48 protein-coding genes and 1 other RNA gene (1 of these 49 running past the window's edge) are annotated in these 57,671 nt (G+C 61.8%); 33 read left to right on the top strand and 16 right to left on the bottom strand.

Going from position 1 to position 57,671, the window contains the following annotated elements; all coding sequences use genetic code 11:
• Positions 1–282 carry the 3' portion of a ClpXP protease specificity-enhancing factor gene (locus tag PG892_RS05105; protein WP_270825195.1) on the top strand. It extends 150 nt beyond the left edge of the window, so only the last 282 of its 432 coding nucleotides appear in the window; the start codon falls outside the window, past its left edge; it ends in the stop codon at positions 280–282.
• A gap of 43 nt (positions 283–325) precedes the next feature.
• Here the strand turns inward: PG892_RS05105 and dolP are convergent, their stop codons facing one another.
• From dolP to PG892_RS05085, 4 genes are read right to left on the bottom strand one after another with little or no spacing between them, the layout of a single operon-like run.
• Entirely contained in the window at positions 326–904 is a 579-nt protein-coding gene (gene dolP / locus PG892_RS05100; protein ID WP_010675849.1) for a division/outer membrane stress-associated lipid-binding lipoprotein, read from the bottom strand.
• Between the two features lie 4 nt (positions 905–908).
• The gene (locus tag PG892_RS05095; RefSeq protein WP_010675848.1) at positions 909–1,499 is read right to left on the bottom strand and encodes a D-sedoheptulose-7-phosphate isomerase; all 591 of its coding nucleotides are present in this window, start codon (positions 1,497–1,499) and stop codon (positions 909–911) included.
• Between the two features lie 9 nt (positions 1,500–1,508).
• Complete coding sequence (locus PG892_RS05090; protein ID WP_080770042.1) at positions 1,509–1,904, bottom strand: YraN family protein; 396 nt, start codon at positions 1,902–1,904, stop codon at positions 1,509–1,511.
• A complete protein-coding gene (locus PG892_RS05085; protein ID WP_270825194.1) occupies positions 1,822–3,612 on the bottom strand; it encodes a penicillin-binding protein activator in 1,791 nt (596 codons plus the stop codon). Before PG892_RS05085 ends, PG892_RS05090 begins: the two co-directional genes overlap by 83 nt.
• A 199-nt stretch (positions 3,613–3,811) precedes the next feature.
• On the opposite strand from PG892_RS05085, the gene rsmI reads away from it, so the two are divergent.
• The 21 genes from rsmI (at position 3,812) to mutT (ending at position 27,919) form a co-directional block, all read left to right on the top strand.
• Complete coding sequence (rsmI, locus tag PG892_RS05080; protein WP_042864839.1) at positions 3,812–4,645, top strand: 16S rRNA (cytidine(1402)-2'-O)-methyltransferase; 834 nt, start codon at positions 3,812–3,814, stop codon at positions 4,643–4,645.
• Between the two features lie 62 nt (positions 4,646–4,707).
• Positions 4,708–5,094, top strand: an RNA gene (gene rnpB, locus PG892_RS05075) — RNase P RNA component class A.
• Positions 5,095–5,541: 447 nt separating this feature from the next.
• The gene (mraZ, locus tag PG892_RS05070; protein ID WP_270825193.1) at positions 5,542–6,000 is read left to right on the top strand and encodes a division/cell wall cluster transcriptional repressor MraZ; all 459 of its coding nucleotides are present in this window, start codon (positions 5,542–5,544) and stop codon (positions 5,998–6,000) included.
• Positions 6,001–6,939 (top strand): 16S rRNA (cytosine(1402)-N(4))-methyltransferase RsmH, encoded by a 939-nt coding sequence (rsmH, locus tag PG892_RS05065; RefSeq protein WP_042015088.1) that lies wholly within the window; start codon positions 6,001–6,003, stop codon positions 6,937–6,939.
• Positions 6,940–6,942: 3 nt separating this feature from the next.
• Positions 6,943–7,257, top strand: coding sequence for a cell division protein FtsL (ftsL, locus tag PG892_RS05060; protein WP_010675842.1), 315 nt, complete (start codon positions 6,943–6,945; stop codon positions 7,255–7,257).
• The gene (locus tag PG892_RS05055) at positions 7,254–9,020 is read left to right on the top strand and encodes a peptidoglycan glycosyltransferase FtsI (protein ID WP_010675841.1); all 1,767 of its coding nucleotides are present in this window, start codon (positions 7,254–7,256) and stop codon (positions 9,018–9,020) included. Before ftsL ends, PG892_RS05055 begins: the two co-directional genes overlap by 4 nt.
• A 95-nt stretch (positions 9,021–9,115) precedes the next feature.
• Positions 9,116–10,600, top strand: coding sequence for a UDP-N-acetylmuramoyl-L-alanyl-D-glutamate--2,6-diaminopimelate ligase (gene murE, locus PG892_RS05050; RefSeq protein WP_039040490.1), 1,485 nt, complete (start codon positions 9,116–9,118; stop codon positions 10,598–10,600).
• The gene (gene murF / locus PG892_RS05045; protein ID WP_216944755.1) at positions 10,597–11,952 is read left to right on the top strand and encodes a UDP-N-acetylmuramoyl-tripeptide--D-alanyl-D-alanine ligase; all 1,356 of its coding nucleotides are present in this window, start codon (positions 10,597–10,599) and stop codon (positions 11,950–11,952) included. Before murE ends, murF begins: the two co-directional genes overlap by 4 nt.
• On the top strand, positions 11,946–13,028 hold the full coding sequence (gene mraY / locus PG892_RS05040) for a phospho-N-acetylmuramoyl-pentapeptide-transferase (RefSeq protein ID WP_010675838.1): 1,083 nt from the start codon (positions 11,946–11,948) through the stop codon (positions 13,026–13,028). The genes murF and mraY overlap by 7 nt, the downstream gene beginning before the upstream one ends.
• A gap of 3 nt (positions 13,029–13,031) precedes the next feature.
• On the top strand, positions 13,032–14,315 hold the full coding sequence (murD, locus tag PG892_RS05035) for a UDP-N-acetylmuramoyl-L-alanine--D-glutamate ligase (RefSeq protein ID WP_216944754.1): 1,284 nt from the start codon (positions 13,032–13,034) through the stop codon (positions 14,313–14,315).
• Complete coding sequence (gene ftsW / locus PG892_RS05030) at positions 14,312–15,496, top strand: cell division protein FtsW (protein WP_043154095.1); 1,185 nt, start codon at positions 14,312–14,314, stop codon at positions 15,494–15,496. The genes murD and ftsW overlap by 4 nt, the downstream gene beginning before the upstream one ends.
• Positions 15,493–16,560: an undecaprenyldiphospho-muramoylpentapeptide beta-N-acetylglucosaminyltransferase gene (gene murG, locus PG892_RS05025; RefSeq protein ID WP_042880173.1), complete on the top strand. Its 1,068-nt coding sequence runs from the start codon at positions 15,493–15,495 to the stop codon at positions 16,558–16,560. The genes ftsW and murG overlap by 4 nt, the downstream gene beginning before the upstream one ends.
• 110 nt (positions 16,561–16,670) lie before the next feature.
• A complete protein-coding gene (murC, locus tag PG892_RS05020) occupies positions 16,671–18,125 on the top strand; it encodes a UDP-N-acetylmuramate--L-alanine ligase (RefSeq protein WP_041211792.1) in 1,455 nt (484 codons plus the stop codon).
• Between the two features lie 97 nt (positions 18,126–18,222).
• The gene (locus PG892_RS05015) at positions 18,223–18,975 is read left to right on the top strand and encodes a cell division protein FtsQ/DivIB (RefSeq protein ID WP_029314839.1); all 753 of its coding nucleotides are present in this window, start codon (positions 18,223–18,225) and stop codon (positions 18,973–18,975) included.
• A complete protein-coding gene (gene ftsA / locus PG892_RS05010) occupies positions 18,956–20,215 on the top strand; it encodes a cell division protein FtsA (protein ID WP_010675832.1) in 1,260 nt (419 codons plus the stop codon). The genes PG892_RS05015 and ftsA overlap by 20 nt, the downstream gene beginning before the upstream one ends.
• A gap of 39 nt (positions 20,216–20,254) precedes the next feature.
• Positions 20,255–21,406, top strand: a complete 1,152-nt coding sequence (gene ftsZ / locus PG892_RS05005; RefSeq protein WP_005305686.1) for a cell division protein FtsZ — start codon at positions 20,255–20,257, stop codon at positions 21,404–21,406.
• 102 nt (positions 21,407–21,508) lie between these two features.
• Positions 21,509–22,432, top strand: coding sequence for a UDP-3-O-acyl-N-acetylglucosamine deacetylase (gene lpxC, locus PG892_RS05000; RefSeq protein WP_010675831.1), 924 nt, complete (start codon positions 21,509–21,511; stop codon positions 22,430–22,432).
• A gap of 140 nt (positions 22,433–22,572) precedes the next feature.
• The gene (locus tag PG892_RS04995; protein WP_041214001.1) at positions 22,573–23,478 is read left to right on the top strand and encodes a M23 family metallopeptidase; all 906 of its coding nucleotides are present in this window, start codon (positions 22,573–22,575) and stop codon (positions 23,476–23,478) included.
• Positions 23,479–23,535: 57 nt separating this feature from the next.
• Complete coding sequence (secA, locus tag PG892_RS04990; protein ID WP_052814463.1) at positions 23,536–26,256, top strand: preprotein translocase subunit SecA; 2,721 nt, start codon at positions 23,536–23,538, stop codon at positions 26,254–26,256.
• Positions 26,257–26,321: 65 nt separating this feature from the next.
• Complete coding sequence (locus PG892_RS04985; protein ID WP_049637195.1) at positions 26,322–27,506, top strand: tetratricopeptide repeat protein; 1,185 nt, start codon at positions 26,322–26,324, stop codon at positions 27,504–27,506.
• A gap of 8 nt (positions 27,507–27,514) precedes the next feature.
• Positions 27,515–27,919 (top strand): 8-oxo-dGTP diphosphatase MutT, encoded by a 405-nt coding sequence (gene mutT, locus PG892_RS04980; RefSeq protein ID WP_270825192.1) that lies wholly within the window; start codon positions 27,515–27,517, stop codon positions 27,917–27,919.
• Positions 27,920–27,976: 57 nt separating this feature from the next.
• Here the strand turns inward: mutT and yacG are convergent, their stop codons facing one another.
• From yacG to PG892_RS04935, 9 genes are all read right to left on the bottom strand, one after another.
• Positions 27,977–28,171, bottom strand: a complete 195-nt coding sequence (gene yacG / locus PG892_RS04975; RefSeq protein WP_039040499.1) for a DNA gyrase inhibitor YacG — start codon at positions 28,169–28,171, stop codon at positions 27,977–27,979.
• Between the two features lie 10 nt (positions 28,172–28,181).
• Entirely contained in the window at positions 28,182–28,904 is a 723-nt protein-coding gene (gene zapD / locus PG892_RS04970) for a cell division protein ZapD (RefSeq protein ID WP_010675825.1), read from the bottom strand.
• Positions 28,905–28,941: 37 nt separating this feature from the next.
• Complete coding sequence (gene coaE / locus PG892_RS04965; protein WP_223952585.1) at positions 28,942–29,556, bottom strand: dephospho-CoA kinase; 615 nt, start codon at positions 29,554–29,556, stop codon at positions 28,942–28,944.
• Between the two features lie 18 nt (positions 29,557–29,574).
• Positions 29,575–30,450, bottom strand: coding sequence for a prepilin peptidase (locus tag PG892_RS04960; RefSeq protein WP_052814465.1), 876 nt, complete (start codon positions 30,448–30,450; stop codon positions 29,575–29,577).
• A 77-nt stretch (positions 30,451–30,527) separates the two neighbouring features.
• Positions 30,528–31,769, bottom strand: coding sequence for a type II secretion system F family protein (locus PG892_RS04955; RefSeq protein ID WP_010675822.1), 1,242 nt, complete (start codon positions 31,767–31,769; stop codon positions 30,528–30,530).
• A 127-nt stretch (positions 31,770–31,896) separates the two neighbouring features.
• Positions 31,897–33,603: a PilB family type IVa pilus assembly ATPase TapB gene (tapB, locus tag PG892_RS04950; RefSeq protein WP_052814466.1), complete on the bottom strand. Its 1,707-nt coding sequence runs from the start codon at positions 33,601–33,603 to the stop codon at positions 31,897–31,899.
• Positions 33,603–34,142, bottom strand: coding sequence for a pilin (locus tag PG892_RS04945; RefSeq protein WP_270825191.1), 540 nt, complete (start codon positions 34,140–34,142; stop codon positions 33,603–33,605). The genes tapB and PG892_RS04945 overlap by 1 nt, the downstream gene beginning before the upstream one ends.
• A 160-nt stretch (positions 34,143–34,302) precedes the next feature.
• Positions 34,303–35,166, bottom strand: coding sequence for a carboxylating nicotinate-nucleotide diphosphorylase (gene nadC / locus PG892_RS04940; RefSeq protein ID WP_052814467.1), 864 nt, complete (start codon positions 35,164–35,166; stop codon positions 34,303–34,305).
• Positions 35,167–35,169: 3 nt separating this feature from the next.
• The gene (locus PG892_RS04935) at positions 35,170–35,640 is read right to left on the bottom strand and encodes a retropepsin-like aspartic protease family protein (RefSeq protein ID WP_042015101.1); all 471 of its coding nucleotides are present in this window, start codon (positions 35,638–35,640) and stop codon (positions 35,170–35,172) included.
• A gap of 128 nt (positions 35,641–35,768) precedes the next feature.
• Here PG892_RS04935 and ampD point away from each other — a divergent pair, with 128 nt between their 5' ends.
• The 5 genes from ampD (at position 35,769) to lpdA (ending at position 43,718) form a co-directional block, all read left to right on the top strand.
• Entirely contained in the window at positions 35,769–36,341 is a 573-nt protein-coding gene (gene ampD, locus PG892_RS04930) for a 1,6-anhydro-N-acetylmuramyl-L-alanine amidase AmpD (RefSeq protein WP_039040507.1), read from the top strand.
• Positions 36,342–36,617: 276 nt separating this feature from the next.
• Positions 36,618–37,382, top strand: a complete 765-nt coding sequence (gene pdhR / locus PG892_RS04925; RefSeq protein ID WP_052814468.1) for a pyruvate dehydrogenase complex transcriptional repressor PdhR — start codon at positions 36,618–36,620, stop codon at positions 37,380–37,382.
• 83 nt (positions 37,383–37,465) lie between these two features.
• The gene (gene aceE / locus PG892_RS04920) at positions 37,466–40,126 is read left to right on the top strand and encodes a pyruvate dehydrogenase (acetyl-transferring), homodimeric type (RefSeq protein WP_039040509.1); all 2,661 of its coding nucleotides are present in this window, start codon (positions 37,466–37,468) and stop codon (positions 40,124–40,126) included.
• 120 nt (positions 40,127–40,246) lie between these two features.
• Complete coding sequence (gene aceF / locus PG892_RS04915) at positions 40,247–42,142, top strand: pyruvate dehydrogenase complex dihydrolipoyllysine-residue acetyltransferase (protein WP_052814469.1); 1,896 nt, start codon at positions 40,247–40,249, stop codon at positions 42,140–42,142.
• 148 nt (positions 42,143–42,290) lie between these two features.
• Positions 42,291–43,718 (top strand): dihydrolipoyl dehydrogenase, encoded by a 1,428-nt coding sequence (lpdA, locus tag PG892_RS04910; RefSeq protein WP_010675812.1) that lies wholly within the window; start codon positions 42,291–42,293, stop codon positions 43,716–43,718.
• 73 nt (positions 43,719–43,791) lie between these two features.
• On the opposite strand, the gene PG892_RS04905 is transcribed toward lpdA, so the two are convergent.
• A complete protein-coding gene (locus PG892_RS04905; RefSeq protein WP_017779057.1) occupies positions 43,792–43,974 on the bottom strand; it encodes a hypothetical protein in 183 nt (60 codons plus the stop codon).
• A gap of 143 nt (positions 43,975–44,117) precedes the next feature.
• Complete coding sequence (locus tag PG892_RS04900; protein WP_052814470.1) at positions 44,118–46,028, bottom strand: methyl-accepting chemotaxis protein; 1,911 nt, start codon at positions 46,026–46,028, stop codon at positions 44,118–44,120.
• 273 nt (positions 46,029–46,301) lie between these two features.
• Here PG892_RS04900 and PG892_RS04895 point away from each other — a divergent pair, with 273 nt between their 5' ends.
• From PG892_RS04895 to PG892_RS04885, 3 genes are all read left to right on the top strand, one after another.
• Positions 46,302–48,605 carry a patatin-like phospholipase family protein gene (locus PG892_RS04895; protein WP_043154122.1) on the top strand — a complete coding sequence of 768 codons (2,304 nt, stop codon included), beginning with the start codon at positions 46,302–46,304 and terminating at the stop codon, positions 48,603–48,605.
• Between the two features lie 229 nt (positions 48,606–48,834).
• Positions 48,835–51,432 carry a bifunctional aconitate hydratase 2/2-methylisocitrate dehydratase gene (gene acnB / locus PG892_RS04890; protein ID WP_043154124.1) on the top strand — a complete coding sequence of 866 codons (2,598 nt, stop codon included), beginning with the start codon at positions 48,835–48,837 and terminating at the stop codon, positions 51,430–51,432.
• Positions 51,433–51,663: 231 nt separating this feature from the next.
• Complete coding sequence (locus PG892_RS04885) at positions 51,664–53,235, top strand: EAL domain-containing protein (protein ID WP_052814471.1); 1,572 nt, start codon at positions 51,664–51,666, stop codon at positions 53,233–53,235.
• On the opposite strand, the gene PG892_RS04880 is transcribed toward PG892_RS04885, so the two are convergent.
• On the bottom strand, positions 53,232–54,149 hold the full coding sequence (locus PG892_RS04880) for a LysR family transcriptional regulator (protein ID WP_052814472.1): 918 nt from the start codon (positions 54,147–54,149) through the stop codon (positions 53,232–53,234). The two genes, PG892_RS04885 and PG892_RS04880, sit on opposite strands and share 4 nt — an antisense overlap.
• Before the next feature lie 76 nt (positions 54,150–54,225).
• Here PG892_RS04880 and PG892_RS04875 point away from each other — a divergent pair, with 76 nt between their 5' ends.
• The 3 genes from PG892_RS04875 (at position 54,226) to PG892_RS04865 (ending at position 57,564) form a co-directional block, all read left to right on the top strand.
• Positions 54,226–54,843 (top strand): LysE family transporter, encoded by a 618-nt coding sequence (locus tag PG892_RS04875; RefSeq protein WP_010675804.1) that lies wholly within the window; start codon positions 54,226–54,228, stop codon positions 54,841–54,843.
• Positions 54,844–54,958: 115 nt separating this feature from the next.
• Complete coding sequence (locus PG892_RS04870) at positions 54,959–56,365, top strand: D-arabinono-1,4-lactone oxidase (RefSeq protein WP_048208545.1); 1,407 nt, start codon at positions 54,959–54,961, stop codon at positions 56,363–56,365.
• A 71-nt stretch (positions 56,366–56,436) separates the two neighbouring features.
• Entirely contained in the window at positions 56,437–57,564 is a 1,128-nt protein-coding gene (locus PG892_RS04865; protein ID WP_052814473.1) for a CobW family GTP-binding protein, read from the top strand.
• Positions 57,565–57,671: the final 107 nt, after the last annotated feature.

Genomic DNA, 57,671 nt, shown 5'->3' with positions numbered 1-57,671 from the left:
CAGATTGTTCTGAACATCGCCCCCCGGGCCGTGGGCCAGTTCCACATGGACAATGACGCTGTCAGCTTCAGCGCCCGTTTCGGTGGCGTATCGCAGCAGGTCTATATCCCCATGGCGGCCGTACTGGCCATCCATGCCAGAGAGAACGGAGTGGGGACCCTGTTCCCGCCGGAGCTCGGGTATGACCTCTGGCTGGAACAGGCACAGACACCCACGTCGGTTGACCCCGAGCCGGAACCACCGCGCCCGAGCGGTCGCCCGACTCTGAAAGTCATCAAATAAAAAACGCAGCCTGAAGGCTGCGTTTTTTCATCCTGCCAGATGGTCAATTCTGGGCAAACTCGAAGGCTTTGATCACCTGCTTAACGCCGCTGACGTGGCGGGCGATTTCCACGGCTTGATCCCCTTCCTGGCGGGTGACCAACCCAATGAGGAACACCTCGCCATTCTCGGTGACAACCTTCACCTTGGCGCTATCGAAGTTCTTGGTGCCCAGCATGTCGGCCCGCACCTTGGAGGTGATCCAGGTGTCATTGCTGCGCACGCCGATACTGACTGGTTTGCCAAGGCGCAGCTCGTTGTAGACATGGCGAACCCCTTCAATCCGGCTCACGATTCTGCCCGCTTCCTGTTTGTAAGCGTCAGAGGGTGTCTGACCCACCAGCAGCACACGGCCGTTGTTGCTGTAGACACTGATCTTGCTGGCGGCGCTCAGGGGCTTGTTGTCGGCCAACAGGTTGGCGGCTTTCAGCTCTATGGTCTGATCGTCCCACTGGGCACCCAGGGTGCGGCGATCGCCGCTCGCCTTGGCGGTGCCAGCCGCGCCACCGACCACCACGGCAGCACAGCCTTGCAGCAGCAGGACGCCGGTCAGCAGGGCAAGAGCGAGAATAGGCTTCTTCATGGTTTCAGTCTTCCTGTTGCGGGAAAAGTGTCTGGTCGATGAGATCACAGAGACAGTGCAGGGTCAACAGGTTCACTTCCAGAATACGAGGACGGCGAGCGGAAGGAACGCGGATCTCCACGTCATTGGGGCCCAGCAGACCGGCGATCTCTCCCCCGTCTCCGCCACCGAGAACAATGATGGTCATGTCGCGGGAGAGGGCGGCCTCCGCAGCCTTGATCAGGCTGCGGCTGTTGCCTGTCGTGGTGATGACCACCAGGATGTCGCCTGGTTGTCCCAGAGCACGTATCTGTTTGGCATAGACCTCTTCGAAACCGTGATCCGTGGCGATGGCGCTGATGGTCGCCATGTCGGGCGTCAGGGCGAGACCGGGCAGGGAGGGGCGAGGAGTTTCATAGCAGTTCACCAGTTCGGAAATGAACAGCTGTGCCAATGCTGAGGAAGGACCATTGCCACATGCCATCACCTTGTGGCCATTGAGCAGGCAGATGGTCAGCATCTGAGCTGCCGTATGGATGGCATCCGGCAGTGCTTCGGCGGCGGCTATCTTGGTCTGGATGCTTTCGGTGTAATTCTCTTTGATGGGATCAGTCATGGGGTCCTCTTAAAACGCGTTCTGGATCCAGTCCGGCTGGTCGCCCTCGAACGCGATCACATCGAATCGACAGGCCTGGTTGGCCTCATTGATGGCATGTTGCTTGAAATAGTGGCGCGCGGCCAGCACGATCTTGTGCTGTTTGCGCCGGGTGACCGAGCTGGCGGCTCCGCCATGGGTGGCGTTGGCGCGATATCTCACTTCAACGAACACCAGGGTCTCTCCCTGGCGCATGATGAGATCGATCTCGCCGCCACGGCAGCGGTAGTTGCGGGTCACGGGTTGCAGGCCGCGGGCCTGCAACCAGCGTTCCGCTATTTGCTCAAAGTGTTGTCCCTTGCTCGTCGCTGCCGACGGCAACAGGTTCAACCACTGCTGGTGAAGTTGTGTCAGTAGCCTCTTCATGAGTCGCATCCTCCAGCTGGGGGGCGGCGCTGTCGCTGACCAGCTTGCCATTCTGGTAGGTGGCCCAGTCCAGCATGCGCACTATGTTGCCCTGGGGATCCACGCTCAGCTGGCCACTCATGCCGGGTTGCTGCATGGCATTGACCTTGCGCATTTGCGGCAGGTTGCCTGCCAGGCTGACGGCATCGTAACCGAGGGCGAACAGGCGCAGCAGGTCGCCCTGGGTCTGGGGCCAGAGCAGGGCAATCTGTTCACGCTGCGTCTCGAAGCCACCCAGCAGCAGTGGCATGTCGGAGATATGCATACCGTTGAGCTCGGATGCTACCTCGGTCGTCCCACCGTCGTATCCCCGCGAGCTGCTGTAGATGGGCAGGCTGCCCATGGGATTGACCGAGATGTCCACATAGGGCTTGATCATCCGGGTCTCCAGGCTGTTGGCCACCACATAGACGGCGTCGATGCTGCGCGGCGCAGCATCGGACAGCTGGACAATCTCCCCGGCTCGAGCCGTGGAACGGCCGCTCAGAGCGTTCTTGACCATGCCCTGCACTTCGTTGCGTGCCCCGAAGGTGGCAACCACGGGCTTCTCCTGGCTGACGCCGGCCCAGGCCTGTTCAAACGCCTTGATACTGCTGTAGCCAATCCGGCCTTGTGCCGCGATCAGCAGCGGCTTGCGGTAGCCCTGACCATAGAGGTACTGGGCAGCCTGGCTCGCATCGGCAGCGGCGGAGAGCGAGAAATAGAAGGTATTGTCGTTGACGATTGGCTTGTCCAGCTCGTTGAGCGCCAGCACCGGCACGGTCGGACTCGACTTGAGCAGCTCCTCCACCTGATCCTTGAGCAGGGGGCCGATGATCATGTTGGCCCCTTCCTGAATGGCCTGCTTGTAGAGGTCCCCCATCGCCTTGCCCTGGGTATCGTAGAAGTTCAGGGTGAACTGGCTCTGATTTTCCTTGTAGGACATCAACATGCCGTTGCGGATGGCGGCGCCCTGGGCTTCCAGGTTGCCGGAGAGCGGCAGGAAGACGGCGATCTGCTGCAGCGAACCGTTGTCCGTGATAGCGAGATCCCCAAGGCCGGCCGGCATGTCGCTCTGGGCAGGGTGGTTAGGGAAGCTCTGCTTCCAGCCGGCAAGCTGGCGGGCCAGCTGGCTCGGCTGTGCCCCGAATTCGTTCACCAGTGCCGCAAGACGCAGCCAGCCGGTGGTCACATCGGGAGCTGGCTCCTCTTCGAGCGCCTGCAGGGTGGAGGGGGTCATGCTTTTCAGCAGCGACCAGATCTGCTGGTGATTGGTGGCCAGCTCATTCTTGGCCAGATAAGGTTCCAGCAGGATCAGCGACTTGGCCGCGCCAAACTTGTTGTTGATGTCGAGCTGCAGCACCACGCGCTGGCGGTACCAGTCCTTCTGGGTATCGGCATCCAGCACCACATCCGGCTTGCCTTCCAGCAGGATCAGCGCCTGGTTGGCGTTGCCCTGGGCTAGCAGCAGGTGTGCCTGCAGCAGTTGCAACTGCGCCTGCTGCACCGGGCTCTTCGCCTGCTTCTGCAACTGCTGATACAGGGCGGCAGCCGGTTTGGCCTGGCCGAGCGCCAGATAGCTGCGCGCTGCCATCATCTGCCACACGAAGGCCTCTGCCGGTTTGGCGGGATCCACCTGCTCCAGATACCACTGGGCATTCTTGGACAGATCCGAGAAGGCTGACGGCATGCCGGGTTGTCCGGAAGATTGATTGGGCTCCGACGCACAGGCGGCGAGCAGGACTGCCGCGAGTAGGATGCCGAAGAGTCGTGATACACTTAGCTGCTTTATAACCCGGTTCAAGTTCATTCCCCGACCAGTGTTGAAATTCTCCATAGTGTAAACGGGCCAATATGGCGACACAATTGTCGGGACACTCGGAGCTCCCATGAGTGACATCCCAACCCTGTATATAGTCCCCACTCCGATCGGCAATCTGGCCGACATCACCCAGCGAGCACTGGACGTGCTGCGCAGCGTCGATCTGGTGGCCGCCGAGGATACCCGGCATACCGGGATCCTGCTCAGCCACTACCAGATCTCGGTATCGACCTTTGCCCTGCACGATCACAACGAGCAGCAAAAGGCGGATGTGCTGATCGCCCGCATCAAGGAGGGCAAGAGCGTGGCCCTGGTCTCCGATGCGGGGACGCCGCTCATCAGCGACCCCGGTTATCACCTGGTCACCCGTTGTCGCGAAGCCGGGGTCAAGGTGGTGCCGCTGCCCGGTCCCTGCGCCGCCATCACGGCGCTGTCCGCCGCCGGCCTGCCCACCGACCGCTTCGCCTTCGAGGGTTTCCTGCCGGCCAAGGCCAAGGGGCGGGATGATCGCCTGCAAGCCGTCATCGAAGACACCCGCTCTCTGGTGTTCTACGAATCGCCGCGCCGGGTGCAGGAGACGGTTGAAGCGATTGCTCGCATCCTTGGTGAGCGCCAGGTGGTGGTGTGCCGCGAGCTGACCAAGACCTTCGAGTCCATCCACGGTCTGCCCGCCTCCGAGATGCTGGCCTGGCTCGGAGAGGACGATAACCGTTGCCGCGGGGAGATCGTGCTGGTGGTCGCCGGTGCCAGCAAGGTGGATGACGAGTTGCCTGCGGAGGCGATCCGCACCCTGGGCCTGCTGGTCAGCGAGCTGCCCCTCAAGAAGGCTGCAGCCCTCACCGCCGAGATCCACGGGGTGAAGAAGAACGCCCTCTACAAATACGGTCTCGAGCACTATTAATTGCCGTAAACCGGAATTGACGGTTTACCCCGTCCGTCTCGCGAGGCTATAATCCGCGCCTCGGAGTTGGCTGGGCAATCGCTGCTTCGTCGTTGTGTCCCTCGGGACAGACGGGCGGAGGGGAGGAAAGTCCGGGCTTCACAGGGCAGGGTGCCAGGTAACGCCTGGGGGGCGCGAGCCTACGACCAGTGCAACAGAGAGCAGACCGCCGATGGCCCGCAAGGGATCAGGTAAGGGTGAAAGGGTGCGGTAAGAGCGCACCGCGCGACTGGCAACAGTTCGTGGCACGGTAAACTCCACCCGAAGCAAGACCAAATAGGCCCCTATTGGCGCGGCCCGCGTTGGGGGCGGGTAGGTTGCTTGAGCCAGCGAGCGATTGCTGGCCTAGAGGAATGATTGCTACCCGGGGCAACCCGGTACAGAACCCGGCTTACAGGCCGACTCCGACCTCTTTCCTGAAGAGCCTTGCGATTTATCGCAAGGCTCTTTTTATTAACCATAAAGTACTGCCTCGGTTGACTCGTGATATTTACTGTTGGGCTAGCTATGTTTAACAAATGTATTTTATATCAATCTGTTATGTGGAATTTTTCCATGTTCTGAATATCGTGATGGCGCTGGAGAAGCGCGGCCTGTATGGCTGATGTTTATTCGTGCAATTTGTCAGTTTTTTAATTGCTGAAAATTAATCGAGTTGCGGGTAACACAAATAACTTGTGGAAAATCAATTCATTTAATCGGTAGTCCCATCACGCTGCGTCAATATGTTCCCCATGCCCGAGATCCTTGCTTGAAAAGCCCCCTGCTCGTCCTTAAACTTCATGGTGGAGAAAAGTGGATCAAAGTGGTTTTATTGGGCATCTAGCCCCCATAACTCACCTTTCGGGGACTGCAATTTGTTGCGTGGCGCTCACGCCATCAGCCTGGACAGCAAGGGGCGGTTGGCGATTCCGACCAAATTTCGTGATTGGCTGCGCGACGAGTGCAACGGCCAGCTGGTCTGCACCATCGACATCGCCCATCCCTGTCTGCTGCTTTATCCCCTGAATGAATGGGAAGAGGTGGAGCGCAAGCTGAAGACCCTTTCCAGCACCAACCCGGCAGAACGCCGCCTGCAGCGTCTGCTGCTCGGCCACGCGGCCGAATGCGAACTGGATGGCAATGGCCGTCTGCTGCTCAGCCAGCCGCTGCGCAGCCATGCCGGGCTAGACAAGAAAGTCATGCTGGTGGGCCAGCTCAACAAATTCGAGCTGTGGGATGAAGCCCGCTGGCAACAACAGATCAACGACGACATCCTGGGCCTGCCCGAGGACGACTGGGCAAGTTCACCACGACTACAGGATTTTTCTTTATAAATGACCCAAGCCGCTGAACATATCACAGTGCTGTTGCACGAAGCCGTCGAAGGGCTGGCCATCAAGCCGGACGGTATCTACGTCGACGGTACCTTTGGCCGGGGTGGTCACTCTCGTCTCATTCTCCAGCATCTGGGCCCGAACGGCCGTCTGATCGCCATCGACCGGGATCCCCAGGCCATTGCCGAGGCGGCCAAGATCCAGGATCCCCGTTTCGAGATCGTGCACGGTCCCTTCTCCGGCATCACCCGCTATCTGACCGAGCGCGGCCTGCTGGGCAAGGTCGATGGCTTCCTGCTGGATCTCGGTGTCTCCTCCCCCCAGCTTGACGATGCCGAGCGTGGCTTCAGCTTCATGAAGGACGGCCCGCTCGACATGAGAATGGATCCCACCTCCGGTCAGAGTGCCGCCGAGTGGCTGGCCCGTGCCGATGTGGACGACATCGCCTGGGTGCTGAAAACCTTCGGTGAGGAGCGCTTCGCCAAGAAGATTGCTCGCGCCATCGTGCACGATCGGGTGACAGAGCCCTATGTGCGCACCCGCCAGCTGGCGGAGATGATTGCCCGGGTCAACCCGAGCAAGGAGAAGGGCAAGCACGCGGCGACCCGCAGCTTCCAGGCCATCCGCATCTACATCAACAGCGAGCTGGACGAAATTGAAACCGCCCTCAACGGTGCGCTGGACGTGCTGGCTCCTCACGGTCGTCTCTCCGTCATCAGCTTCCACTCTCTGGAAGATCGGCTGGTGAAGCATTTCATTCGAAAGCACGAGAAAGGTCCGGAAGTACCCCACGGGATCCCTCTGACCGAAGCCCAGCTGGCCGGTGGTCGCAAGCTGAAGTCGATCGGCAAGGCGCTCAAGCCTTCCGACCACGAGGTCAATGAAAACACCCGGTCCCGCAGCTCGGTGCTGCGGGTCGCAGAGCGTCTTGCGGAGTAAACGATGAGCGACGTGCGCGTTCACCTCGCTAGGGAGATCGTTGCGGATCTCTGGCGCCACAAGTTGCAGGTCCTGTTGACCGTCGCCGTGCTGGTCACCGCCTTTGCGGTGATCCTGGTGACCAACATGACCCGGGGTCTGACGGCCAAGCAGAACGATCTGATGGCGGAGGAGGACAGGCTCAACATCGAGTGGCGCCACCTCTTGCTGGAACAGGGCACATTGGCTGAGCACTCCCGGGTGGCGAGTCTGGCCATGGACAAGTTGCAGATGGCTCGTCCCCTGGTGACCACTGAAAAGGTAATTACACAACCATGACACGCAAGGCCGCCACCAAGGCTCCGGCAAAGGACAAAGCCAAGGCGAAAGCACCCTCACTCTACCCGTGGCGCTTTCGTACCCTGGTTTTCTTCATCGGCATCGCGTTTGCGGGGCTGATCCTGCGGCTGGCCTGGATCCAGGTGATCGATCCGGACAGACTGCGCCAGGAGGGGGACATGCGCTCCCTGCGCACCACCTCCACCCAGGCGGTGCGCGGCATGATCACGGACCGCAATGGCGAACAGTTGGCGGTATCCGTGCCGGTCGAAGCGGTCTGGGCTGATCCCAAGACGGTGCACGAGTCCGGTGCCATCCACAACGAGCGTGCCTGGCTGGCACTCTCCGCCGTGCTCAAGCTCGACATCAACACCCTCAAGCATCGCATCGCCAACCCGAGCAAGCGCTTCGTCTATCTGCAGCGGCAGGTGACGCCTGCGGTGGCCGAGTACATCAAGGGGTTGAAGCTGGGGGGCATCTATCTGCGCCCCGAGGCGCGCCGTTTCTACCCGACCGGCGAGATAAGCTCCCACCTGGTGGGGGTGACCAACATCGATGGCAGCGGCATCGAGGGGATTGAGCGCAGCTACAACGAGTGGCTGACCGCAACCCCTGGCGAGATGAGGGTGCGCAAGGACAGGCAGGGCCGCGTCATCGAGCGCCTGGGCCTGGTGAAAGAGGGCAAGCACGCCAACGATCTGCAACTGAGCATCGATCAGCGGGTGCAGGCGCTGGCCTATCGCGCCCTCAAACGGGCTACCGACGAGAACAAGGCCACCTCCGGCTCCATGGTGATGTTGGATGTGAAGACCGGCGAGGTGCTCGCCATGGTCAACACCCCCTCCTACAACCCGAACAACCGCGGTCAGTACCAGAGTTTCCGGGTGCGAAACCGGGTGGTGACCGATACCTATGAGCCGGGCTCCACGGTCAAGCCATTGATTTTGCTTAGTGCCTTGCAAGCCGGTGTCACCAGCTGGAAGGACTTCATCCCGGGCGGCCCCCTCTTCATCGGGGCCAAGCAGATCCGTGACGTGAGTATCCACAAGGCGACCAACCTGTACGACATCCTGCGCTACTCCTCCAACATCGGCATGTCGCGCATCGCGCTGCGGATGCCGGCCCAGGAGATGATCAACACCCTGAGCATGGTGGGCTTCGGCATGGACACCGGCAGCGGCCTGATGGGGGAGAGCAGCGGCATGCTGCCCCAGCGTCGCCGCTGGTCCGACATCGAGCGAGCCACCCTGTCGTTCGGTTATGGTCTGCGAGTGACCCCGCTGCAGCTGGCCTCCGCCTACGCCACCCTGGCCAACAAGGGCAAGCGGGTTCCGCTCTCCATCATCAAGGTGACCAAGCCGCCCAAGGGTGAGCAGGTCATCGATCACAACAACGCCGCAGCCATGTTGCAGGCGCTGGAGTACGTGGTCAGCAATGCCATTCCCAAGGCCCAGATCCCCGGTTATCGGGTCGGTGGCAAGAGTGGTACCGCCAAGGTGGCCGTGGCTGGGGGCTATGGCAAGGACTACATGGCCTGGTTTGCCGGTTTCGCGCCGGCCAGCAATCCCCGTTTCGTCATGGTGGTGGTGATCAACGAGCCCAAGGGGGATGCCTACTACGGCGGTGCCGTGGCGACCCCGCCCTTTGCGGAGGCCATGGGAGGCGTGTTGCAGCTCTTCAACATCCGTCCCGATGCGATCCCGCCCGAGGTACCCGCCAAGCTTGCCCGCACGGAGGCCAACAATGGCGCACCGCGTACTTGACGGGCATCCGGCTTTTTCCATCGGCCCCGCTGCTGTCGGGGCGTTTTCCATGGCGTGTACGAGCGCCCGCATTCCCGCATTTTCGGAGGCTTCCCATGCCGCCCCGCACACTTGATCAACTGATGAGCCGCTTCGGCATCGATGCCCCGGCGCTTTCCCTCACCGATCTCCAGCTCGACAGCCGGCGGGTCGGTCCCGGCTCGCTCTTCGTGGCGATTCGTGGCCATCAGGTGGATGGCAGGCGCTTCATCGAACAGGCGGTGGCTCAGGGAGCAACCGCCGTGCTGTTTGAGGAGGACGGAGAATTCGTCCCTCCGGCGACCCAGATCCCCTGCATCGGCATGAGGGATCTTCCCGCTCGTCTCTCCGAGCTGGCCGGTCATTTCTACGGTCACCCTGCGCAAAAGCTGCAACTGGTGGGCATCACGGGCACCAACGGCAAGAGCACTACGGCCCTGCTGGTGGCCAACTGGCGCACCCTGCTGGGGGGCAAGGCCGGGGTCATGGGCACCATAGGCAACGGTCTGTTTGGCGAGCTCATCGAAGCAGAGAACACCACGGGCAGCGCGGTCCAGGTGCAGGCCAATCTGGCCGCCTTGCAGCAGCAGGGGGCCGATCTGGTGGCGATGGAGGTCTCCAGCCACGGTCTGGTGCAGCATCGCGTGGCGGCCCTGCCGTTTGCCGCGGCAGTCTTCACCAACCTGAGCCGGGATCATCTGGACTATCACGGCACCATGGAGGCCTATGCCGCCGCCAAGGAGGAGCTGCTGAAGCTGGTGGATGAGCCTTGCGCCGTCATCAACGCCGATGACCATCTGGGACGGCAATGGCTGGCGACCTACCCCGGTGCGGTGGCCTTCGGGGTTCATGGTCCGATTGAAAACCATGCTGGACGACAACTGACGGCGCAGGATCCCCATTTCCACCAACAAGGTTTTGATACGCGCATTAACTCCAGCTGGGGGAATGGTGTATTATCCGCCCCCTTGCTCGGCCGCTTCAACGTCAGCAACGTGCTGGGCGCCATGGGCGCCATGCTGGTGCTCGGCTACGACTTCGATGACCTGCTGGCGACGGCCCCCAGACTGCAACCGGTGACCGGTCGCATGGAGTGCTTCGGCGGTGGCGATGCGCCGCTCGCCGTGGTCGATTACGCCCACACCCCGGATGCGCTGGAGAAGGCCTTGCAGGCCCTGCGGGTGCACTGTCACGGCCGGCTCTGGTGCCTGGTGGGTTGTGGTGGCGACAGGGATCGCGGCAAGCGTCCCATGATGGCTGCCATGGCGGAGCAGCATGCGGACTGCGTGATCCTGACCGACGACAATCCCCGTACCGAGGAGCCGGCCCGGATCATGGCCGACATGGTGGCGGGTCTTCGCGATCCCGGCGCCGTGCAGATTGAGCACGACAGGACCAAGGCAATCCAGCTGGCACTGAGCCAAGCGAGCAAAGAGGACATCATCCTGGTGGCCGGCAAAGGCCACGAGGATTATCAGATCATTGGAACCGACAAGCGGCACTACAGCGATCGGGAAACCGTCGCAGCCGCCTTGCACACATTAATGGAGTCATTCAAATGATGACCCTCAGGCTTGCCGACCTGGCGCAGGTGCTCGATGCCCGTCTGATCGGGGGCGACCATGAGATCACGGCGGTCAGCACCGACACCCGTACCCTGGGCGCGGGGGCGCTGTTCGTAGCCCTGCGCGGCGAGCGTTTCGACGCCCACGATTTCTGCGACCAGGCGGTTGCCGCCGGCGCCAGTGCCCTGCTGGTAGAGCGCGAATTGCCGCTGGCCATTCCACAACTGGTGGTGGCCGACACCCTCAAGGGGCTTGGGCGTCTGGGCAGGCTGGTGCGCGAGCGCATCAATCCGAAAGTGCTCGCCATCACAGGCAGCTGTGGCAAAACCACGGTGAAGGAGATGGCGACGGCCATCCTGCGCTGTGAAGGGGAGGTGCTGGCCACCGCCGGCAACTTCAACAACGAGGTGGGGGTGCCGCTGACCCTGCTGCGCCTCGAGCCGCAACACCAGTTCGCGGTGATGGAGCTGGGAGCCAACCACCCGGGCGAGATCGCCTGGACCACGTCGCTCGCCAGACCCGACGCCGCCATCATCAACAACGTCGCTGCCGCGCACCTGGAAGGCTTTGGCTCCCTGGAAGGGGTGTTCCATGCCAAGAGCGAAATCTTCGAAGGGTTAGGCGAGGGCGGCACTGCCATCGTCAATGCCGACAACGAGTTCTGGCCGAAGTGGCGTGAAAAGGGCATCCAGTGCGCCTTCTCCCTCCAGGATCAGCGTCAGCCGTTCCACGCCCGCGACATCGTGCTCAACGAGCAGGGTTGTGCCGGGTTCGTGATGGTGACGCCCCAGGGAGAGCTGACCCTGACCCTGGCCATTCCGGGTCGCCACAACGTGGCCAACGCCCTGGCTGCCGCCGCCGGGACCCTGGCCCTGGGCGCATCGCTTGCGTCCGTCAAGGCGGGACTGGAGCAGATGGCGCCGGTCAAGGGCCGTTTCTGCGTGCAACGCTGGGGTGGCCTCACTCTGGTGGATGACACCTACAACGCCAGCGTGGAGTCCGTGCTGGCGGGTATCGATGCCCTGACCGCCATGAACGGCTACAAGGTGCTGGTATTCGGTGACATGAAAGAGTTGGGTGAGGAGTCCGCCGCGCAGCATGCCCGGGTCGGACACCACGCCCGTGAGCAGGGCCTCGATGCCGTGCTGACCGTAGGGGAACAGAGTCGCCACACCGCAGATGCCGCGGATGGCCGACATTTCGATAACAAGGCGTCGTTGTTTGAAGTGCTTGCGCAAATGATAAAGACACATCAGGAAATTTCGATTCTGGTCAAGGGCGCCCGTGGCTCCCGCATGGAAGATATCGTCGAGATGGTCAAGGGCCATCAGGAGTCAGCCACATGCTAGTCTGGCTGGCGGAACTGCTCACCCCGCACTTCACCTTCTTCAACGTCTTCTCCTACCTGACGTTTCGCGCCATCCTGTCGATCATCACCGGTCTGGTGGTGGCGCTCTGGATGGGGCCGCGCCTCATCCGTCGCCTGCAGATCATGAAGTTCGGCCAGGTGATCCGCAACGACGGTCCCGAATCCCACCTCAGCAAGAAGGGCACCCCGACCATGGGCGGCCTGATGATCATTGCCGCCATCTTCACTTCTGTGCTGCTCTGGTGCCGCCTCGACAACCCCTATGTCTGGCTGGTGCTGTTCGTGCTGGGGGCCTATGGCGCCATCGGTTTTGCCGATGACTATCTCAAGGTGGTGCGCAAGAACACCGACGGCCTCATCGCCCGCTGGAAGTACTTCTGGCAGTCCGCGGTCGCGCTGGGTGTGGCGGTGTTCCTCTACGCCACGGCCACCCACGATGGTCAGACCCAGCTGGTGGTGCCCTTCCTCAAGGATGTGATGCCCCAGCTCGGCCTGATGTTCATCCTGCTGACCTACTTCGTCATCGTCGGTACCTCCAACGCGGTCAACCTGACCGATGGCCTGGATGGCCTCGCCATCATGCCCACCGTGATGGTGGCGGGGGGCTTCGCCCTGATCGCCTGGGCGACCGGCAACGTCAACTTCGCGAACTACCTGCACATTCCCTACGTGCCCTACACTTCCGAGCTGGTGATCGTCTGTACCGCCATCGTGGGCGCGGGCCTGGGTTTCCTCTGGTTCAACACCTACCCGGCCCAGGTCTTCATGGGGGACGTCGGTTCCCTGGCTCTGGGCGGCGCGCTCGGTACCATCGCGGTGCTGGTGCGTCAGGAGTTTCTGCTGGTGATCATGGGGGGTGTCTTCGTGATGGAGACCGTCTCGGTGATCCTGCAGGTCGGATCCTACAAACTGCGCGGCGTGCGGATCTTCCGCATGGCCCCCATCCATCACCACTATGAGAAGAAGGGCTGGCCGGAGCCGCGCGTCATCGTGCGCTTCTGGATCATCACCCTCATGCTGGTGCTGCTTGGCCTCGCCACCCTGAAGGTGAGGTAAGCCATGGTCATCATCATCGGACTCGGCAAAACCGGACTCTCCTGCGTCGATTACTTCCTCGACCGCGGCGTCACGCCGCTGGTGATGGACACCCGTGCCAATCCGCCGGGCAAGGACGAGCTTCCCCCCGAGGTGGAGCTCATCCACGGGGTGGACGCTGAGCGGCTCAAGCAGGCGCACATGATAGTGGCGAGCCCGGGCATCGCCCTGGCGACTCCGGAGTTGAAGGCCGCCGCCGAGTTCGGGGTGCGCATCGTCGGTGACATCGAACTGTTCGTGCGTGAAACCCAGACGCCCGTCATCGCCATCACCGGCTCCAACGGCAAGAGCACGGTCACCACGCTAGTGGGTGAGATGATCGCCGAGGCGGGACTCAAGGTCGGTGTGGGGGGCAATATTGGCACCCCGGCGCTGTCGCTCCTCAAGCAGCCCATGGATCTCTGCGTGCTGGAGCTCTCCAGCTTCCAGCTCGAGACCACCTACAGCCTGCGGGCCGCCGCCTCCGTGGTCTTGAACCTCAGTGAAGATCATATGGATCGCTATACCGGCATGGCGGATTACCGCGCCGCCAAGATGGAGATCCATCAGCACTCCCAGCACATCCTGATCAATCGCGACGATCCCCAGACCCTGCCCGATGTGGGTCAGGTTTGGCAGAGTTTCGGCCTCGACTGCAACGGCTACGGCCGCTGCGAGCTGGAGGGCCGTCACTGGCTGACTTTGCACGGCGAGCCGCTCCTGGCGGTGGACGAGATGAAGATAGTGGGTGCCCACAACCAGGCCAATGCCCTGGCGGCCATGGCCCTGTGCGATGCGGTGGGCATTCCCCGCGAGGCACAACTTGCCGTGCTGCGCCGCTTTGAAGGCCTGCCTCACCGTGCCCGCTTCGTGCGGGAGGTAAATGGGGTGCGCTGGATCAACGACTCCAAGGCCACCAACGTGGGGGCGACCCTGGCCGCCGTGGCCGGGGTGCGTGAAGCGGTCAAAGGCCGCCTGCTGCTGCTGGCCGGTGGCCAGGGCAAGGGGCAGGACTTCGGCCCGGTGCAGGCGCTGCTCGGCAGCCAGATCGATCACATGTACTGCTTTGGTCAGGATGCCGAGGTGCTGCTGGCCCTGGGCGAACAGACCGAGCGGGTTGCCGATCTTGACGCTGCTGTCGCCAAGGCGGCGACCGATGCCAGGCCCGGTGACTGGGTGCTGCTGGCACCGGCCTGCGCGAGCCTGGACCAGTTCAAATCCTTCGAAGCTCGCGGAGATCGCTTCACCGAACTGGTGCTGGCACTATGAACGCCCTTCGCGCCGTCGCAGGATTCTTGCAGCGCTGGTTGCTACCGGCGCGCCCCGCCGGTCTCTACGATCGGCAGCTGGTGGTGCTGGCACTCGCCCTGATGGGCGTCGGGCTGGTAATAGTGGCGTCCGCTTCCATTCCTGAGGGGATCGCCATCAACAACGATCCCTTCATGTTCGTGAAGCGCCACGGCATGTTCCTGGTGATGGCGCTGGGTATCTCCTGGTTCGTGTTGCAGGTGCCCATGGCACGCTGGCAGCACTACAACGGCCCCATGTTGTTGCTGGCCATCGTGCTGCTGGTGATGGTGCTGCTGGTGGGGCGCAGCGTCAACGGCTCGGTACGCTGGCTGCCGCTGGGCCCCTTCAACCTGCAGCCGGCCGAGTTCGGCAAGCTGGCGCTGTTCGTCTATCTGGCGGGTTATCTGGTGCGCCGTCAAAGCGAGGTGCGCGAGCGCTTCATCGGTTTCATGAAACCCATGGCGGTGCTGTTCGTGGTGGCCATCCTGCTGCTGGCCCAGCCGGATCTCGGGTCAGTGGTGGTGATGTTCGTCACCTCCCTCGGGATGCTGTTCCTGGCCGGAGCCCGGCTGGTGCAGTTCATCGGTCTCATCCTGGTGGGGGTGAGCGCAGTGGTGACCCTGATCATCGCGGAGCCCTACCGGATGCGGCGGGTGACCTCCTTCCTCGACCCCTGGGCAGACCCCTTCGGCAGCGGCTATCAGCTGACCCAGTCCCTGATGGCCTTTGGTCGGGGGAGCTGGTTTGGCGAAGGGCTTGGCAACTCCATCCAGAAGATGGAGTACCTGCCGGAGGCCCACACCGACTTCGTGTTCGCCATTCTGGGCGAAGAGCTGGGCTACGTGGGGGTGCTTGGCGCACTCTTCCTGATTTTTGCGCTGGCGGTGAAGGCGCTCAAGCTGGGTCACCAGGCGCTGGTGGCCGAGCGGCTCTATGAAGGTTATCTGGCCATCGGCATCGGCATCTGGTTCAGCTTCCAGACTTTCGTCAACGTCGGTGCCGCCAGCGGCATGATGCCTACCAAGGGGCTGACCCTGCCGCTGGTCAGTTATGGCGGCTCCAGTCTCATCATCATGATGGTGGCGGTGAGCATGTTGATTCGTATCGATTTTGAGTTGCGCCAGGCAAGTGCCCAGGCGCGCGTGCGGGAGGTTGCGTGAGCAAGACGTTACTGGTGATGGCGGGTGGTACCGGGGGTCATGTGTTCCCCGGCCTGGCCGTCGCCGATCGCCTCAAGGCCCAGGGCTGGACCATCCACTGGCTCGGCACTGCCGACCGGATGGAGGCGGAGCTGGTGCCTGCCCATGGTTATCCCATCTCCTTCATCGACATCCAGGGGGTGCGTGGCAACGGCATCAAGCGGCTGCTCGCGGCGCCCTACCGTGTCATCAAATCCGTGCTGCAGGCCCGCCAGGTGCTCAAGACCATCCAGCCCGATGTGGTGCTGGGCATGGGGGGCTTCGCCTCCGGCCCGGGTGGCGTGGCCGCCTGGCTGTCCGGCATTCCGCTACTGCTTCACGAGCAGAATGCCGCCGCCGGCCTGACTAACAAGCTGCTGGCCCGTATCGCCAGGCGGGTACTGATGGCCTTCCCGGGTGCCTTCGCCCCCAATGCCCGCACCGCCGTGGTGGGCAACCCGGTGCGCCCCGAGGTGGTGGCGCTGCCTGATCCCCAACTGCGCAGCAGCAGTAATCCTCTGCGCCTGCTTGTGGTCGGTGGCAGCCTGGGGGCCCGGGTCCTCAACGAGCAGGTGCCTCCTGCGGTTGCAGCTGCCGGTGTGCCCATCGAGGTGCGTCACCAGTGCGGCAAGGGCAACGGGGAGGCCGTGGCTGCCTCCTATGCCGGGCTGGGGGTCGAGGCCGAGGTGAGTGAATTTATCAAGGACATGGCGGATGCCTATGCCTGGGCGGACCTGGTGGTGTGCCGCGCCGGCGCATTGACCGTCTCCGAAGTGGCCGCTGCCGGTGTGGCCGCCATCTTCGTGCCCCTGCCCCATGCGGTGGACGATCACCAGACACGCAACGCCCTGACCCTGGTCGACGGCGGTGCGGCCGAGTTCCTGCCCCAGTCCGAGCTGACGCCGGCGGCGCTGGCGTCGCGCCTATCCTGGCTCGCCGGGCGCAGGGAAACTCTGTTGAACATGGCCCAGGCCGCGCGCCGGGTCGCCATCATCGATGCTGCCGAACGGGTTGCCGATGAGTGCAAACGGCTCGCCACCGGCTGAGCCAAACGAGATGGAAGGCCAAGATGTGCCGCCAAGGCCCCGCTTCTGTCTTCGAACTGATGAATGTCGCCGAATGAAAATGGCCTGTGGCCGCGAATTGAGAAAGAACTATGACCAAGGTTGAACTGGCAAAACTGCGTACCGTTATCCCCGAAATGCGCCGCGTGCGTCGCATCCACTTCATCGGCATCGGTGGCGCCGGTATGGGCGGTATTGCGGAAGTGCTTGCCAATGAAGGGTATCAGGTGACCGGCTCGGATCTGGCCCGCAACGGGGTGACCGAACGCCTGGCCTCTTTAGGCGCACACATTTTTGTCGGTCACAGTGCCGAGCATGTGGACGGTGCCAGCGTGGTGGTGGTTTCCACCGCCATCAAGCAGGACAACCCCGAGCTGCTGGCTGCCCGCGAGCTGCGTATTCCCGTGGTGCGCCGCGCCGAAATGCTGGCTGAGCTGATGCGCTTCCGTCACGGCATCGCCATTGCCGGGACCCACGGCAAGACCACCACCACCAGTCTGGTGGCGAGCATCTATGCCGAGGCGGATCGCGACCCCACCTTCGTCATCGGCGGTCTGCTCAACAGCGCCGGCACCAATGCCCGCCTGGGCAGCAGCCGTTATCTGATTGCCGAGGCGGACGAGAGCGACGCCTCCTTCCTGCATCTGCAACCCATGGTTTCCATCGTGACCAACATCGAAGCGGATCACATGGACACCTATGGTGGCGATTTCTCCAGGTTGAAGGCCACCTTCATCGATTTCCTGCACAACCTGCCGTTCTACGGTCTGGCCGTGGTGTGTGTGGATGACCCCGTGATCCGCGGCATGCTGCCGGAGATCGCCCGTCCTACCCTCACCTACGGTCTGAGCGATGATGCCGATGTGCAGGTGCTGGACTTCGTGCAGACCAGCAATCGCAGCCGCTTCCGGGTGCGCCGTGCAGGGGCGGGTGAGCTGGAGGTGACCCTGAATCTGCCGGGCATCCACAACGCCCTCAACGCCGCCGCCGCCATCGCGGTGGCAACCGAAGACGGTATCGGCGACGAGGCCATCATCCAGGCACTTTCCAAGTTTGAAGGGGTGGGGCGCCGCTTCCAGCAATATGGCGAGTTTGAAACCGGCCGTGGCAAGGCCATGCTGGTGGACGATTACGGTCATCACCCGAGCGAAGTGAAGGTGACCATCAACGCCGCTCGCGCCGGCTGGCCCGAGAAGCGGCTGGTGATGGTGTTCCAGCCGCACCGCTACAGCCGGACCCGGGATCTCTACGAAGATTTCGCAGATGTGCTCTCCAAGGTGGACGTGCTGGTGATGCTGGAGGTCTATGCCGCCGGTGAGGAGCCCATCCCCGGTGCCGATGGTCGTGCCCTGTGCCGTTCCATCCGCTCCCGCGGCACCCTGGAGCCCATCTTTGTCGCAACGCCGGACGATGTGCCCGCGGTGCTGGCCGACCTGATTGGCGAGGGGGATCTGGTATTGACCCAGGGGGCGGGTAACGTCGGTGCACTGGCCCGTCGTCTCGGCGAGATGAAATTGAGCGTGGATAGCATGAAATCCGGTGCCTGAGGGCCCAATGAGTATTTTGACCGCCAAGCCGAGGCCTATATAATGGCGAACCGGTCTGCAAGTGGCCGGCATGGCGCGTTTTACGGGGATCGATCGGGTGGAGGCAAGGGCACAAGGGCGCACCAAGGGGGGCTTCATCGCCGGGGTGGCATTTTTCATCCTGGTCATGTGGGGGCTCTACCAGACTGCGCTGGATGTTAAAGACTGGCTGACGGATGCCAGTCGGTTGCCCATGAGCGAGCTGTTGCTGCAGGGGCAACACGAATATTTGAAGGCCGATGAGTTGCGTGCTGCCGTGCTGGATGGTGCCGAACTTCGCAACTTCTTCGAGCTGGATGTGAACGAATTGCAGGCGCGTCTGAACGCTCTGCCCTGGGTGGCCCAGGTCTCGGTACGAAAGAAGTGGCCGAACAAGATCAAGGTCTATCTCACGGAACAGGATGTGGCGGCTCGCTGGAACGGCAACCGCTTCGTCAACACCAAGGGTGAGGTATTCAGTGCCCCGGACAGGGTGAAGAAGCCCCTGATGCAGTTGTCCGGGCCCGATGATCAGGCCGCCAAGGTGCTGGAAGCCAGCCATCAGTACGAAACGCTGCTGGCGGCCAAGGGATACAAGTTGCTGGGGGTGAATCTGACCCCCCGCCATGCCTGGGAACTGACCCTGGATGGCAACATTCAGCTGTTTGTGGGGCGCTCGGATATCGCGCTTCGTCTGCAGCGGTTTATCGATGCCTTTCCGGTCATCGAGCCCCGTGAGCGGGTTGCTTACGTGGATCTTCGATACGACACCGGGATGGCAGTTGGCTGGAAGAAAAGCGAAGAGAAAGTGAATGACCAACACCGCAGATAGAAATTTGATTGTCGGACTGGATATCGGCACGACCAAGGTGGCGGTACTGGTTGGCGAAGTATTGCCTGATGGCGAACTCAATGTCATCGGCATGGGCAGCCACGCTTCTCGCGGTATGGAGAAGGGCGGGGTCAATGACCTCGACTCCGTGGTCAAGTCCCTGCGCCGCGCGGTGGAAGAGGCCGAGATGATGGCAGACTGCCAGATCAGTTCCGTCTATCTGGGGCTGTCCGGCAAGCACATCGATTGCCGCAACGAGACCGGCATGGTGCCCATCTCCGACGAAGAGGTGACCCAGGAGGATGTGGACAACGTCATCCACACCGCCAAGTCGGTGCGGTTGTCTGACGAGCTCCGGGTTCTGCACGTGCTGCCCCAGGAGTTCGCCATCGACTATCAGGAAGGGATCAAGAACCCGGTCGGTCTCTCCGGCGTGCGGATGGCAGCCAAGGTGCATCTCATCACCTGCCACAACGACATGGCGCGCAACATCGAGAAGTGTGTGGAGAAGGTGGGTCTGCGGGTGGATCAGCTGATCTTCTCCGCCCTGGCCTCCAGCTACGCCGTGCTGACCGAAGACGAGAAGGAGCTGGGTGTCTGCGTGGTGGACATCGGTGGCGGCACCATGGACATGTCGCTCTTTACCGGCGGCGCCCTGCGTCACACCAAGGTGATTCCCTATGCTGGCAGCACGGTGACCAGCGACATCGCCTATGCCTTCGGCACGCCGCCGCTGGATGCGGAGGCGATCAAGGTGCGCTATGGCTGTGCCCTCGGCCGCCTGGTCAGCAAGGAAGACAATATCGAAGTGCCCAGTGTCGGCGGTCGCCCGGCGCGCAGCCTGCAACGGCAGACGCTGGCGGAAGTGATTGAACCCCGTTACACCGAGTTGCTCTCCATGGTGAATGACGAGCTGGTGCGGGTGCAGAGCGAATTGAAGGCACAGGGGGTCAAGCATCAGCTGGCCGCCGGTGTGGTCTTGACCGGTGGCGCGGCCCAGATCGAAGGCATTGTGGAGTGCGCAGAGCAGATCTTCCAGAGCCAGGTCCGGGTGGGCGAGCCCATGAATATCCGGGGATTGAGTGATTACGTACAGGCACCGGTGTACTCGACTGCGGTCGGGTTGTTGCAGTACGGCCGCACCAACCAATCCACCGGTAGTAACAAGGAATATGCCGCCAAGGCAAGCGTAGGTGGGCTGGTCAAACGGGTCAGCAACTGGTTGCGTGGCGAGTTCTAAAGATTTTGCTGAGTCAGGCAAATAAAGCGGAGAGACAACATGTTTGAATTTATGGATAGCCACACTGACGAAGCCGTCATCAAGGTGATAGGTGTGGGTGGCGGCGGCGGCAACGCAGTCGAGCACATGGTTCGTCAAAACATCGAAGGTGTCGAGTTCATCACCGTGAACACCGACGCCCAGGCACTGCGCAACTCCAGTGCCAATACCACCTTGCAGATCGGCGGTGGCATCACCAAGGGGCTGGGTGCCGGGGCCAACCCGGAAGTGGGTCGTGACGCCGCCATGGAAGACAGGGAAGCGCTGCGCGAGCTGCTGACCGGTTCCGATATGGTGTTCATCGCTGCCGGCATGGGTGGTGGTACTGGTACAGGTGCTGCACCGATCGTGGCCGAAGTGGCCCGCGAGATGGGTATCCTGACCGTTGCCGTCGTGACCAAGCCGTTCTCCTTCGAAGGGAAGAAGCGGATGGGCTTCGCCGCTCACGGCATCGAAGAGCTCTCCAAGAACGTCGACTCACTGATCACCATCCCCAACGACAAGTTGCTGAAGGTGCTGGGCCGTGGCATCTCCCTGCTGGACGCCTTCAAGGCGGCCAACGACGTGCTGCTGGGTGCAGTACAGGGCATCGCCGAGCTGATCACCCGCCCGGGCCTCATCAACGTCGACTTCGCGGACGTGCGTACCGTGATGCGCGAGATGGGTACCGCCATGATGGGTACCGGCTCCGCCTCCGGTGACGACCGTGCCGAAGAAGCGGCCGAGAAGGCCATCTCCAGCCCGCTGCTGGAAGACGTGGATCTGGCCGGTGCCCGCGGCATCCTGGTCAACATCACTGCTGGCATGGACATGACCATCGAAGAGTTCGAGACCGTGGGTAACGCGGTCAAGGCCTTCGCGTCCGAGAACGCTACCGTGGTGGTGGGTACCGTAATCGACCCGGAAATGCACGACGAACTGCGCGTTACCGTAGTGGCGACCGGTATCGGTGCCGAGCGCAAGCCCGACATCACTCTGGTGAAGAACAACATGGTTCAAGAGCGTCCGGCCCGTCAGCCCCTGATCAGCGAAGCCCTGCAGTCTCGCGTGATGGAAGAGGCCCCGGCCAAGGTGGTGAACGCCGAGCCGCAAGCTCGTCGCGAACCGGATTATCTCGATATTCCTGCGTTCCTGCGCAAGCAGGCAGACTAAGCCTCTGATGGCTCTGGTTTGTTTGTTGCTTAAGGATTGTGCTAAGATGGCCCGGCAACGACCATCTGGTCAGGAATTTGAGCTGTTAAAGCGGATACGCCCATGATTAGACAAAGAACCTTGAAAACGAGTGTCCAGGCCACCGGTGTGGGCCTGCATTCGGGCCGGAAAGTCACTATGACGTTCCGTCCGGCGCCTGTTAACACAGGGATCGTTTACTTGCGTACCGATCTGAATCCTGTGGTCGCGCTGCCAGCCAACGCCGATCAGGTGCGTGATACCGTGCTTTGTACCGCTCTGGTGAACGAAGCCGGTGTTCGCGTGTCGACCATCGAACATCTGTCTGCCGCTCTGGCCGGGATGGGCATCGACAACCTCTATGTCGAGGTTGATGCCCCCGAGATCCCGGTAATGGACGGCAGTGCGCATCCGTTCATCTATCTGCTGCAGGAAGTGGGTATTCGTGAACAGAACGCACCTAAGCAGTTCGTGCGGATCAAGCAGAGCATCCGGGTTGAAGACGGCGACAAGTGGGCGGAATTCCACCCCTACCGCAACGGCTTCAAGATGGATCTCGAGATCGATTTCCAGCATCCGGTGTTTGAAGGCCGCAACCAGCGTTGCGTGCTGGACTTCTCCGGCAGCTCCTTCGTGAAAGAGATCAGCCGTGCCCGTACCTTCGGCTTCATGCGTGACATCGAGTACCTGCGTTCCCAGAACCTGGCACTGGGCGGCAGCCTGGAAAACGCCGTGGTGCTGGATGACTACCGGGTGCTGAACGAAGATGGTCTGCGCTACGAAGACGAGTTCGTGAAGCACAAGATGCTGGATGCCATCGGCGATCTGTACATGTGCAATCGCAGTATCATCGGTGAATTCCGTGCCTACAAGACGGGCCATGCCCTGAACAACAAGCTGCTGCGTGCCCTGCTGGCCCAGCAGGAGGCCTGGGAACTGGTGACCTTCGAGGGTGAGGGCGACAAAGCGCCTATCGCTTACTACGACAACGGTCTGGTTCTGGCCTGATAGCTGTGCAACAGGACGTCGGTCATCTCTCCGCACCGACGTCCTGTCATTTGTTTATTCCATCCTTTAATACCGATTATCTCCCGGTTTTATTGCCCGTGCAGGCCCTTGGCCTCACCTGACCGAGAAGACAGATTTCTATGAGCATTACCCTGATCCTCCACGGTAAGCAGCGCCGCAGGTTGCACTTACCCAAACAACGTCTGGCCTGGGTCGGCGGTATTCTCTTCACTGTATTGGCCTTGGGGGGCGGCTGGCTCTGGCAGAGCTGGCAGCAGAAAATGGAGGCGCTGGAAGTGGCGCTGACCCTGGCGCAGCAGCAAAAATCCACGCAAAGGGCCGATGAAGCCCGCGAACAGCTTGCCATGCTGGCCGCCCAGGTGGGCACCATGCAGGGACAACTTGGTCGCCTCAACGCCCTCGGCGAGCGCCTGACCGAGAAGGCGGACCTCGATCCCGAGGAGTTCAACTTCAAGGAGCTGCCCCCGATGGGCGGCCCTTCCTACGATGCAGACCTGGAAGTCAGCCTGGGTGAACTGCAAGATTCCATGGAACACCTCAGCCGTCAGCTCAGCAGCCGCGAAGAACAGCTGTCGGTACTTGAATCCTTCATCATGAACCACCATATCACCGATGCGGGTTTCATCCCCGGCTCACCGGTCAAGCAGGAGCGTGTCTGGATCTCCTCCGGTTTCGGTGGGCGGGTCGATCCGTTCAACGGTCGCGCCAAGATGCACAAAGGGGTGGATTTCCGCGGCAGGCCCGGCACCCCCATCCTGGCGACAGGCAAGGGGATTGTCAGCTGGGCGGGGCGCCATCCGGAGTTTGGCAACATGGTGGAGATTGACCATGGCAATGGTCTGGTCACCCGCTATGCCCACAATTCCAAGTTGCTGGTGGATGTGGGCACCCTGGTCGATGAGGGCCAGAAGATTGCCCTGATGGGGCGAACCGGTCGTGCAACCGGAGTTCATTTGCATTACGAAGTGTTGAAAGATGGTCGTCAGGTCAACCCCGCGCGCTTTCTGAATGCCAGACGGGGTTAGGTTTTTTCTTCAGGTTCCAGTGACGGAACGCTTATATAACCAAAACAGTTGGTACCCATGATTAGCACACTGCTCACCAAGATTATCGGCAGCCGGAACGACAGAACGCTCAAGGCTTTGCGCAAAATTGTAAAACAAATCAATGCGATGGAACCTCAATTCGAGGCACTGTCCGATCAGGAACTGCAGGCGAAGACCGCCGAGTACCGTCAGCGTCTGGAGCAGGGCGAAACACTGGAGCAGTTGCTGCCGGAAGCGTTCGCCACCGTCCGTGAAGCCTCCCGCCGTGTGTTCGGCATGCGTCACTTCGACGTCCAGCTGATCGGCGGCATGGTGCTGAACTCCAACCGCATCGCCGAAATGAAGACAGGTGAAGGTAAAACCCTGACGGCCACCCTGCCGGCCTACCTGAACGCCCTGACCGGCCGCGGTGTGCACGTCGTGACGGTGAACGACTATCTGGCCAAGCGTGATGCGGAAGCCAACCGTCCGCTGTTCGCCTTCCTCGGCATGACGGTGGACTGCAACGTGCCCGGCATGGATGCGTCCCAGAAGCGCGATGCCTACGCTGCCGACATCACCTACGGTACCAACAACGAATTCGGTTTCGACTACCTGCGCGACAACATGGCATTCTCGCCGGAGCAGCGCGTACAGCGTCCGCTCAACTACGCGCTGGTGGATGAGGTGGACTCGGTGCTCATCGATGAAGCCCGCACCCCGCTCATCATCTCCGGTCCGGCGGAAGACAGCTCCGCCATGTACACCCAGATCAACAAGCTGATCCCCCTGCTGGTGAAGCAGGACAAGGAAGACTCTGAAGAGTACACCGGTGACGGCCACTACACGGTGGACGAGAAGAACCGCCAGGCGCTGCTGACCGAGAACGGCCAGATCTTCGTGGAAGAGCTGCTCAAGAAAGAGGGACTGCTGGCCGAGGATGACTCCCTGTTCTCCGCCACCAACATCAGCCTGCTGCATCACGTCAATGCCGGCCTGCGCGCGCACACCCTGTTCGAGCGCAACGTCGACTACATCGTCCAGAAGGACGAGATCGTCATCGTCGACGAGCACACCGGCCGCACCATGCCGGGTCGTCGCTGGTCAGACGGTCTGCACCAGGCGGTCGAGGCGAAGGAAGGGGTCAAGATCCAGAACGAGAACCAGACCCTGGCCTCCATCACCTTCCAGAACTACTTCCGTCTGTACGACAAGCTGGCGGGCATGACCGGTACTGCGGATACCGAAGCCTTTGAATTCCAACAGATCTATGGCCTGGATACCGTGGTCATCCCGACCAACAAGCCGATGGTGCGCAAGGACATGGGCGATCTCGTCTACCTGACCGCCCAGGAGAAATACGCGGCCATTGTGCAGGACATTCGCGAGTGCGTGAAGCGCGGCCAGCCCGTGCTGGTCGGTACCGTCTCCATCGAGAACTCCGAGCTGCTCTCCGGCATCCTGACCAAGGAAAATATCCCGCACAAGGTACTGAACGCCAAGTTCCATGCCATGGAAGCGGAGATCGTCGCCCAGGCCGGCCAGACCGGCGCCGTCACCATCGCCACCAACATGGCCGGTCGTGGTACCGACATCGTGCTGGGCGGCAACTGGCAGGCGGAGATCGCCCAGCTGGAAAACCCGTCAAGCGAGCAGATTGCCGAGCTGAAAGCGGCCTGGCAGGTGCGTCATGACGAAGTACTGGCGGCCGGTGGCCTGCACATCATCGGTACCGAGCGTCACGAATCCCGTCGCATCGACAACCAGCTGCGCGGCCGTTCCGGTCGTCAGGGTGATCCGGGTTCCTCCCGCTTCTACCTCTCCATGGAAGATACCCTGATGCGGATCTTCGCCTCCGACCGCGTGACCGGCATGATGAAGAAGCTGGGCATGGAAGAGGGCGAGGCCATCGAGCATCCCTGGGTGACCAAGGCCATCGAGAATGCCCAGCGCAAGGTGGAAGGTCGCAACTTCGACATCCGTAAAAACCTGCTCGAGTTTGACGACGTGGCCAACGATCAGCGCAAGGTGGTCTACGAGCAGCGCAACGAACTGCTGGACACCAACGACATCTCCGAGACCATTCACGTCATCCGTGACGACGTCTACGGCGCCATCATCGACGAGTACATCCCGCCCCAGTCCCTGGAAGAGATGTGGGACGTGCCGGGTCTGGAAGCGCGTCTGAAGTCCGATTTCGCCCTGGATCTGCCGCTGCAGCAGTGGCTGGCGGAAGACGACAAGCTGTATGAAGAGAAGCTGCGCGAACGCATCCTGGATGAAGCCACCAAGCTCTATGCCCACAAGGAAGAGCTGGTCGGCAAGGAGGTGCTGCGCAACTTCGAGAAGGCGGTGATGCTGCAAACGCTGGATGGTCTGTGGAAGGAGCACCTGGCGGCCATGGATCACCTGCGCCAGGGCATCCATCTGCGCGGCTACGCCCAGAAGAACCCCAAGCAGGAGTACAAGCGCGAATCCTTCGATCTGTTCACCCAGATGCTGGAGACCCTCAAGCGCGACGTGGTCAGCATCCTGAGCCGGGTACAGGTGCAGGAGCGGGATGTGGAGGCGATGGAAGAGCAGCAGCGCCAGCAGGCCGAAGCCGCTCCCCGTACCTACACCCATGCCACGGCCGAAAACCAGCTGGCTGACGAGGATACGGGTGGGGCCGAGGGCCATACCACCTTCGTGCGCGACGAGCAGAAGCTCGGGCGCAATGATCCCTGCCCCTGTGGTTCGGGTAAAAAATACAAGCACTGTCACGGTCAGCTGACCTGACACCCTGCCATGATGAATACACCGCCTCCGGGCGGTGTATTCATTTTCGGACCAAGGAGGGGACGATGAGCAGATTGCCGGCGGGATGGGATGGGGAGGCACATGGGCACTGGCTGCAGGAGAGACGCCAGGAGGCGATCCGTTGTGTGCTGAGCAGGCTGAACGCAGAGACGAACAAATCTGTTCCCCTGCAACTGCAGTTTGCCTATTACCTCTTTTTGTCCGGCGATCCCGCCTCGGCGGCCCAGGTGCTGACGCTGGCGTACCGGTCCGCGCCCGATAACACTGAGGTGCTGCGCAATCTCTGTGTCTGCCTCTCGCGCTCCGAACAACATGAGCGGGCCGTGATGCACCTGGTCGAACTGGTGCGGCGCGAGCCGGATGATTATCTGGTCCATGACGGGCTTTGCACTTCCCTTGCCAAGCTAGGACGCCATGAAGAAGCGGCACAAGCGGGAACCCGTGCCCTGACTCTCAAGGATGAAGCCGTCTCGCAGCCTGTCGCGGGGTGGGTGCTGCCGGCAGAGGGGCCGGATGACTGGCTCGCGGAGCAGGGGGAGAAGCAGGCAGTCATCGCCTTCTCCTTGTGGGGAGTACAGCCCCGCTATTTGCGGGGAGCGCTCGACAATGTGCTGGCCGCAGCTTACCTCTATCCGGGCTGGCGGGTGCGTTTTTATGTGGATGGCAGTGTCCCTCAGGGGTTTCTGGCCTGCCTGCAAGAACATGGCGCCGAGATAAAGGTGCAGCCCGATGGCCAATCCCAGCGTCAGCGCCTCTGCTGGCGCTTCCAGGTCGCCAATGATCCCGGCGTGGGGCGCTTTCTTGTGCGCGATGCGGACTCCGTGCTGAATCTGCGGGAGCGGCTGGCGGTCGATGACTGGCTTGCATCGGGGCGCTGGTTCCATATCATGCGTGACTGGTGGAGCCACACCGATCTGGTGCTGGCCGGCATGTGGGGCGGTGTGGCCGGTGTGCTGCCTCCCCTTGCGCCGCTGATGGCGAGCTATCAGCCCAGTACCATGGAAACACCGAACATCGACCAGTGGTTCTTGCGAGACTGTTTATGGCGCTATCTGCGCCAGAGCGCGCGGGTACACGATCGTTGTTTCACTCCGCCCGGTGCGGTGCCCTGGCCGCAGGTTGCGCCGCCGGGCAATGAGCATGTCGGGCAGGATCTCTTCAGGGCCCGGGGGGATCAGCAGGCCATTCGGCTTGCCCCCTGGATCGCCCGTTTGCCGTGTTTACGCTGAGGACAATGATGGAACAGAAGAAACGGATCTGGGTGGCGGTGGGCGTCATCGAGAACGAACGGGGCGATATCTTCATCGCCAAACGCTCAGCCGATCGCCATCAGGGGGATCGCTGGGAGTTTCCTGGTGGCAAGGTGGAGTCGGGGGAGGATCTGCTCACCGCGCTGGACAGGGAATTGTGGGAAGAGATCGGGATCCGGGTGCAGGATTGTGCCCCCTTCATGGAGCTGCACCACGACTACCCCGACAAGCAGGTCTTGCTGGATATCTGGATGGTGACCCGCTTCCACGGCGAGCCCTTTGGCAAGGAGGGACAGGAGTGCCGCTGGGTACCACTGGCCTCGCTGCACGAATACCACTTCCCGGATGCCAACGGCCCCATCGTCGCGCGGTTGCAGGCCTCGCTTGCCTGAAAGGGAATCGATACCAACGAAAAAGGGCCTGAGGGCCCTTTTTTGATCGTGAAGTGTTTATTGCCAGGGATCGCCCTGTTCCGGATCGGGCAGCAGATCCGGGTTGATCTCGCCCGGGATGCGCTTCTGTTCATCCGCCCACTCGCCGAGGTCGATCAGCTGGCAGCGCTTGCTGCAGAAGGGGCGAAACGGGCTCTGCGGACCCCATTCGATCTCGCTCTGACAGGTCGGGCACTTTACCTTGGTCACCATGGGGCGCTCCTCAACAACAGGCGAGCTGGAAGGAGACGTCGCCTATCTGCTGTTCCGTCGTCGGCAGGAAGCGCAGGGCGAAGCGGTTCTTGTGGCCGCTCAGGGTCGGATAGCAGGGTTGGGTGCCCGCCAGACGGATGCGGATCAGTTCAGCCCCTTCGGCGGTATCCTGGAAGAAGCCATTGGTGGCCACCTGGTCGCTGAAGTTGCCCGACTCGCGCCACAGGCGCAGCAACAGGGAGATGGCGTTCATCAACAGGGTGATGTCACTCAGCCATTGCTGCATCTGCTGGTGGCGGGTGACGGCCGGGGTCGCCAGCCAGTGGTGCAGTTGCGGCACATCGAAGGCGCACAGACCACCCGGAATGGAGAAGCGCTGACGAATGGAGCCGAGCAGGCGATCCTCTTTCAGACGGGCGCCGGGGCGCGGGGAGTTCAGCAGGTTGCGGGAGAGCTGGGTACTCTCCTGCTGCATCCGCTGGATCTGCTCGAGATCGACGTCAGGCAGACTGGCCCAGTGGCTCAGGCGTTGGCCGAGGCGCTCCAGATCCTTGATGAGATCGGCACGCAGGTCACCACGCTCCAGCAACTCCTGCAAATCGAACAACCCCTTGAAGAAGGCGATATGTGCCCAGGACTGGTCACTCTCCAGATTGTCGCGGATCTGGGAAAACAGGGACTCCAGACGAAGATAGGTCCGGCTTTTTTCATTGAGGGGAAAATCGTAAATCATGCCTAATCCTGGCCAGCCATAAACCGGCCTAGTGTACTCACAGTTGGTGGGCTTGTTGAGAGGCAAATGCCAGATATGTCTGGTGCAGGGCGAAAATTCGCTGCCAGATGGTCTCACTCGTACCACTCTGGTTGTCCAGGACGTCGTCGGCCATCGCCAGGCGCTCGCTGCGGCTCGCCTGGGACGCCAGTATCGCCTGGGCCTGTTCCCGAGTGACGCCATCGCGGCGGCAGGTACGCTCGATTTGCGTCGCTTCGTCCACATCGATCACCAGTACCCGATCGGCGAGGGAAGTGAGCCTGTTTTCCACCAGCAAGGGGACGACCAGCAGGCAGTAGGGGGAGCGGGTTGCCGCACACTGGCGCAGCATCTCGCTGCGGATGAGGGGATGGAGCAGGGCATTGAGCCACTCCTTGGCCTGCGAATCGGTGAAGATCCGCTCTCGCAGCCGGCGGCGATCGAGCTGGCCATCGGGGGCAACGACATCCGGGCCAAAATGGGCGGCGATGGCAGCCAGAGCAGGGGTGCCGGGCTCCACTACCTCGCGGGCGATGATGTCCGCATCCACCACCTCGATGCCCAGCTCGGCAAAGCGGTTGGCAACCGTGGTCTTGCCGCTGCCGATTCCCCCTGTGATTGCGACTACATACATGGGTCAGAGATCCTTTTGCTAGAGCACGACATCAAGATACCAGCGGGTGATGCTATCGCCCCACAGCAGCGTTATCCAGCCCGCGATGGTGAGATAGGGGCCAAAGGGAATGGGTTTGCCCTGGTGGTGGTTGCGCAGCAGGATGAGACCGATGCCGATGATGGCGCCCGCCAGCGAAGAGAGCAGCAGCACGATGGGCAAGGCTTGCCAGCCGAGCCAGGCGCCCAGCGCCGCCAGCAGTTTGAAATCCCCGTACCCCATCCCTTCCTTGCCGGTCAGCAGCTTGAAGGTCCAGTAGAGGCTCCAGAGCACCAGGTAACCCGCCATGGCGCCGACCACCCCATCGGCCAGGGGCACGAAACCGCCCGCCAGATTGAACAGCAGGCCACCCCAGAGCAGGGGCAGGGTGAGCTGATCCGGCAAGAGCATCTTGTCCAGGTCGATGAAGGTCAGTGCGACCAATGTCCAGGTGAGCAACAAAGCGGCAAGGGTGCCCCAGCCGGGGGAAAGCGCGGCTGCTACCGAGACCGACAGCAGGGCGGTGAGCAGCTCGACCAGGGGATAGCGAGCCGAAATGGGGGCGTGGCAGTTGCGGCAGCGCCCCCTGAGCCATAGCCAGCTCAGTAGGGGAATGTTCTCCAGCGCCCCTATGGGGTGGTCGCAGTGGGGGCAGCGGGAGCGAGGTACCATGAGGTTGTATCGTCCGGTTGCAGGAGGAGTCTCTTCACCGTCACCGAAATAGTCGCTGTATTCGGCATGCCAGGCCCGCTCCATCATGATGGGCAGGCGATGGATCACCACGTTCAGGAAGCTGCCCACCATCAGGGAGAAAAGGAAAATCAAGGAGAGATAGAGCCAGGGCAAGCCCTGGGCCAGTTCGATCAAAGGCACCATAGATCAATCGCTTGTGTCGGGAACGGGGATGACAGATGGCCGGGGGAAATGCACCGCCCGGCCCTCTGTCGAGGGGGTCAGTGTATCACAGAGCCCAGCTTGAAAATGGGGAGGTACATGGCCACGACCATGCCGCCGACCAGCACCCCGAGCACCACCATGATAATGGGTTCGAGCAGGCTGGTGAGGCCGTCGACCATGTCGTCCACCTCCTGTTCGAAAATGGCGGCGACCTTGGAGAGCATGTCGTCGATGGCGCCGGATTCCTCACCGATCATCACCATCTGGGTCACCATGTCGGGGAAAAGATCCACGGTGCGCATGGCGACGTTGATCTGCATGCCGGCCACCACCTCGTTGCGAATGGCCATGGTCGCAGTGCGATAGACATAGTTGCCCGATGCTCCGGCCGCCGAGACCAGGGCATCCACCAGTGGGATACCGGCGGAGAAGGTGGTGGAGAGGGTGCGTGCAAAACGGGCCATGGCCGCCTTGTGCAGTATGTTGCCCACCACGGGAATGGTGAGGATGAACTTGTCCGTGTTGTCCCTGACCTTCTGGGATTTTCGCCAGGCCCGCACATAGAGGAAGACGGCGAGAGCCGCGCCGCCAAAGATGGCGTACCACCACTCCTGCATGAAGCGGGAGATGGCGATGACGAACCGGGTAAAGGCGGGCAGCTCGGCACCGAAGCTCTTGAAGATATCCTCGAACTGGGGAATGACGAAGAGCAGCAGGATGGAGGTGACGACGATGGCCACCAGAATGACCATGGACGGATAGAACATGGCCTTCTTGATCTTGGATTTGAGGGCTTCGTTCTTCTCGCGGTAGATGGCGATACGGTCGTAGATGGTCTCCAGGGCACCGGATTGCTCCCCGGCCTCGACCAGGTCGCAATAGAGGTCGTCGAAGTGGCGGGGATGGCGGCGCAACGCCTCCGAGAGCGGGGTGCCCGTTTCCACATCGGCGGCGATCTGGCCGATGAGTTCGCGCACCGCCGCTTTCTCGTGGCCGCGAGCAATGATCTGAAGACTCTGCACCAGAGGCACGCCGGCGGAGAGCATGGTGGTGATCTGGCGGGAGATGACGGCGATGTCCATCGGCTTGATCTTGGCGCCGCCCTTGGAGAAGAGCCCCTGGCTCTGCTTGCTGACCCTGGTGACGTTGACGCCCTGCTTGCGCAGCTCGGCCTTGACGGTGGTGATGCTGTCGGCTTGCAGCTCGCCGGAGACCTTCTGTCCCTTGCGGTTGACGCCGTGCCAGCGGTAGGAGAAGACTTTTTTCGGTGCGTTGCGTTTTTGAGCTAATGTGGCCATCACTGCATCCTGCAATTGGGCGACGGTGGCCGGATGCTGCTGCCTGTCCGGCTCATCTTGGCTTGAAGAAGGTCATCGGGGTGATTACAGCGGCTTCACCCGGCGAGATGACTCGGGCACTGCGAACTCAGTTGGTGGTGATCCTGTTGATTTCGGCCAGGCTGGTGACGCCAAGACGCGCTTTCTCGAGGCCGGATGTACGCAGGGTGCGCATCCCTTCTTTTTGGGCTATCGCGGCAATCTGCAGCGAGTTGGCTCCCTGCATGATGAGTTTGGCGATGTTGTCGGACATCAGCATGATCTCATAAATGCCGACCCGGCCTCTGTAGCCTCCCGAGCACTCCTTGCATCCCACGGGTTTGAACAGCCGCAAACCGGCGGCCAGTTGCTGCTGGGTGAAGCCCAGCTCCAGCAACTCGGCTTCCGGCACCACTTCCGGCGCCTTGCAGTGATCGCAGAGTTTGCGGGCAAGGCGCTGGGCCATGATGAGGGTGACCGAAGAGGCGATGTTGAAGGCCGGCACCCCCATGTTCATCATCCGGGTGAGCGTTTCTGCCGCCGAGTTGGTGTGCAGGGTCGACAGCACCAGGTGACCGGTCTGGGCGGCCTTGATGGCAATCTCGGCGGTTTCCAGATCCCGGATCTCCCCCACCATGACGATGTCGGGATCCTGGCGCAGGAAGGAGCGCAGGGCACTGGCGAAGGTGAGCCCCGCCTTGGGGTTGATCTGCACCTGGTTGACGCCGGGCAGGTTGATCTCAACCGGATCCTCGGCGGTGGAGATGTTGACCTCGCTGGTATTGAGGATGTTGAGACCGGTATAGAGCGACACCGTCTTGCCCGACCCTGTGGGCCCGGTGACCAGTATCATGCCCTGTGGTTTGGAGAGCGCATGCAGGTATTGCGCCTTTTGGCGGTCGTCGAAGCCGAGTTGATCGAGGTTGAGGCGGGCGGCCGACGAGTCCAGCAAGCGGATGACGATCTTCTCGCCCCACATGGTGGGCAGGGTATTGACCCGCATGTCCATGGATCTGCTGCGGGAGATCTTCAGCTTGATCCGCCCATCCTGGGGCAGACGCCGCTCGGCGATATCCAGCCTCGCCATCACCTTTAAGCGAGCCGCGAAACGGTTCGCCAGATTGACCGGCGGGGTGGCGACTTCGTGCAGTATGCCGTCTACCCGAAAGCGGATCCGGTACTTGGTCTCATAGGGTTCGAAATGCAGGTCGGATGCCCCGCGCTTGATGGCGTCCATCATGATTTTATGGATGTATTTGACGATGGGGGCATCGTCGTCGGCGGTGTTGACGCTCTCGTCGAGGCGGGAATTCTCATCGGAGACCTCGAGCTCCGAGATCTCGGCCTCGTCGATGTGATCCATGCCGAGGGTATCCTGCTCGCTCTCCATCAGCTTGCCGATGGCGGCGGTCAGCTTGCTCTCTTCGACCAGCAGGGCTTCCGTGTGCAGGCCAAAACTGAAACCAAAATCCTCCAGAGCCGACACATTGGTCGGATCGGACATGGCGATATAGAGGGTATGCCCCTGGGTGTAGATGGGCAGGACATGGTGCTTTTCAATCAGCTTTTGATTGAGGTATTTCTGCGGGATCTCGGCGAGATCGAAGGCCGCCAGATCCAGCAGAGGTACCCCATATTCCAGCTCGCAGAAATCTGCCAGCGCCTTGCTGTCGAGGATATCGTTCTCGATCAGGAAGGTGACAAAGGGCTTGCGCTGCGCCCTGGCCTGGCTCAGATAACGCTGTGAGTCCGGCTCACTGAGGAGGGAGGAAGCGGCCAGGCTGGTGGCCAGGCCGCTATTGAGTGAGGAGGTCATTAATTACAAAGAGTGGTTGGACTGCAGGTAGCGGTCCAGGTAACTGCACCACCAGAAGTAGCTGCTACAAGTTGGTATGCTCCTGATGGGTTTGTCATGCTACTTTGAATCGTCAGGCTTGTTGCACTGCTTGAAGCCCCAGTGATTGTTAGAGCAACCCCAGTTGGCGCAGCAGCACTGGCAAGCAGAGCAGGGCAGCCAAATGCCCCTGTTGTCTGGAAGCAAACTTCCGCCTCAGTCTTGATTCCACCAGCTGATGAGATTGCCTGTGTGAAGCGAGCCTTATTGGTATAGTTCTGATACGCCGGCAAGGCGATGGCGGCGAGGATGGCAACGATCGCAACGACGATCATCAATTCGATTAGCGTAAACCCTGACTGTCTTTTAATGTCAAATATCCTTTTTTTCCATGGTTCCTGATAAGCACAGGTGGAATGCATCCACGTTGGTATCTTATCCGAGCGCTTCGGGTTGGCAACAGAGGCAGGCCTCTTGTCAGCCACTTTTGTGTCATTCAGTGAAATAGGTAGAAAAATCAAAGATCAAATGGCTTCCATTGGCACTTGTCATGAGGCGGGAGGGCCCATCTTCACACTCCTTATGTCGAGGGATCCTGCATAAAGAAAAGGCGCCGATGGCGCCTTTTGCAAGTTTCGAGCCCTGTAATATTTTTGGGCACGAGCAACGGATGGGGCTTGCTCAAGCCTCGACAAAGCGCATGGAGAGATCCAGTGCCCGCACATGCTTGGTCAGCGCTCCCACCGAGATGAAGTCGATCCCGGTCGCGGCGTATCCGGCAAGGGTATCGAGGGTGACGTTGCCGGAGACTTCCAGCTTGGCTCTGCCCTGATTGAGGCGAACGGCTTCCTGCATCATGGGGATGTCGAAGTTGTCCAGCATCACGATGTCGGCCCGTGCGGCCAGGGCCTGCTCCAGCTCGGCCAGGGATTCGACCTCGACTTCCACCGGTTTGTCCGGATTGAGACGGCGCGCTTCGCTGATTGCTTCAGGGATGCCGCCGCAGGCGAGAATGTGGTTCTCCTTGATGAGGTAGGCATCAAACAGACCGATGCGGTGGTTTTTGCCGCCGCCGCAGGTGACCGCATACTTCTGGGCGCTGCGAAGGCCTGGCAGGGTCTTGCGGGTATCGAGCAGGCGGCAGTCAGTGCCTTCCAGCTCGGCTACATAACGTGCGGTCAGGGTGGCGACCCCGGAAAGGGTCTGCACGAAGTTCAGCGCATTGCGCTCGCCGGTCAGCAGCACGCGGGCGGGGCCATGGAGGCGGAACAGCTCCTGATTGGGGGCAAGGCGTTCACCATCTTGCACTTTCCACTCGACCTTCACTTCGCCACCGAGCTGGGCAAACACCTCGTCGACCCAGGGCTGGCCGCAGAAGACGCCCGCCTCGCGGGTGATGACTCGCGCGGTCGAGATGCGATCGGCCGGGATCAGCTGGGCCGTGATGTCGGCGCTGGCATCCGGTTGATCCAGCGCGGTGAGGGCATCGCCCAAGTCTTCGAGAAGTGCGGCGCGCACGGCGCGGCGGATGTCCTGTTGTAACATGCCTTATTCCTGCAAGGGTCTGAGAAGCAATTGCCTGTCTTTCTGGCGCAATTCCAGCCTGCCCAGGGCATTCATGCCCACCAGGATCTCCTCCCCGTCGGCAGCCGGATTGATAAAGACGGACAAATCGTACAGGGTCAGCGGACCCATCGCCAGACTTTCGATCCGGCCGGTTTCGACCTGGATCTCTCCGGCTGCCGTGTTGACACGGCTGCGGCCCGTGGCGACGAGGCCGAGCCGGGCGGCCACCTGGCTCGGTATGGTCACCCTGGTTGCTCCTGTGTCCAGCAGCAGTTGCACCGGCTGGTCGTTGATGGCACCCTCCAGACGATAATGGCCGCTGGCATCGGCCCTGAGCAGCAGATCGCCGCTGGCGGTCACCGACGGTTGTTCACGACCATGAAAGTAGAGGGTCAGCAGACCCAGCAGCGAGAGCCAGGCGAGCAGCCAGAGACGGCGTGCCATCGGGTGCATAGTGTGTCCCATATCGCGCGAGTGAATGGCTCAGCCTAACATAGCGTTATCCATGAATTCAGAGACTTGTTCCCAGTTTTCCCATCCCGCCAGAGGCACATCGCTTCCATTTGTGAGTCGAGCAGACGATGACACAACCCACAACCCTGTTTTCCATCGATCGAGAAGGATGGTGCGAGCAGGCCCGCAAGGTGCCTTCCCCCCATCACAATGAGAGGCTCAGCCCGGAGGATGTCTCCTTGCTGGTGATACACGGCATCAGCCTGCCCCCCGGGCAGTTTGGTGGCCCCTTTATCGACGATCTGTTTCTGGGGCGCCTCGATCCCGGTGCTCACCCCTATTTCGCCGGTATTCATCAACTGAGGGTCTCGGCCCACTGCCTGATCCGCCGCGATGGGGAACTGGTTCAGTACGTGCCTTTTGGCGCCAGGGCATGGCATGCGGGAGTCTCGAGCTGGGAGGGGAGGGAGGCGTGCAACGATTTTTCCATCGGGATCGAACTGGAAGGAACCGACGAGCTTCCTTACAGCGACAAGCAATACGAGGTGCTGTCGGACCTCAGCCGGGCGATTGTTCACCGTTATCCCGCCATCACGGCGGACCGTATTGTCGGCCACTGTGACATCGCGCCGGGCCGCAAGACGGATCCGGGTGACAGTTTCGAATGGCCCCGCTATCGGGAAAAGCTTCACTTTGAGTGAAAAATCTAAAAATTATTTTGTGTTTTTAGAATCAATGGCTTGCCTTGTCTAGCAAGCCATTTTTCATGCTGTTGAACAAATGTTATCGGTGAGCAAGCTCACAAATATTGGTCAGACCATTTTCTATGAGCTATATCATGATTCCGCGTTTTTACCCCTAAAGTGGCAACCGAGCTTCTTGATTCAGATCATCTTTTGGGTGGACTTTTTTCAAGCCCTCTGCTAATTTTCGCCCCAACCATAAAATTGGTAATACCAATTTAACAAAGTAGCCTCATGCCCTATATCAAGATAACTCAGCCCAAGCTGGCCGACGCCATTGTCGCCGAGCTGGAAAGCATGATTCTGGAAGGCAGCCTGCAGCCGGGCCAGAAGTTGCCGCCCGAGCGGGAACTCGCCATGCAGTTTCAGGTGTCGCGCCCTTCCTTGCGCGAAGCCATCCAGCGCCTGGAAGCGAGAGGACTCTTGTATCGTCGTCAGGGCGGTGGCACTTACGTACAAAATGCCCTGAGCAAGGGGATCGCCGACCCTCTGTTCGAACTGCTCAGCACTCACCCGGAAGCCCAGTACGACCTGCTGGAGTTTCGTCACGCGCTGGAAGGCATCTGTGCCTACTATGCTGCGCTGCGGGGCACCGAGGCTGATTTCGAACGGATTCGCCTGGCGCAAGCCGCCATCGAAGAAGCCGGCCAGCAAGGCTCGCTGGTGGTCGAATCGGCCGCCGTGACCCAGTTCTATCTGGCCGTGGCCGAGGCCTCCCACAACGTGGTGCTGCTGCACCTGTTGCGGGCCATGGGCCCCATGCTCGAGCAGAACATTTTACGCAATAACGAAATTTTGAATCGCCGTCCGGGAGTGGTCGCCAAGATCCGTCGCCATCGTGCGAGCCTGATCGAGGCTATCCTGTCGGGGGCTCCGGAGCGGGCCAGGGCTGCTTGTCATGAGCACCTGGCCTTTATCGAGGACACCTTGTTGGATATGCAGAGGGAAGACAGCCGGATCCAGCGATCCATGCGTCGGATCCGTCAGCAGGAAAACTAATCCCACAAGGCTTTCTTAATTGTCGAATGCTTGCGCCCTTCGCCGTGCAATGCCGTGCAATCACAACAACATAGGAACCAGCCATGTCTGATATCCTGAAGAACGATGTGGACCCGATAGAAACGCTGGAGTGGCTTGCCTCTCTGGAATCCCTGCTGCGTGAAGAGGGTCCGCAACGCGCTCAGTTCATCCTTGAACAGTTGGCCGAGAAAGCCCGCGCAAGCGGTGTGGACGTGGCTGCCAAGGCAAACCGCGACTACATCAACACCATCCCGTCCAGCGACGAGCCGGCTTACCCGGGCGACCTGGAAATGGAACGCCGCATTCGCGCCATCATCCGCTGGAACGCCATGATGATCGTGCTGCGCGCTTCCAAGAAAGATCTGGACCTGGGTGGTCACATGTCTTCCTTCGCTTCTTCCGCGACCATCTATGAAGTCTGCTACAACCACTTCTTCCGTGCCCGCAACGAGAAGGACGGTGGCGATCTGGTCTACTTCCAGGGTCACATCTCCCCGGGCATCTACGCCCGCGCATTCGCCGAAGGTCGCCTGACCGAAGAGCAGCTGGACAACTTCCGTCAGGAAGTGGATGGCAAGGGTATCCCTTCCTACCCGCACCCGAAACTGATGCCGGAATTCTGGCAGTTCCCGACCGTTTCCATGGGTCTGGGCCCCATCGCCGCCATCTATCAGGCGCGTTTCCTGAAGTACCTGACCGACCGTGGCATCAAGGATTGCTCCGAGCAGACCGTTTACGCCTTCCTGGGTGACGGCGAGATGGACGAGCCGGAAGCCAAGGGTGCCCTGACTGTTGCCGTGCGTGAAAAGCTCGACAACCTGGTGTTCGTGGTCAACTGCAACCTGCAGCGTCTGGATGGTCCGGTTGTCGGCAACGGCAAGGTCATCAACGAGCTGGAAGGTCTGTTCGCCGGCGCTGGCTGGGACGTGACCAAGGTCATCTGGGGTCGCAAGTGGGATGAGCTGCTGAAGAAAGACACTTCCGGCAAGCTGATCCAGCTGATGAACGAGACCGTGGATGGTGACTACCAGACCATGAAGTCCCGTGACGGTGCCTACGTGCGCGAGCACTTCTTCAACCGTTACCCGGAAACCGCCGCGCTGGTCAAAGACATGACCGACGAGGAGATCTTCGCCCTGAACCGCGGTGGTCACGACCCCCGCAAACTGTTCGCCGCCTTCTCCAAAGCTGCACAGACCAAGGGCAAGCCGACCGTGATCCTGGCCAAGACCATCAAGGGCTATGGCATGGGCGAAGCGGCCGAAGGCAAGAACATCGCTCACCAGGTCAAGAAGATGGATCTGGGCTCCGTGCGTCACCTGCGCGATCGTTTCAACCTGCCGGTCACCGACGAGCAGCTGGAAAACCTGCCGTACCTGAAGATCGAAGAGGGTACCGAAGAGCACAAGTACCTGCACGCCCGCCGTGCCGCACTGAAGGGCTATGTACCGACCCGTCTGCGCGAGAGCACCACCAAGCTGGAAATCCCGGCGCTGGATGCCTTCGGTCCGCTGCTGGGTGAACAGGCGCGCGAAATCTCCACCACCATGGCGTTCGTGCGTTCCCTGAACGTGATGCTGAAAGACAAGTCCATCGGCAAGCGCATCGTCCCGATCCTGGCTGACGAAGCCCGTACCTTTGGTATGGAAGGTCTGTTCCGCCAGATCGGTATCTACAGCCCGCACGGTCAGCAGTACACCCCGCAAGACCGCGACATCGTCTCCTACTACAAGGAAGACAAGCAGGGTCAGGTTCTGCAAGACGGTATCAACGAGCTGGGCGCCATGTCCTCCTGGCTGGCTGCTGCCACCTCTTACAGCACCAACGACTGCCCGATGATCCCGTTCTACATCTACTACTCCATGTTCGGCTTCCAGCGGATCGGCGACATGGCGTGGGCAGCCGGTGACCAGCAAGCCCGTGGCTTCCTGCTGGGCGCGACCTCCGGTCGTACCACTCTTAACGGAGAGGGCTTGCAGCACGAAGATGGTCACAGCCACATCCTGGCCAACACCATCCCGAACTGCATCTCCTACGACCCGTCCTACGCCTATGAAGTGGCAGTGATCGTACAGGACGGCCTGCGCCGCATGTACGGTGAGAACCCGGAGAACGTGTTCTACTACATCACTACCCTGAACGAGAACTATGCCATGCCGGCCATGCCGGAAGGCGCCGAGGAAGGCATCCGCAAGGGTATCTACAAGCTGGAAACCGTGGCCGGCACCAAGGCTAAGGTACAGCTGCTGGGTTGTGGTTCCATCCTGGGTCACGTGCGTACTGCCGCCCAGATCCTGGCCAGCGAGTACGGCGTGGGTTCCGACGTGTTCAGCGTCACCTCCTTCAACGAACTGGCTCGTGACGGTCAGGACGCGGATCGCTGGAACATGCTGCACCCGACCGCCGAAGCGCGTGTGCCCTACATCGCTCAGGTACTGGGCAGCGAAGCCACCATCGCTGCGACTGACTACATGAAGTCCTTCGCCGATCAGGTGCGTGCCTTCGTTCCGACCGAGAACTACCGTGTACTGGGTACCGACGGTTACGGCCGCTCCGACAGCCGTGCCAACCTGCGTCGTCACTTCGAAGTGAACGAGTTCTACGTAGTGGTTGCTGCCCTGACCGAACTGGCCAAGCGCGGCGAGGTAGACAAGCAGGTTGTGGCCGAAGCCATCGCCAAGTACGGCATCGATGCCGACAAGGTCAACCCGCTGTACGCGTAAGAGGATTGAGTGTCGCGCCGGGTATCCGGCGCGACCTTGCCTGGGTTTAAACGGATAACGCGGGATGCGCGTGGTGATGCTCAGGCAGCCACGCGGATGCACGCAAGAGGATAAAGCGCAATGTCCAAACAGATTATGGTGCCGGATATCGGTGCTGATGAAGTTGAAGTCACCGAGATCATGGTGGCCGTGGGTGACAAGGTCGAGCTGGACCAGTCCCTGATCGCCGTGGAAGGTGACAAGGCCTCCATGGAAGTCCCGGCTCCGGCCGCCGGTATCGTCAAAGAGATCCTGATCAAGGTGGGCGACAAGGTTGCCACCGGTTCCCAGATCATGGTCTTCGAAGCCGAGGGTGCTGCCGCACCGGCTCCGGCCCAGGCTGCTGCCCCGGTTGCTGCCGCGCCGGCCGCCGCTCCTGCTGCTGCCGCTCGCCAGGACGTCAACGTGCCGGACATCGGTGGTGACGAAGTCGAAGTAACTGAGATCATGGTTGCCGTGGGCGACATGGTTGAAGCCGACCAGTCCATCATCGCCGTGGAAGGTGACAAGGCCTCCATGGAAGTGCCGGCACCGTTCGCCGGTCGCGTGGTCGAGATCAAGGTTGCCGCCGGCGCCAAGGTTTCTACCGGCTCCCTGGTGATGGTCTTCGAAGTGGCGGGCGCAGCCCCGGCCGCTGTTGCTGCGCCGGCTCCTGCTGCTGCCCCCGTGGCTGCCGCTGCTCCGGTTGCCGCCGGTGCCAAGGACGTCAACGTGCCGGACATCGGCGGTGACGAAGTGGAAGTGACCGAAATCATGGTCGCCGTGGGTGACAAGGTTGAAGCCGACCAGTCCCTGATCACCGTGGAAGGCGACAAGGCCTCCATGGAAGTGCCTGCGCCGTTCGCCGGTGTGGTCAAGGAGATCAAGGTGAAGGCGGGTGACAAGGTCTCCACCGGTTCCCTGATCATGGTATTCGAAGTGGCGGGTGCCGCTCCGGCTGCCGTGGCTGCTCCGGCTCCTGCCGCAGCGCCCGTTGCTGCCGCACCGGCTGCCGCCGCTCCTGCGCCGGTTGCCCAGGCTGCTGCCGCCTCCGATTTCGTCGCCAACGACGCCTACGTCCACGCCTCCCCGGCAGTACGCCGTCTGGCGCGCGAGTTCGGTGTCAACCTGGCCAAGGTGAAAGCCTCCGGTCGCAAGGGTCGCATCGTCAAAGAAGACGTGCAGGCTTACGTGAAGGATGCGGTCAAGCGCGCCGAGTCCGCTCCGGCTGCCGGCACCGGCACTGGCAACGGCATGAGCGTCGTGGCCTGGCCGAAGGTTGATTTCAGCAAGTTCGGCCCTGTCGAAGAGCTGGAACTGACCCGTATCCAGAAGATCTCCGGTCCTGCCCTGCACCGCAACTGGGCCATGATCCCCCATGTCACCCAGTTCGACGAAGCCGATACCACGGATCTGGAAGCGTTCCGCAAAGAGCAGAACATCCTGGCCGAGAAGCAGAAGCTGGACGTGAAGATCACCCCGCTGGTGTTCATCCTGAAGGCGGCCGCCAAGGCCCTGGAAGCCCATCCGCGCTTCTGCAGCGCCCTGTCCGAAGACGGCAGCAAGCTGATCATGAAGAAGTACATCCACATCGGTGTGGCGGTGGATACCCCCAACGGTCTGGTGGTTCCGGTGGTTCGCGACGTCAACAAGAAGGGCATCCACGAGCTGTCCCGCGATCTGGCCGAGATCTCCAAGAAGGCCCGTGCTGGCAAGCTGACCGCTGCCGACATGCAGGGCGGTTGCTTCACCATCTCCAGCCTGGGTGGCATCGGCGGTACCAGCTTTACCCCGATCGTCAACGCGCCGGAAGTGGCCATCCTGGGCGTCTCCAAGTCCGAGATGAAGCCGAAGTGGAACGGTAAAGAGTTCGTGCCGCGCCTGATGCTGCCGCTGGCTCTGAGCTACGACCACCGCGTCATCGATGGCGCCGACGGTGCCCGCTTCATCACCACCCTGAGTGGTGTGTTGTCCGACATTCGTCGACTGGTCCTGTAAGTGAGAGGGCGGGCCCAGAGCCCGCCCTTTTTGCTTCTCATTTCGTTAACAGGATTGTAAACTTGCCCCGTTTTTTTCACGGCTGCAGCGGCCTTGTTTGGCATAAGACTGTGCTGTCCGGGGATATAAGAACGACAAAGAGGTCATGATGAGTAAAGAAATCAAAACCCAGGTCGTAGTACTGGGTGCTGGCCCTGCCGGTTATTCCGCTGCCTTCCGTGCGGCTGACTTGGGTCTGGATACCATTATCGTCGAGCGTTACTCCACCCTGGGTGGCGTCTGCCTGAACGTGGGTTGCATCCCGTCCAAGGCACTGCTGCACGTCGCCAAAGTCATTGAAGAAGCCAAGGCGCTGGCCGAGCACGGCATCGTCTTCGGTGCCCCGCAGACCGACATCGACAAGGTGCGTCTGTGGAAAGAGAAGGTCATCAACCAGCTGACCGGCGGTCTGGCTGGCATGGCCAAGATGCGTAAAGTCCAGGTCGTGAACGGCTTCGGCAAGTTCACCGGTCCGAACACGCTGGAAGTGGAAGGCGCCGACGGCAAGACCACCGTCACCTTCGACAACGCCATCATCGCCGCCGGTTCCCGTCCGGTGAAGCTGCCGTTCATCCCCCATGACGACCCCCGCGTATGGGACTCTACCGATGCGCTGGAACTGACGACCGTTCCTGGCAAGCTGCTGGTCATCGGTGGCGGCATCATCGGTCTGGAGATGGGTACCGTGTACTCCTCCCTGGGTTCCGAGATCGACGTGGTGGAATTTGCCGACCAGCTGGTACCGGCTGCCGACAAAGACATCGTCAAGATCTACACCAAGCGCGTTGCCAAGAAATTCAACATCATGCTGGAGACCAAGGTCACCGCCGTTGAAGCCCGTGAAGACGGCCTGTACGTCTCCTACGAAGGCAAGCACGCCCCGGCCGAGCCGGTTCGCTACGACAACGTGCTGGTTGCCGTAGGCCGTGTGCCGAACGGCAAGATGCTGGATGCCGAGAAGGCCGGTGTTGCCGTCAACGAGCGCGGTTTCATCGAGGTGGACAAGCAGCTGCGTACCAACGTGGCCCACATCCACGCCATCGGCGACATCGTCGGTCAGCCCATGCTGGCCCACAAGGGTGTACACGAAGGCCACGTGGCGGCCGAAGTCATCGCCGGCAAGAAGCACTACTTCGACCCGAAAGTGATTCCGTCCATCGCCTATACCGAGCCGGAGATGGCCTGGGTGGGTCTGACCGAGAAGGAAGCCAAGCAACAGGGTCTGAACTTCGAAGTCGCCACCTTCCCGTGGGCTGCTTCCGGTCGCGCCATCGCGTCCGACTGCTCCGACGGCATGACCAAGCTGATCTTCGACAAGGAGAGCGGCCGCGTCATCGGTGGTGCCATCGTGGGTACCAACGGCGGTGAACTGCTGGGTGAAATCGGTCTGGCCATCGAGATGGGTGCCGACGCCGAAGACATCGCGCTGACCATCCATGCTCACCCGACTCTGCACGAGTCCGTGGGTCTGGCTGCCGAAGTGTTCGAAGGCTCCATCACCGACCTGCCGAACGCCAAGGCCAAGAAGAAAAAATAATCTTCTGCCCGTTTCATAAGAAAAGCCGCTCCATGGAGCGGCTTTTTGTTGTCTGTCTTTCGGCACCCAGCGGTCAGCAGCGCCCCTTCTTGGCCTGTCCCGGTGGGCAGAAGGTACCGTATCCTCCGCGATCCCCATCACTGACCCGGATCCGGGTATCGTCCACGCTCACATCGGCCCCGTGCACCCGCACGGGCCCGCTGCTGCAGGCACTGAGCAGCCCCCCCAGCACTATCATCACGACCAGCTTGCCCATCATACCTCCTCGCGTTTTCCTGATTATGAGGCATGTGGCAGGGCGGTGGGAGACGGTGTATCCCCCGTGCGTCACGGCTTGCCGTGGTCATGAAGAAGGGCGCCGAAGCGCCCTGGTGTGGGTCAGGAAGAGGTGCCGGACGCTCAGAGGCGGAAGTTGCCGACCAGCTTGTCGAGCTCGCCGGAGAGGTGCTGCAGGTTGCGGCTCGACTCGGTCAGGTGATGGGCGATATCGGCGGTCTCCATGGTGAGCTGGTTGATGTCCTCCACGTTGCGGTTGAGTTCGCCCACCACGCTCGACTGCTCTTCGGTGGCGGTAGCGACCTGGATGTTCATGTCGCTGATCTGGGTGATGTGCCCGGTGATCTGGTCGAGGGCGCCGTTGGCCTCGTCGGCCTGGGTCACCACCCGCAGGCTCTGGTTGCGGCCCAGGGCCATGGCGCTGACGGCGCGGGCGCTCTGCTCCTGGAGGCTGTTGATCATGCCCTGGATCTCGGCGGTGGAGGCGGCGGAGCGGCTGGCGAGGTTGCGCACCTCGTCGGCTACCACGGCGAAGCCACGGCCCTGCTCGCCGGCGCGGGCGGCCTCGATGGCGGCGTTGAGGGCCAGCAGGTTGGTCTGCTCCGAGATGCTGCGGATGGTGTCGAGGATGCTGCCGATGGAGTCGGTCTGGCTCGCCAGGGACTCGATAACCCCGGCGACCTGTTCGATTTCACCGGAGAGGCCGACGATGCCGTGACGGGCTTGGGCGACAACCTGGGCCCCCGCATCGGCCTGCTCGTTGGCCTGCTTGGCGACGTCGGCGGCGAGAGACGCATTGCCGGCGATCTCGGTGACGGTGGCCCCCATCTCGTGGATGGCGGTAGCGACCTGGACGGTGCGATCCCGCTGGGCGGTGCAGTTGTGCTGGGTGAGCTGGGCTTTGGCTGCCACCTCGTTGGCGGTGGCGGCGAGCTGGCGGGAGTTGCTCGCCACCTGTTCGATGGAGCCGTGGATCTTGGCGACAAAGTTGTTGAAGCCGGTCGCCACCTGGGCCAGTTCGTCACGGCCATCGACCTTGAGGCGATGGGTGAGGTCGCCATCACCGCTGCCGAGTTCGCGGAACAGGCGGGCCAGTTCGTTGAGGGGGCGGCTCACGGAGCCCGCCAGGAGAACGCCGAGCAGCCCCATGCCGACGGCGATGGCCAGGCTGACCAGCACCATGTGCAGGCGCGCTCTGTCCAGTTCGGCATAAATCTCGGCCTCCGGCACCTGGGCCACCAGATACCAGTCGAGCAGGGGGATGTAGCTGCTGGCCAGGATTACTGGCTGGCCGTCGACCTCGGCATGGGTGGCGGCAAAGGGCTGCTTGTTGAGCAGGTTGGTGCTACTGCCGCTGGCCAGCTGGGTCAGGTTGTCCCGATCGATGCGGGCGGCGTCGGGGTGCAGCTTCACCTTGCCGCTGCCGTCTGTCATGAAGACGAAGCCGCTGTCGCCGATGCGGAAGTTGGCGAGCATGCTGACCATGCTGTCGAGGGATTTGGCGAGGCCGGCGAGGCCGCGTCCGTCGAGTTGCTGGAAGTTGACGAACAGTTTCACCTCGCCGTTGCTCTCCCGAAAGATGCTAAGCATCAGATCCTGGCGGCTCTTGGTGTAGTCATAGAACCAGTTGTCCTGCTCGTGGTTCAGGATGCGCAGAAAACCGTCCTGGTTGTAGTAGGCGGCACTCTGACGATCGGCGAAGGAGGCGGTGACCAGACCATACTGGCTCGTCATGTCCTTGAGCTGGTTGATGAGGATGGACTCCTGCTCCTTGGGCATGCCGCGCTCGACCCAGTCCAGCACGAAGCGGTCGTTGGCAAGCTGTCTGGCGGCATTGGCGACCGAGGTGAGATCCTTTTCGATCTCCTTGCCGATGCGCTGGGTCAGGTTGGGCAGCTCCTGCTCGAACATGCGGTCCTCGATCAGCTGCTGGGCAGAACGCTGGCTGAAATAGCCCACCAGCAGGCAGGAGAGGGCCACGGCGAGGATGACGGTGGCCAGAATTTTCTGTTTCAGTGTCAGGCTTGCGAACATAAGGGTGACTCGTAAGTGTGAACCAGGGTTGAACTCATAATAGCGGCTGATTTGGCGCGCTCTTGAGGCGGTGGGGGCCTTTATTGTCGATTAACGTTTGCGCTCACACCCGGATTGGGCTGGATTGGCGCCCGATTTTGCCGAGACATCGTCGCAAGCGGGGCGACCCCTCGCCAGCACCCCGGCTTGCGGTTAAAGTGCTTGCACTTATAGTAGGCTGCACCTGACTGGCGGCCTGCCCGCTCGACTCGCACCGGATTTATGGACTCTCATATGCGCATCTTTCATCGGGGATGGACCCACCTGCTCGTGCTCCTGCTGGCGACCCTGCCGTTCATGGCGGCGGCCGGAGCCAATGATCCCGCGCCTTCGGCCAGAAACCCGGGGGCAACCAAGATGGAGCGTCCGAGGATCGCCCTGGTACTGAGCGGCGGCGGGGCCAAGGGGTCGGCCCATATCGGGGTGCTCAAGGTGCTGGAGGCAAAGCACATCCCGGTGGACATCATCGTCGGGACCAGCATGGGCTCCTATGTGGCGGGCATGTATGCCATGGGGCTCAGCGCCGAGGAGGTGGAGCGCACGACGCTGGCCATCGACTGGAACAAGGGCTATCAGGACAAGGTGGGGCGCGACGAGCTATCCCTGCGCAAGAAGCAGCAGACCGAGAAGTACCAGCTGCGCACCGACATCGGGGTCAACGGTGACCAGACCCAGCTGCCGCACGGCTTCTTCCAGGGACAGTCCATGGCCAGCCTGCTGCGCCACGCCACCTCCAACCTGCCGGCGCAAAAGAGCTTCGACAACCTGCCTATCCCCTATCGCGCGGTGGCGACCGACATGGAGACGGTGACCCCCTTCGTGCTGGATCACGGCAGCCTCGCCAAGGCGATGCAGGCCTCCATGTCCATTCCCGGTGCCCTCAAGCCGGTGGACTGGGACGGCCGCATCCTGGCCGATGGTGGCACGGTCAACAACATGCCGGTGGACGTGGCCAAGGCCATGGGGGCCGACGTGGTGATCGCGGTGGACATCAGCGCCAAGCTGCGTACCCGGGAGTCCCTCAAGTCGGGATTGGCCATGATCGATCAGCTCACCACCTACATGACCCAGGTGGGGACCGAAAAGCAGAAGGCGCTGCTGGGCCCCAGGGACATCCTGCTGACCCCCGAGTTCGGCAACATGGGGATCGCCGACTTCGCCCTGATGCCGGAGGGGATCAAGATCGGGGAGGCGGTCGCCAACAGTGCAGCGGCCCGGCTCGATGCACTCTCTCTCTCGCCCGCCGCCTACGCCGACTATCGCAACGGCAAGCTGAGCCGGCGCGCCGAGCGCAGCGGCCAGCCCGCCTACTACATCGACAAGGTGGAGATCATCAACAAGTCGCGCCTCTCCGACGACACGGTGCGGGCCATGCTGAACGTGCGTCCGGACAAGGTGCAGACCTACGAGAGCCTGGAGGCGGGGATCCGTCGCCTCTACGCCCTGGAGTCGTTCGATCGCATCACCTACGAGGTGGAGGAGCGGGACGGGGAGAACGTGCTGGTGGTGGACGCCAGCGAGAAGAACTGGGGGCCGGGTTATCTCAACTTCCAGCTCGGCTTCTCCGATGACTTCGAGAGCAGCTCCAACTACAACGTCGGCATGTCCTACACCCTCACCAACGTCAACGACTGGGGAGGCGAGTGGCTGACCGAGGCGTCCCTCGGGACCGCCAAGCACCTCAAGACCGACTTCTACACCCCGCTGGAGCCCTCCCAGACCTACTTCGGCGAGACGAGCCTGGCCTACGACAAGACCCAGCGACGCGTCTTCTTCCCGGAAGAGAGCAGGTCGTCGTCCGGGGTCAGCTATCTGGACTCCGAGTACAGCTTCACCAGCGTGGATCTCGCCGTCGGCTGGAATCGCCAGCCCTGGAGCCGCTTCTCCCTTGGGCTGGAGGGCAAGATCGGCAGCGTGGAGATCCAGAACCTCACCAACGCGGATGCCGATGCCTCCGCCTGGGGACCCTACATCCGCTTCGAGCACGACACCCTCGACAGCCGCTACTTCCCCTATCAGGGGGTCTACTGGGACATCAAGGGGGGCTACTCCTACGTCGATCTCGACCCCGCGGACGCGCCCTCCGAGCAGGCCGAGGGGGTGAATTACCGGCTGGTGATGATCAAGCCCTGGTCCTGGGACAGGCACAGCCTCAACCTGATGCTGGAAGGGGGCGGCTCAAGCTCCCAGGAGACGGTACCGCTGTTCGTGCAGGATCTGGGCGGGCTGTTCCGCATGTCCGGCTTCCAGCATTACCAGTTGAGCGGTCGCTACAGCCTGTTCGGCGGGCTGCGCTACATCTACCGGGTGGCGGACAACGACTTCGGCGCCTTCAAGGCGCCCCTGTTCCTCGGGGGCTCCCTCGAGCAAGGGGGGGTCTGGGACAAGGGAGAGGACATCAGTATCGAATCCTCCTATACCTCGGGTTCCCTCTATATGGGGGTGGAGAGTTTCCTCGGTCCCATCTTCCTCGGCTATGGCGTGGCGGAGGGGGGACACGACATGTTCTATCTGCAATTGGGCACTACGTTCCAATAAGGGCGAAATGCTGCCTTTTTGTTAACTCACCTTGGGTGGGCGGCTTGTCACTCTAAAAAAACCTAATTGGTTTATATGGTTATGCTGGTTTGATGAATAACTGCACAGGGTTTGGATTTTAATTAGTCGTTAAAACTTATATAGTGGGGGGCACCCTACGGGTGTCCCGCAAGGACGATCGCCGCGAGCTTGGGCGAACCCCAAAAAAAAGACCAAAGAGGAATTAGTCGTGCTTGAAACATACCGTAAACACGTCGCAGAACGTGCCGCCGAAGGCGTGGTCGCCAAACCTCTGGACGCAGAGCAGGTCGCCGCCCTGGTCGAGCTGTTGAAGAACCCGCCCGCCGGCGAACAGGACTTTCTGAAAGAACTGTTGTCCTCCCGCATTCCCCCGGGTGTTGATGAAGCGGCCTATGTGAAAGCCGGCTTCCTCACCGCCGTCGCCAAGGGCGAGGCCCATTCCCCCATCCTGACTGCCGCCGAAGCCGTCGAGCTGCTCGGTACCATGCAGGGTGGTTACAACATTCAGCCGCTGATCGACCTGCTGGACGATGCGACCCTGGCTCCTCTTGCCGCCAAGGGCCTCTCTCACACCCTGCTGATGTTCGACTCCTTCCACGACGTGGAAGAGAAGGCCAAGGCGGGCAATGCCCACGCCAAGCAGGTGCTGCAATCCTGGGCTGACGCCGAGTGGTTCCTGAACCGCCCGGCCCTGGCCGAGAAGATCACCGTCACCGTGTTCAAGGTGACCGGCGAAACCAACACCGACGATCTGTCGCCGGCGCCGGACGCCTGGTCCCGCCCGGATATTCCGCTGCACGCCCTGGCGATGCTGAAGAACGCCCGTCCCGGCATCACCCCGGACAAGGATGGCGTCATCGGCCCCATCAAGACCATTGATTCCCTGAAAGAGCAGGGCTTCCCGCTGGCTTACGTGGGTGACGTGGTCGGTACCGGCTCTTCCCGTAAATCCGCCACCAACTCCGTGCTCTGGTTCATGGGCGACGACATTCCGTTCGTGCCGAACAAGCGTGCCGGCGGCGTCTGCCTCGGTGGCAAGATTGCCCCCATCTTCTTCAACACCATGGAAGATGCCGGCGCCCTGCCCATCGAAGTGGACGTCTCCAAGCTGGAAATGGGCGATGTCATCGACATCTTCCCCTATGAGGGCAAGATCACCCGCCACGGCACCGACGAGGTGCTGGCCCGGTTCGAACTGAAGACCGAGGTGCTGATCGATGAAGTGCGCGCCGGTGGCCGCATTCCGCTGATCATCGGCCGCGGCCTGACCGACAAGGCCCGCGAAGCGCTGGGTCTGCCGTTCTCCACCGTGTTCCGTCGTCCGCAGCCTGTTGCCGACACCGGCAAGGGCTTCACCCTGGCCCAGAAGATGGTGGGCAAGGCATGTGGCGTGGAGGGCATCCGCCCGGGCACCTACTGCGAACCCAAGATGACCACGGTCGGCTCTCAGGACACCACGGGCCCGATGACCCGCGACGAGCTCAAAGATCTCGCCTGCCTCGGCTTCTCTGCCGATCTGACCATGCAGTCCTTCTGCCACACCGCCGCTTATCCCAAGCCCATCGACGTGCAGACCCACCACACCCTGCCGGACTTCATCATGAACCGCGGCGGTGTCTCTCTGCGTCCGGGCGACGGCGTCATCCACTCCTGGCTGAACCGCATGCTGCTGCCGGATACCGTGGGTACCGGTGGTGACTCCCACACCCGTTTCCCCATCGGCATCTCCTTCCCGGCTGGCTCTGGTCTGGTGGCCTTCGCCGCCGCCACCGGCGTGATGCCGCTGGACATGCCGGAATCCGTGCTGGTGCGCTTCAAGGGCGAGCTGCAGCCGGGCATCACCCTGCGTGACCTGGTCCATGCCATCCCCTACGCCGCCATCCAGAAAGGGCTGCTGACCGTCGAGAAAGCGGGCAAGAAGAACATCTTCTCCGGCCGCATCCTCGAGATCGAAGGTCTGCCGACCCTGAAGGTGGAGCAGGCATTCGAGCTGGCGGACGCCAGCGCCGAGCGCTCTGCCGCTGGTTGCACCATCAAGCTGGATAAAGAGCCGATCATCGAGTATCTGAAGTCGAACATCGTGATGCTGAAGTGGATGCTCTCTGAAGGCTACGGCGACGTGCGCACCATCACCCGCCGCATCAAGGGGATGGAAGAGTGGCTGGCCAACCCGGTACTGATGGAAGCGGACAAGGATGCCGAGTACGCCGAAATCATCGAGATCGATCTGGCCACCATCAAGGAGCCGATCCTGTGTGCGCCGAACGATCCGGACGACGCCCGTCTGCTGAGCGACGTGGCGGGTGACAAGATTGACGAGGTGTTCATCGGTTCCTGCATGACCAACATCGGCCACTTCCGCGCCGCTGGCAAACTGCTCGAGAAGTATCAGGGCGAGCTGCCGACCCGCATGTGGATCGCCCCCCCCACCAAGATGGACAAGGATCAGCTGACCGAAGAGGGCTACTACGGCATCTTCGGTCGGGTCGGTGCTCGCATCGAAATCCCGGGCTGCTCCCTCTGCATGGGCAACCAGGCGCGCGTGGCGGAAGGGGCCTCCGTGGTCTCCACCTCCACCCGCAACTTCCCGAACCGTCTGGGCAAGGGTGCCAACGTCTATCTGGCTTCTGCGGAGCTGGCCGCGGTTGCCGCCATCATCGGCAAGATCCCGACCGTGGAAGAGTACCTGCAGTATGCCAAGACCCTGGACGCCACTGCTGCCGACACCTACCGCTACCTGAACTTCAACGAGATCGCCTCCTACACCAAGAAGGCCGATGCGGTGATCCTGCAGCAAGCGGTCTGAGACTCGCCGGTCTGACCACTGAAAATAACAATGCCGCGTCTCGACGCGGCATTTTCCATTTCAGGGGGCTGCGCGATAATGACCCGCCATGCCCAGCAACGGCGTCGTCGATTTGCCTGGTACGCGCGTTGCGCTTTCGTTGTCTGGCCATGATGGCCCCACCGTTTCCTGGTGGGCATTTTTATACCGCGGTACCTGCGAAGCGGGCCCGCGCATTGCGGCGTGGTTGCTATGTTTCTGTTCCGGATTGATCTGGCCCGCATGAAGTGGCGCCTTGGTTGTGCCCTGCTGGTGTTAGCCCTGCCCCTGGTGATGGGAGGGTGGATGGTGCATGACAGCTACGAGCAGGAGCTGAAGAACGATGCCAGTGCGTCAGCCAGCAAGGCCAGAACCTTGCTGGAGCGCATGCTGGATCAGGCCGAGCGGGCCAACCTCGAGGTATTGCCGCTGGCCGGTCGCTCCTGCAGCGACAACCTGTTGCTGCTGCGCAAGCGGGTGGCGCTGGAGCCGTTCCTGCGCTCCATCAATCTGGTGCGACAGGGGATCATCAACTGCACCTCGCTGTTTGGGCCTGCCAGGGAAGTGGATGACGGCTCCCGCTACACGGATCGCAAGTTGCTGCTGATGAGCGGCAACCTGGTGCGCAAGAATCACCCCTTGCTGGTGGTGCGTCAGGAGCGGGGGCGTGATGCGGCACTGAGCGCCATTGACAGCAGCCAGCTCAGTTTCATGCTCACCCTGAGCAGCGATCCCAGCGAGCTGTTCTTGCAGGTGGGGTCCGCCTGGCTCGATGAGTCCGGCCACTTCCAAAGCGATCCGCCGAAACTGCACAGCAAGTTTGCCCTGATACTCGCCTCCCAGCGTTACCCCTTCACCATCCACGCCGGTTATGCCATGCCGATCTACTGGCGTGCCCTGTGGGAGGCTCGCCATCTGCAGCTGATCTGGCTGGGAGCCAGTTCGCTGGTGCTCTCACTGCTGGTGTGGTGGCTGCTTGGGCGGCCGGGGGCCCTGACGGACGAGCTGAGACGCGGGCTGCGATCCAGGGAGTTTGTCCCCTATCTGCAACCGCTGATCGCCAGCAAGGGCGGCAAGATGGTGGGAGCCGAGGTACTGATGCGCTGGCAACATGCCACCGAGGGGCTGATCCGCCCCGATCTCTTCATCCCCCAGGCGGAAGAGTCTGGCCTGATCGTGCCCATGACGGTCAACCTGATGAAGACGGTGGCCAAGACACTCCACCCGGTACAGGAGCAGTTGCCCGAGGCATTTCACATCAGCTTCAACATCAGTGCCATCCACTGCCGGGACCTCTCCCTGGTGGCGGAGTGCCGCGACTTCCTCGGCCACTTCGTTCCGGGACGGGTGGTGCTGGTGCTGGAGCTCACGGAGCGGGAGCTGCTGGTGACCAGCCCGCAGACCCTCTCCCTGTTTCGCCAGCTCGACGAGATGGGGGTGCAGCTCGCCATCGATGACTTTGGCACCGGCCACTCCAGCCTCATCTATCTGCAGCAATTCCACGTGGACTATCTCAAGATCGACCGCTCCTTCATCGGCCGTATCGGGACGGAGTCCCTCTCCGAGCACATCGTGGACAACGTCATCGACCTTGGGGGACGGCTGGGGTTGTCCCTGGTGGCCGAAGGGGTGGAGACGGAGCAGCAGGCCGCCTATCTGAGAGGCAAGGGGGTCCAGTATCTGCAGGGATACCTGTTTGCCCGCCCCATGCCGATACGCCAGTTCTGCCGGGAGCTGACGGCGGGAGAGATACAGGTCGCTGCCGGGCGCACCGCCCAGGGCTAGGCCGCGCCCACCAGGCTGTGCAGCCAGTTCACCAGGATGTCGTGGGGGCTGCCGGGTTCGGGAGGGGCGGGGGCGAGCAGGTGATAGCCGGTGCCGTCGGGGACGAAGCCGAGCGGTGCCACCAGCAGACCGGCCTCGATATCGTCGCACACCTGGCGGTAGGGGCCGATGGCGACTCCCAGCCCGGCGACTGCCGCCTGCAGGCTGAAATAGAAGTGCTCGAAGGTCTGACCCGGCACCTCCTCGTCGGCGGACATGCCTGCGTGCTGCTGCCACTCCAACCAGGCGCCCGGACGGGTCTTGGTGTGCAGACGGGGGGCCGTTGGCCTGAGGGCCTGCACATCCCCCCTGGATTCAAAAAAGTGCGTCACCTTGCCCGGCGGGCAGACAGGGCCGGTCCGCTCTTCGAACAGCAACTGGTTGTAGAGCTCGGCAGGCCAGTGAAAGTCGTTGCGCCGGATGGCGAGATCGATGCCGCTGCCAAAGCTGAGGGCGCCGCCGCCCGCCATCAGGTGTACGTCCAGCTCCGGGTGCAGGGCCTGGAAGGCGGGCCAGCGCGGGATCAGCCAGCGCATCAGAAGGGTGGGTTCGCAGGAGAGCACCAGCGACTGGGGACGGCTCTGCTGGCGCAGGGCCTGCGCCGTCTGGCGGATGCTGCCCAGCCCCTCTCTGACCGCCTGATAGAACCGTTCACCCGCGTCGGTCAGAAAGACCCGGCGCTGGCGCCGCTCGAACAGCATGACCCCCAGATCCTCCTCGAGCAGTCGTACCGCCCGGCTGATGGCGCCATGGGTGAGGTGCAGTTCGTCGGCGGCGCGGCCGAAATGCTCGGTGCGGGCAGCCACCTCGAAACAGCGCAGGGCGGTGAGGGAGGGAAGCGAGAGGTCTTTTTGTGAGTTTTTTTCACCATTCATGTCAGAAATCATCGTTCGTTATTGGTGTTGTTGGCAAATAAAATAGCCGATATCCCCTCTAATCAGGACTATTTTCATGACCGAACTGTTAGCCGTTGTCGCCATTACTCTCTTTGCCGTCATCAGCCCCGGGCCCGACTTTGCCATGGTGTCGCGTAACAGCCTGCTGCTCTCGCGCCGCACCGGCGTGCTGACGGCGATCGGCATCGCGGCCGGGGTCTGCGTGCACGTGGCCTACACCCTGCTGGGGGTGGGCCTGCTGATCCAGCAATCCCTCTGGCTGTTCAACCTCATCAAGCTGGCAGGGGCCGCCTATCTCATCTTCCTCGGCATCAAGATGCTGCGGGCCAAACCGGCTGCCGATGAAGAGAGCATCTGTCAGCCTGCCCTCTCCAGTCTGGGTGCGCTGCGCACCGGATTTCTGACCAATGTGCTCAATCCCAAGACCACCATCTTCATCGTCAGCCTCTTCATGCAGGTGGTGCAGCCGCAGACGCCGCTGGCGGTCCAGATCGGCTATGGCGCCTTCATCGCGCTGGCGCACGCCCTCTGGTTTGGTGCGGTGGCGCTCTTCTTCTCCACCCCTGCGGTGCGGGACCGACTGCTGGCGGTACGCCACTGGATCGATCGGGTGTTCGGGGGCCTGCTGGTGGGATTCGGCATGTTGCTGGCATTGACCCAGCAGACGCGCTGAGGCGGGGAGGGGGGCTCCCCCTATCCACCCCCGACTGTAGGGTCTTGTTTTTCATGCCTTGGCAGCCACTTTTCGGTAGAATTGGCGCTCATTTTGAAGTCAGATGAGGCGCGGTATGACGGTCAGGTTCCAGGCATTTCACAGCATCAAGGCGATTGGCAATCGGGAGGTGCTGTTCAACTGGTCCAGAACCAACCCCCTCGGCGCCCTTGATCAGGTGTGGCGCCCGACGACCCGTGACGAGCTGCAGCAACTGCTGCGGGAATACCCCGAGCGCAAGCTGCGGCTCATCGGCTCCGGCCTCTCTTTCGAACCCATCCACAGTGTCTACGCCGAAGGCAGCCAGGCGCTGCTGGTGGACCTGCACCACCTGCGCGGCCAGCTGGACAAGACTGCCGATACGGTGACCTACCTGGCGGGGACGCCGCTTGATACCGTCTATGCCGACCTCATCGCCATGGATCGCATGCTGCCGGCGTCCCCCGGCGTCATCGGTATCCAGACCCTGGGCGGTGCGCTCAGTACCGGCACCCATGGGCAGGGGCTGCACCAGTCCGCCCTGTGCGATGCGGTGGCTGCCCTGACCGTGATGCTGGCGAGCGGCGACATCATCCGTGTGGATCGCACCGATCCGCGCTTCGGCGCCTTCGTGATGGGCATGGGGATGCTCGGCATCCTGCTGGATGTGACCCTCAACACTGTGCCCAACCGCATCATGCGCTGCACCAAGTTCACCACTGACTACCCCTTCCTGCTGGAACACAACGAGCGCCTCAACCGGGAGCACGCCTTCGTGAAGAGCTGGTGGTTCGCCTGGACCGGCGAGAGCCACATCTGGCTGGTGGATCCCGCCTCCGATGACGAGGTGGCCCGCTACCGGGCCGGGGGCAGCGAGCCGCTGGTGCTGGAGGGAGACATGGACGAGCGCATGAACCTGGCGCTCAATGCCACCATAGACGCGACCCTGCAGAAGATGGCCAGAGACACCAAGGACGAGGCCAGGGCAGGCGAGCACTTCGAGACGGTACGCCGCTTCAAGGACGCCTCGGATCTGGTGGGCAACGTCTACCAGATCCTCTGCAAGGGGATCCCTGCTCCCCAGATCAACTGCGAGGTGGCCGTGCCCCTCGAACGCATGGGGGAGGCCCTTGAAATCCTGCAGGCATGGCAGGAGGCGAACCCCGGCGTGCTGCACTACCCCTTCATCCTGCGCTGCACCGGCCCCTCCGTGGCCTGGCTCAGTGCCGCCCATGACAAGTCGGTGTGCTGGATAGGTTTTCTGGTCTATCTGGCGGCGGACGGGACCTTTGTCGGGGGCTCCATGGAGCAGATGCGCGAGTTGCAGCAACTGCTGGTGCCCCTCGGCGGTATTCCCCATTTCGGCAAGCACCTGGCGATGGACCTCTACGACTTCCCGGCCCTGTTGCCGCGCTGGCACGACTTCTTGGCCCTGAAGCGGGAGCTTGACCCCCATGGCCGTTTCGAAAACCGTTGGCTCGGCGACCTGTTCGCCAACCGGTAAGGATCTGACATGACCGATATGCAAGACACTCGCTTACTCATCCTCCTGCCGATCAGAGGGGGGGCAACCCGATGACAGACATGCAAGACACCCGCATCCCCGTGACCCTGCTGACCGGTTTTCTCGGCAGCGGCAAGACCACCTTGCTCAACCACTGGGTCAAGCAGCCCGAGCTCGGGGAGTGCGCCGTGCTCATCAACGAGTTCGGCTCCGTGGGGCTGGATCACCATCTGGTACAGCAGGTGGACGAGCAGGTGGTGCTGCTCGATTCCGGCTGCATCTGCTGCTCGGTGCAGGGCTCCCTGGTGGAGGCGCTGCAGGGGCTCTTCATGAAAGCCATCCAGCGCAAAATCAAACCCTTCAAACGGCTGATCATCGAAACCACTGGTCTGGCCGATCCGGCCCCCGTGCTGTTCACGTTGAGGGAAGAGGGCTTTATCGCCCAGCGCTACCGCTTCGACGGCACCGTCACCGTGGTGGATGCCGGTCATATCGAGCAGCAGCTGGCCGCTCAATATGAGGCGGTCAAACAGGTGGCGCTGGCGGATCTGCTGGTGGTGAGCAAGGGCGATCTGGTGGATGAAGAGACCCTTGCTCGGGTGGAAGCCCAACTGGCGGCCCTCAATCCGGCAGCCCCCATCCAGCGGGTCAGCAATGGGGTGCTCTCGCCCGCGGTGCTGGAGAGGCTCGGCGCCTACAACGAGGCGGCGGGGCGCGACGTGCGCCAGTTGCTGGCCTGGCTGCGTACCGAATCCCCGAAACAGGGGCTGGCTTCGCCCATGCAGCCGAAGATGACGCCGTTTGCCGCCAAGGTGGGGACGGCCGCGCCCACCCGCTTCGAGCACGGCAATATCGAAAGTTTCTCCCTGCGCATCGGTGAGCCGCTCAAGCCTTCCCGCCTGCTGGCCGCCATCGATGCGGTGCAGGCGCAATACGGCGATGCCCTGCTGCGCCTCAAGGGGATATTGCAACTGGAAGGGGAGAGCCAGCCCGTGGTGATCCACGGGGTGCACGGCCAGCTCTATCCGTTGCAGGCGCTGGGGGAGTGGCCCGAAGGCAAGGCCCAGTCCCGGCTGGTGTTCATCGTGAAGAGCCAGGACAGGGTAGGCATAGAGCAGTTGTTCTTCTCGACCCTCAAGGCCCCCGAACCCAGCCTGGAAGAGCACCTCAAGGCCATGCTCGGCCAGCCGGATGCCTGATATGCTGATATGACCCGCGCTCGTGCGGGTCTAATGAGATGGTCACCCCCACCCTGTGAGCGGTACGCTGACAGGGTGTTTTTCTTTCAGGAGAGGCCATCATGGAA

This window comes from Aeromonas sp. QDB68 (genome assembly GCF_027707405.1).
Classification (GTDB): Bacteria; Pseudomonadota; Gammaproteobacteria; order Enterobacterales; family Aeromonadaceae; genus Aeromonas; species Aeromonas caviae.
The sequence above is the reverse complement of the archived record's forward strand: the minus strand, read 5'-3'. Positions and strand labels throughout refer to the sequence as shown.

What these genes read in the sequence shown, in the direction of transcription:
- murD (WP_216944754.1), top strand. Translation starts at nt 13,032, where the DNA reads ATGGTCATCATCATCGGACTCGGCAAAACCGGACTCTCCTGCGTCGAT.
- aceE (WP_039040509.1), top strand. Translation starts at nt 37,466, where the DNA reads ATGTCTGATATCCTGAAGAACGATGTGGACCCGATAGAAACGCTGGAG.
- coaE (WP_223952585.1), bottom strand. Translation starts at nt 29,556, where the DNA reads ATGTATGTAGTCGCAATCACAGGGGGAATCGGCAGCGGCAAGACCACG.
- yacG (WP_039040499.1), bottom strand. Translation starts at nt 28,171, where the DNA reads ATGGTGACCAAGGTAAAGTGCCCGACCTGTCAGAGCGAGATCGAATGG.
- lpxC (WP_010675831.1), top strand. Translation starts at nt 21,509, where the DNA reads ATGATTAGACAAAGAACCTTGAAAACGAGTGTCCAGGCCACCGGTGTG.
- dolP (WP_010675849.1), bottom strand. Translation starts at nt 904, where the DNA reads ATGAAGAAGCCTATTCTCGCTCTTGCCCTGCTGACCGGCGTCCTGCTG.
- PG892_RS04895 (WP_043154122.1), top strand. Translation starts at nt 46,302, where the DNA reads ATGCGCATCTTTCATCGGGGATGGACCCACCTGCTCGTGCTCCTGCTG.
- murF (WP_216944755.1), top strand. Translation starts at nt 10,597, where the DNA reads ATGATGACCCTCAGGCTTGCCGACCTGGCGCAGGTGCTCGATGCCCGT.
- PG892_RS04865 (WP_052814473.1), top strand. Translation starts at nt 56,437, where the DNA reads ATGACAGACATGCAAGACACCCGCATCCCCGTGACCCTGCTGACCGGT.
- PG892_RS05095 (WP_010675848.1), bottom strand. Translation starts at nt 1,499, where the DNA reads ATGACTGATCCCATCAAAGAGAATTACACCGAAAGCATCCAGACCAAG.
- PG892_RS05085 (WP_270825194.1), bottom strand. Translation starts at nt 3,612, where the DNA reads ATGCCGTCAGCCTTCTCGGATCTGTCCAAGAATGCCCAGTGGTATCTG.
- zapD (WP_010675825.1), bottom strand. Translation starts at nt 28,904, where the DNA reads ATGATTTACGATTTTCCCCTCAATGAAAAAAGCCGGACCTATCTTCGT.
- secA (WP_052814463.1), top strand. Translation starts at nt 23,536, where the DNA reads ATGATTAGCACACTGCTCACCAAGATTATCGGCAGCCGGAACGACAGA.
- pdhR (WP_052814468.1), top strand. Translation starts at nt 36,618, where the DNA reads ATGCCCTATATCAAGATAACTCAGCCCAAGCTGGCCGACGCCATTGTC.
- ftsA (WP_010675832.1), top strand. Translation starts at nt 18,956, where the DNA reads ATGACCAACACCGCAGATAGAAATTTGATTGTCGGACTGGATATCGGC.
- murC (WP_041211792.1), top strand. Translation starts at nt 16,671, where the DNA reads ATGACCAAGGTTGAACTGGCAAAACTGCGTACCGTTATCCCCGAAATG.
- PG892_RS04870 (WP_048208545.1), top strand. Translation starts at nt 54,959, where the DNA reads ATGACGGTCAGGTTCCAGGCATTTCACAGCATCAAGGCGATTGGCAAT.
- ftsZ (WP_005305686.1), top strand. Translation starts at nt 20,255, where the DNA reads ATGTTTGAATTTATGGATAGCCACACTGACGAAGCCGTCATCAAGGTG.
- PG892_RS05055 (WP_010675841.1), top strand. Translation starts at nt 7,254, where the DNA reads ATGACACGCAAGGCCGCCACCAAGGCTCCGGCAAAGGACAAAGCCAAG.
- PG892_RS04985 (WP_049637195.1), top strand. Translation starts at nt 26,322, where the DNA reads ATGAGCAGATTGCCGGCGGGATGGGATGGGGAGGCACATGGGCACTGG.
- PG892_RS04960 (WP_052814465.1), bottom strand. Translation starts at nt 30,450, where the DNA reads ATGGTGCCTTTGATCGAACTGGCCCAGGGCTTGCCCTGGCTCTATCTC.
- aceF (WP_052814469.1), top strand. Translation starts at nt 40,247, where the DNA reads ATGTCCAAACAGATTATGGTGCCGGATATCGGTGCTGATGAAGTTGAA.
- PG892_RS04935 (WP_042015101.1), bottom strand. Translation starts at nt 35,640, where the DNA reads ATGCACCCGATGGCACGCCGTCTCTGGCTGCTCGCCTGGCTCTCGCTG.
- PG892_RS04885 (WP_052814471.1), top strand. Translation starts at nt 51,664, where the DNA reads ATGTTTCTGTTCCGGATTGATCTGGCCCGCATGAAGTGGCGCCTTGGT.
- mraY (WP_010675838.1), top strand. Translation starts at nt 11,946, where the DNA reads ATGCTAGTCTGGCTGGCGGAACTGCTCACCCCGCACTTCACCTTCTTC.
- lpdA (WP_010675812.1), top strand. Translation starts at nt 42,291, where the DNA reads ATGAGTAAAGAAATCAAAACCCAGGTCGTAGTACTGGGTGCTGGCCCT.
- PG892_RS04995 (WP_041214001.1), top strand. Translation starts at nt 22,573, where the DNA reads ATGAGCATTACCCTGATCCTCCACGGTAAGCAGCGCCGCAGGTTGCAC.
- ftsL (WP_010675842.1), top strand. Translation starts at nt 6,943, where the DNA reads ATGAGCGACGTGCGCGTTCACCTCGCTAGGGAGATCGTTGCGGATCTC.
- PG892_RS04900 (WP_052814470.1), bottom strand. Translation starts at nt 46,028, where the DNA reads ATGTTCGCAAGCCTGACACTGAAACAGAAAATTCTGGCCACCGTCATC.
- mutT (WP_270825192.1), top strand. Translation starts at nt 27,515, where the DNA reads ATGGAACAGAAGAAACGGATCTGGGTGGCGGTGGGCGTCATCGAGAAC.
- nadC (WP_052814467.1), bottom strand. Translation starts at nt 35,166, where the DNA reads ATGTTACAACAGGACATCCGCCGCGCCGTGCGCGCCGCACTTCTCGAA.
- PG892_RS04905 (WP_017779057.1), bottom strand. Translation starts at nt 43,974, where the DNA reads ATGGGCAAGCTGGTCGTGATGATAGTGCTGGGGGGGCTGCTCAGTGCC.
- PG892_RS04880 (WP_052814472.1), bottom strand. Translation starts at nt 54,149, where the DNA reads ATGAATGGTGAAAAAAACTCACAAAAAGACCTCTCGCTTCCCTCCCTC.
- ftsW (WP_043154095.1), top strand. Translation starts at nt 14,312, where the DNA reads ATGAACGCCCTTCGCGCCGTCGCAGGATTCTTGCAGCGCTGGTTGCTA.
- ampD (WP_039040507.1), top strand. Translation starts at nt 35,769, where the DNA reads ATGACACAACCCACAACCCTGTTTTCCATCGATCGAGAAGGATGGTGC.
- PG892_RS05090 (WP_080770042.1), bottom strand. Translation starts at nt 1,904, where the DNA reads ATGAAGAGGCTACTGACACAACTTCACCAGCAGTGGTTGAACCTGTTG.
- rsmH (WP_042015088.1), top strand. Translation starts at nt 6,001, where the DNA reads ATGACCCAAGCCGCTGAACATATCACAGTGCTGTTGCACGAAGCCGTC.
- rsmI (WP_042864839.1), top strand. Translation starts at nt 3,812, where the DNA reads ATGAGTGACATCCCAACCCTGTATATAGTCCCCACTCCGATCGGCAAT.
- murE (WP_039040490.1), top strand. Translation starts at nt 9,116, where the DNA reads ATGCCGCCCCGCACACTTGATCAACTGATGAGCCGCTTCGGCATCGAT.
- PG892_RS04955 (WP_010675822.1), bottom strand. Translation starts at nt 31,769, where the DNA reads ATGGCCACATTAGCTCAAAAACGCAACGCACCGAAAAAAGTCTTCTCC.
- tapB (WP_052814466.1), bottom strand. Translation starts at nt 33,603, where the DNA reads ATGACCTCCTCACTCAATAGCGGCCTGGCCACCAGCCTGGCCGCTTCC.
- PG892_RS04875 (WP_010675804.1), top strand. Translation starts at nt 54,226, where the DNA reads ATGACCGAACTGTTAGCCGTTGTCGCCATTACTCTCTTTGCCGTCATC.